This window comes from Polaromonas sp., from assembly GCF_030680935.1.
Lineage (GTDB): Bacteria > Pseudomonadota > Gammaproteobacteria > Burkholderiales > Burkholderiaceae_C > Polaromonas.
In genome coordinates this window covers 1-57,227 of record NZ_JAUXUP010000063.1, presented here as the reverse complement: position 1 = coordinate 57,227, position 57,227 = coordinate 1, and the positions used below count along the sequence as shown (strand labels likewise).

Annotated in this window: 52 protein-coding genes (1 of these 52 running past the window's edge); 39 read left to right on the top strand and 13 right to left on the bottom strand. The window is 59.7% G+C overall.

Annotation, left to right across the window (positions count from 1 at the left end):
- From Q8L50_RS15325 to dapB, 9 genes are all read left to right on the top strand, one after another.
- On the top strand, positions 1-103 hold the 3' end of the coding sequence (locus tag Q8L50_RS15325) for a hypothetical protein (protein WP_305349498.1). 437 nt of this gene lie to the left of the window's left edge; 103 of the gene's 540 nt are visible here — the last part of the coding sequence; its start codon lies off the left edge, out of view; its stop codon occupies positions 101-103.
- Positions 104-313: 210 nt separating this feature from the next.
- Positions 314-1,954 (top strand): nitrite reductase, encoded by a 1,641-nt coding sequence (locus tag Q8L50_RS15320; RefSeq protein ID WP_305349497.1) that lies wholly within the window; start codon positions 314-316, stop codon positions 1,952-1,954.
- A 175-nt stretch (positions 1,955-2,129) separates the two neighbouring features.
- Complete coding sequence (locus Q8L50_RS15315; RefSeq protein WP_305349496.1) at positions 2,130-4,358, top strand: TonB-dependent receptor; 2,229 nt, start codon at positions 2,130-2,132, stop codon at positions 4,356-4,358.
- Between the two features lie 9 nt (positions 4,359-4,367).
- Positions 4,368-4,976 carry a hypothetical protein gene (locus tag Q8L50_RS15310; RefSeq protein ID WP_305349495.1) on the top strand — a complete coding sequence of 203 codons (609 nt, stop codon included), beginning with the start codon at positions 4,368-4,370 and terminating at the stop codon, positions 4,974-4,976.
- A 12-nt stretch (positions 4,977-4,988) separates the two neighbouring features.
- Positions 4,989-5,369, top strand: a complete 381-nt coding sequence (locus Q8L50_RS18965) for a hemerythrin domain-containing protein (RefSeq protein WP_370869816.1) — start codon at positions 4,989-4,991, stop codon at positions 5,367-5,369.
- 52 nt (positions 5,370-5,421) lie between these two features.
- Entirely contained in the window at positions 5,422-6,294 is an 873-nt protein-coding gene (locus Q8L50_RS15300; protein ID WP_305349493.1) for an NAD kinase, read from the top strand.
- Positions 6,295-7,956 carry a DNA repair protein RecN gene (gene recN, locus Q8L50_RS15295; protein ID WP_305349492.1) on the top strand — a complete coding sequence of 554 codons (1,662 nt, stop codon included), beginning with the start codon at positions 6,295-6,297 and terminating at the stop codon, positions 7,954-7,956.
- 44 nt (positions 7,957-8,000) lie between these two features.
- Positions 8,001-8,339: an outer membrane protein assembly factor BamE gene (locus Q8L50_RS15290; protein WP_305349491.1), complete on the top strand. Its 339-nt coding sequence runs from the start codon at positions 8,001-8,003 to the stop codon at positions 8,337-8,339.
- A gap of 10 nt (positions 8,340-8,349) precedes the next feature.
- The gene (gene dapB / locus Q8L50_RS15285; RefSeq protein WP_305349490.1) at positions 8,350-9,156 is read left to right on the top strand and encodes a 4-hydroxy-tetrahydrodipicolinate reductase; all 807 of its coding nucleotides are present in this window, start codon (positions 8,350-8,352) and stop codon (positions 9,154-9,156) included.
- Positions 9,157-9,533: 377 nt separating this feature from the next.
- Here dapB and Q8L50_RS15280 read toward each other — a convergent pair whose 3' ends face one another.
- Complete coding sequence (locus Q8L50_RS15280; RefSeq protein WP_305349489.1) at positions 9,534-9,689, bottom strand: hypothetical protein; 156 nt, start codon at positions 9,687-9,689, stop codon at positions 9,534-9,536.
- Positions 9,690-9,951: 262 nt separating this feature from the next.
- Between Q8L50_RS15280 and Q8L50_RS15275 the strand changes: the two genes are divergently transcribed.
- The 7 genes from Q8L50_RS15275 to Q8L50_RS15240 all read left to right on the top strand — a co-directional run bounded on the left by Q8L50_RS15275 (position 9,952) and on the right by Q8L50_RS15240 (position 18,255).
- Positions 9,952-10,509 (top strand): cytochrome C oxidase subunit II, encoded by a 558-nt coding sequence (locus Q8L50_RS15275; RefSeq protein WP_305349488.1) that lies wholly within the window; start codon positions 9,952-9,954, stop codon positions 10,507-10,509.
- A gap of 6 nt (positions 10,510-10,515) precedes the next feature.
- On the top strand, positions 10,516-12,222 hold the full coding sequence (locus Q8L50_RS15270; RefSeq protein WP_305349487.1) for a cbb3-type cytochrome c oxidase subunit I: 1,707 nt from the start codon (positions 10,516-10,518) through the stop codon (positions 12,220-12,222).
- Positions 12,223-12,356: 134 nt separating this feature from the next.
- Entirely contained in the window at positions 12,357-13,325 is a 969-nt protein-coding gene (cyoE, locus tag Q8L50_RS15265) for a heme o synthase (protein ID WP_305349507.1), read from the top strand.
- A gap of 157 nt (positions 13,326-13,482) precedes the next feature.
- A complete protein-coding gene (locus Q8L50_RS15260) occupies positions 13,483-14,334 on the top strand; it encodes an SCO family protein (protein ID WP_305349486.1) in 852 nt (283 codons plus the stop codon).
- A gap of 46 nt (positions 14,335-14,380) precedes the next feature.
- Positions 14,381-16,318: an FAD-binding oxidoreductase gene (locus Q8L50_RS18960; RefSeq protein ID WP_370869815.1), complete on the top strand. Its 1,938-nt coding sequence runs from the start codon at positions 14,381-14,383 to the stop codon at positions 16,316-16,318.
- Positions 16,311-16,832 carry a hypothetical protein gene (locus Q8L50_RS15245; protein ID WP_305349485.1) on the top strand — a complete coding sequence of 174 codons (522 nt, stop codon included), beginning with the start codon at positions 16,311-16,313 and terminating at the stop codon, positions 16,830-16,832. Before Q8L50_RS18960 ends, Q8L50_RS15245 begins: the two co-directional genes overlap by 8 nt.
- A gap of 55 nt (positions 16,833-16,887) precedes the next feature.
- Positions 16,888-18,255, top strand: coding sequence for a cbb3-type cytochrome c oxidase subunit I (locus tag Q8L50_RS15240; RefSeq protein ID WP_305349484.1), 1,368 nt, complete (start codon positions 16,888-16,890; stop codon positions 18,253-18,255).
- Positions 18,256-18,331: 76 nt separating this feature from the next.
- Here the strand turns inward: Q8L50_RS15240 and Q8L50_RS15235 are convergent, their stop codons facing one another.
- Complete coding sequence (locus Q8L50_RS15235) at positions 18,332-18,526, bottom strand: hypothetical protein (RefSeq protein WP_305349483.1); 195 nt, start codon at positions 18,524-18,526, stop codon at positions 18,332-18,334.
- Between the two features lie 36 nt (positions 18,527-18,562).
- Here Q8L50_RS15235 and Q8L50_RS15230 point away from each other — a divergent pair, with 36 nt between their 5' ends.
- The gene (locus Q8L50_RS15230) at positions 18,563-20,173 is read left to right on the top strand and encodes a cytochrome b N-terminal domain-containing protein (RefSeq protein ID WP_305349482.1); all 1,611 of its coding nucleotides are present in this window, start codon (positions 18,563-18,565) and stop codon (positions 20,171-20,173) included.
- Here Q8L50_RS15230 and mfd read toward each other — a convergent pair.
- A complete protein-coding gene (mfd, locus tag Q8L50_RS15225) occupies positions 20,165-23,602 on the bottom strand; it encodes a transcription-repair coupling factor (RefSeq protein ID WP_305349481.1) in 3,438 nt (1,145 codons plus the stop codon). The two genes, Q8L50_RS15230 and mfd, sit on opposite strands and share 9 nt — an antisense overlap.
- Positions 23,603-23,718: 116 nt before the next feature.
- On the opposite strand from mfd, the gene ispD reads away from it, so the two are divergent.
- Both ispD and ispF read left to right on the top strand, forming a co-directional pair.
- The gene (ispD, locus tag Q8L50_RS15220; protein WP_305349480.1) at positions 23,719-24,543 is read left to right on the top strand and encodes a 2-C-methyl-D-erythritol 4-phosphate cytidylyltransferase; all 825 of its coding nucleotides are present in this window, start codon (positions 23,719-23,721) and stop codon (positions 24,541-24,543) included.
- Positions 24,530-25,030: a 2-C-methyl-D-erythritol 2,4-cyclodiphosphate synthase gene (ispF, locus tag Q8L50_RS15215; protein ID WP_305349479.1), complete on the top strand. Its 501-nt coding sequence runs from the start codon at positions 24,530-24,532 to the stop codon at positions 25,028-25,030. Before ispD ends, ispF begins: the two co-directional genes overlap by 14 nt.
- 158 nt (positions 25,031-25,188) lie before the next feature.
- Here ispF and Q8L50_RS15210 read toward each other — a convergent pair whose 3' ends face one another.
- Both Q8L50_RS15210 and ompR read right to left on the bottom strand, forming a co-directional pair.
- Positions 25,189-26,586, bottom strand: coding sequence for a sensor histidine kinase (locus tag Q8L50_RS15210; protein ID WP_305349478.1), 1,398 nt, complete (start codon positions 26,584-26,586; stop codon positions 25,189-25,191).
- Positions 26,587-26,670: 84 nt separating this feature from the next.
- Positions 26,671-27,408, bottom strand: a complete 738-nt coding sequence (gene ompR / locus Q8L50_RS15205) for a two-component system response regulator OmpR (RefSeq protein ID WP_305349477.1) — start codon at positions 27,406-27,408, stop codon at positions 26,671-26,673.
- Between the two features lie 306 nt (positions 27,409-27,714).
- Here ompR and Q8L50_RS15200 point away from each other — a divergent pair, with 306 nt between their 5' ends.
- The 6 genes from Q8L50_RS15200 to Q8L50_RS15175 all read left to right on the top strand — a co-directional run bounded on the left by Q8L50_RS15200 (position 27,715) and on the right by Q8L50_RS15175 (position 33,646).
- Positions 27,715-28,443 (top strand): SIMPL domain-containing protein, encoded by a 729-nt coding sequence (locus tag Q8L50_RS15200; RefSeq protein WP_370869814.1) that lies wholly within the window; start codon positions 27,715-27,717, stop codon positions 28,441-28,443.
- Positions 28,444-28,531: 88 nt separating this feature from the next.
- Positions 28,532-29,500 (top strand): diacylglycerol kinase family protein, encoded by a 969-nt coding sequence (locus Q8L50_RS15195; protein ID WP_305349476.1) that lies wholly within the window; start codon positions 28,532-28,534, stop codon positions 29,498-29,500.
- On the top strand, positions 29,497-30,336 hold the full coding sequence (locus Q8L50_RS15190) for a metallophosphoesterase (RefSeq protein WP_305349475.1): 840 nt from the start codon (positions 29,497-29,499) through the stop codon (positions 30,334-30,336). Before Q8L50_RS15195 ends, Q8L50_RS15190 begins: the two co-directional genes overlap by 4 nt.
- A gap of 293 nt (positions 30,337-30,629) precedes the next feature.
- Entirely contained in the window at positions 30,630-31,478 is an 849-nt protein-coding gene (locus tag Q8L50_RS15185; RefSeq protein ID WP_305349474.1) for an N-formylglutamate amidohydrolase, read from the top strand.
- 23 nt (positions 31,479-31,501) lie between these two features.
- Entirely contained in the window at positions 31,502-32,542 is a 1,041-nt protein-coding gene (locus Q8L50_RS15180) for a histone deacetylase family protein (RefSeq protein ID WP_305349473.1), read from the top strand.
- Positions 32,543-33,646 carry an NAD(P)/FAD-dependent oxidoreductase gene (locus tag Q8L50_RS15175; RefSeq protein ID WP_305349472.1) on the top strand — a complete coding sequence of 368 codons (1,104 nt, stop codon included), beginning with the start codon at positions 32,543-32,545 and terminating at the stop codon, positions 33,644-33,646. It begins immediately after the preceding gene.
- A gap of 50 nt (positions 33,647-33,696) precedes the next feature.
- Here the strand turns inward: Q8L50_RS15175 and Q8L50_RS15170 are convergent, their stop codons facing one another.
- Both Q8L50_RS15170 and Q8L50_RS15165 read right to left on the bottom strand, forming a co-directional pair.
- Positions 33,697-33,948 (bottom strand): GlsB/YeaQ/YmgE family stress response membrane protein, encoded by a 252-nt coding sequence (locus Q8L50_RS15170; RefSeq protein WP_305349471.1) that lies wholly within the window; start codon positions 33,946-33,948, stop codon positions 33,697-33,699.
- Positions 33,949-34,007: 59 nt separating this feature from the next.
- Positions 34,008-34,427, bottom strand: a complete 420-nt coding sequence (locus tag Q8L50_RS15165) for a DUF3597 domain-containing protein (protein WP_305349470.1) — start codon at positions 34,425-34,427, stop codon at positions 34,008-34,010.
- 179 nt (positions 34,428-34,606) lie between these two features.
- Here Q8L50_RS15165 and Q8L50_RS15160 point away from each other — a divergent pair, with 179 nt between their 5' ends.
- From Q8L50_RS15160 to Q8L50_RS15150, 3 genes are all read left to right on the top strand, one after another.
- Complete coding sequence (locus Q8L50_RS15160; RefSeq protein WP_305349469.1) at positions 34,607-34,825, top strand: SlyX family protein; 219 nt, start codon at positions 34,607-34,609, stop codon at positions 34,823-34,825.
- A gap of 36 nt (positions 34,826-34,861) precedes the next feature.
- The gene (locus tag Q8L50_RS15155; protein ID WP_305349468.1) at positions 34,862-35,119 is read left to right on the top strand and encodes a hypothetical protein; all 258 of its coding nucleotides are present in this window, start codon (positions 34,862-34,864) and stop codon (positions 35,117-35,119) included.
- Positions 35,120-35,199: 80 nt separating this feature from the next.
- Complete coding sequence (locus tag Q8L50_RS15150; RefSeq protein ID WP_305349467.1) at positions 35,200-35,637, top strand: DNA-binding transcriptional regulator; 438 nt, start codon at positions 35,200-35,202, stop codon at positions 35,635-35,637.
- Between the two features lie 79 nt (positions 35,638-35,716).
- On the opposite strand, the gene Q8L50_RS15145 is transcribed toward Q8L50_RS15150, so the two are convergent.
- Positions 35,717-36,769, bottom strand: a complete 1,053-nt coding sequence (locus Q8L50_RS15145; RefSeq protein ID WP_305349466.1) for a quinone-dependent dihydroorotate dehydrogenase — start codon at positions 36,767-36,769, stop codon at positions 35,717-35,719.
- Between the two features lie 73 nt (positions 36,770-36,842).
- On the opposite strand from Q8L50_RS15145, the gene rpiA reads away from it, so the two are divergent.
- From rpiA to otnI, 7 genes are all read left to right on the top strand, one after another.
- Positions 36,843-37,514 carry a ribose-5-phosphate isomerase RpiA gene (gene rpiA, locus Q8L50_RS15140; protein WP_305349465.1) on the top strand — a complete coding sequence of 224 codons (672 nt, stop codon included), beginning with the start codon at positions 36,843-36,845 and terminating at the stop codon, positions 37,512-37,514.
- Positions 37,515-37,566: 52 nt separating this feature from the next.
- Positions 37,567-38,340 carry a FadR/GntR family transcriptional regulator gene (locus tag Q8L50_RS15135; protein ID WP_305349464.1) on the top strand — a complete coding sequence of 258 codons (774 nt, stop codon included), beginning with the start codon at positions 37,567-37,569 and terminating at the stop codon, positions 38,338-38,340.
- Between the two features lie 123 nt (positions 38,341-38,463).
- Entirely contained in the window at positions 38,464-39,456 is a 993-nt protein-coding gene (locus tag Q8L50_RS15130) for a tripartite tricarboxylate transporter substrate binding protein (protein WP_305349463.1), read from the top strand.
- Between the two features lie 11 nt (positions 39,457-39,467).
- Positions 39,468-40,358: an L-threonate dehydrogenase gene (ltnD, locus tag Q8L50_RS15125; protein ID WP_305349462.1), complete on the top strand. Its 891-nt coding sequence runs from the start codon at positions 39,468-39,470 to the stop codon at positions 40,356-40,358.
- A complete protein-coding gene (gene otnK / locus Q8L50_RS15120; protein WP_305349461.1) occupies positions 40,355-41,626 on the top strand; it encodes a 3-oxo-tetronate kinase in 1,272 nt (423 codons plus the stop codon). Before ltnD ends, otnK begins: the two co-directional genes overlap by 4 nt.
- On the top strand, positions 41,623-42,297 hold the full coding sequence (locus Q8L50_RS15115) for an aldolase (protein WP_305349460.1): 675 nt from the start codon (positions 41,623-41,625) through the stop codon (positions 42,295-42,297). Before otnK ends, Q8L50_RS15115 begins: the two co-directional genes overlap by 4 nt.
- Before the next feature lie 92 nt (positions 42,298-42,389).
- Complete coding sequence (gene otnI / locus Q8L50_RS15110) at positions 42,390-43,223, top strand: 2-oxo-tetronate isomerase (RefSeq protein ID WP_305349459.1); 834 nt, start codon at positions 42,390-42,392, stop codon at positions 43,221-43,223.
- 31 nt (positions 43,224-43,254) lie between these two features.
- Here otnI and Q8L50_RS15105 read toward each other — a convergent pair whose 3' ends face one another.
- From Q8L50_RS15105 to Q8L50_RS15095, 3 genes are all read right to left on the bottom strand, one after another.
- Positions 43,255-43,920 carry a glutaredoxin family protein gene (locus Q8L50_RS15105; protein ID WP_305349458.1) on the bottom strand — a complete coding sequence of 222 codons (666 nt, stop codon included), beginning with the start codon at positions 43,918-43,920 and terminating at the stop codon, positions 43,255-43,257.
- Positions 43,921-43,942: 22 nt separating this feature from the next.
- A complete protein-coding gene (locus Q8L50_RS15100) occupies positions 43,943-46,018 on the bottom strand; it encodes a M3 family metallopeptidase (protein WP_305349457.1) in 2,076 nt (691 codons plus the stop codon).
- 88 nt (positions 46,019-46,106) lie between these two features.
- Complete coding sequence (locus Q8L50_RS15095; protein WP_305349456.1) at positions 46,107-46,583, bottom strand: YhbY family RNA-binding protein; 477 nt, start codon at positions 46,581-46,583, stop codon at positions 46,107-46,109.
- A gap of 32 nt (positions 46,584-46,615) precedes the next feature.
- Between Q8L50_RS15095 and Q8L50_RS15090 the strand changes: the two genes are divergently transcribed.
- The 4 genes from Q8L50_RS15090 (at position 46,616) to glmM (ending at position 51,704) form a co-directional block, all read left to right on the top strand.
- Complete coding sequence (locus Q8L50_RS15090; protein ID WP_305349455.1) at positions 46,616-47,293, top strand: RlmE family RNA methyltransferase; 678 nt, start codon at positions 46,616-46,618, stop codon at positions 47,291-47,293.
- 133 nt (positions 47,294-47,426) lie between these two features.
- Positions 47,427-49,346, top strand: a complete 1,920-nt coding sequence (ftsH, locus tag Q8L50_RS15085) for an ATP-dependent zinc metalloprotease FtsH (RefSeq protein WP_305349454.1) — start codon at positions 47,427-47,429, stop codon at positions 49,344-49,346.
- 80 nt (positions 49,347-49,426) lie between these two features.
- A complete protein-coding gene (gene folP / locus Q8L50_RS15080; RefSeq protein ID WP_305349504.1) occupies positions 49,427-50,296 on the top strand; it encodes a dihydropteroate synthase in 870 nt (289 codons plus the stop codon).
- A gap of 73 nt (positions 50,297-50,369) precedes the next feature.
- Positions 50,370-51,704 carry a phosphoglucosamine mutase gene (glmM, locus tag Q8L50_RS15075; protein WP_305349453.1) on the top strand — a complete coding sequence of 445 codons (1,335 nt, stop codon included), beginning with the start codon at positions 50,370-50,372 and terminating at the stop codon, positions 51,702-51,704.
- Between the two features lie 336 nt (positions 51,705-52,040).
- Here the strand turns inward: glmM and Q8L50_RS15070 are convergent, their stop codons facing one another.
- The gene (locus Q8L50_RS15070) at positions 52,041-53,462 is read right to left on the bottom strand and encodes an efflux transporter outer membrane subunit (protein WP_305349452.1); all 1,422 of its coding nucleotides are present in this window, start codon (positions 53,460-53,462) and stop codon (positions 52,041-52,043) included.
- Positions 53,463-53,470: 8 nt separating this feature from the next.
- Complete coding sequence (locus Q8L50_RS15065; protein WP_305349451.1) at positions 53,471-56,716, bottom strand: efflux RND transporter permease subunit; 3,246 nt, start codon at positions 56,714-56,716, stop codon at positions 53,471-53,473.
- Between the last annotated feature and the right edge of the window lie 511 nt (positions 56,717-57,227).

The window sequence follows — 57,227 nt, the reverse complement described above, 5'->3', positions numbered from 1 at the left end:
ATTGAACCCGCAGGTCTGCTCAGATTGTCATCATACTGCGCAGGATGGTGTATGCAAAAAACATGGCTTTGTCTGCGGCGATGTGAACTTCAGAACGAAATAACATTCAGGATGTAATTTAGTTTAAAGCTTCGTTAGTAAAAACGGCCAAGGGCTTTTTCAAAACCTCTTGGCCGTTTGCTATTCTTCCTCTTTATTTCAGTAGTGCCCTGCAATTCAATTGAATAAATTTATTTGGTTATTGTCTTGCGGTGTGTTCAGGGCGCAGGAAGTGGAGAGTAGTTAACAACCTCAACATTCTAGGGGGATAATTATGAGCAAGAGCTACAAAAAGGTGCTGGTAGTATTGGCCGCATTGTCACTGGCTATTAGCAATGCCTACGGTGCAGCAGCCTCAGCCGGTGCTCCGGCGATGACCGCAGATGAAATGACTCAGGGGAGCAAGATTTTTTTCGAGCGTTGCGCAGGTTGCCATGGTGTGCTGCGTAAGGGTGCGACCGGTAAGCCGCTGACGCAGGATCTCACCATGGCCAAAGGCACAGATTATCTGAAGGCATTTATCGGTTATGGTTCACCGGGGGGTATGCCAGGCTTTCAATCCGGTGGCGAACTGACCGAAAAAGAAGTCGATCTGATGGCGCGTTATGTCCAACAGACGCCAGTGGCTCCGCCTGAGATGAGTTTGAAGGACATTGAAGCCACCTGGAAGGTCATCGTGCCGGTGAAAGATCGCCCAAAGAAGCAGATGAACAACATCAACCTGGACAACCTCTTCTCTACCACACTGCGTGATACCGGCGAAGTGGCGCTGATCGATGGCGATACCAAAGAAATTATCGTCAGACTCAAGACCGGTTATGCGGTACATATTTCCCGCTACTCCGCGTCCGGCCGCTACTTGTATGTGACTGGTCGTGATGCCAAGCTCAGCTTGATTGACTTGTGGGCGAAGGTGCCTAATGTCGTGGCTGAAGTGAAGACGGGTGTTGAAGCTCGCTCGGTGGAAACATCCAAGTTCAAAGGCTGGGAAGACAAGTATGCGATCTCCGGTACTTACTGGCCGCCACAATTCGTGATTCATGAAGGCGACACGCTGAAGCCGCTTAAAGTTGTTTCGACCAGCGGCATTGCCTCCGAGACCAATGAGTTCGTCAAAGAGGCACGCGTTGCAGCTATCGTAGCCTCTCACTACAAGCCTGAGTTCATGGTCAACGTGAAAGAAACTGGCAAAGTAATCATCGTTGACTATTCAGATCTGAATAATCTGAAGACAACGACGATCGACACGCCGCGCTTCCTGCATGATGGCGGTTTTGAGTCAACCAAGCGCTACTTCATGGATGCCGCTAACGCTTCCAACAAGATCGCAGTCATTGACATCAAGGAAAACAAGCTGGAAGCTGTGATTGATGTAGGCAAGGTTCCGCACCCCGGCCGTGGTGCAAACTTTATCGATCCAAAATTTGGACCAGTTTGGGCTACCAGCCACCTGGGTGACGACACCATCGCTGTCATCGGTACCGATCCAGTCAAGCATAAGAAATATGCGTGGAAAATGGTAAGGCAGATCAAGGGTCATGGTGCTGGATCGTTGTTCATCAAGAGCCATCCGAAGTCAAAAAATCTGTGGGTCGATGCGCCGCTCAACCCGGACGCCGGTGTTTACCAGTCGATCGGGGTGCTTGACATTAATAATCTTGAGAAGGGCGTCACCGTGTTACCGATTGCCGAATGGGCCAACCTTGGTGAAGGCTCCAAGCGTGTTGTTCAGCCGGAATACAACAAGGCGGGCGACGAAGTCTGGTTCTCGGTTTGGAGTGGCACAAAAGATAAATCTGCCATCGTGATTGTTGATGACAAGACCCGCAAGCTGAAGAAGGTCATCACTGATCCGAAGCTGATTACGCCTACCGGGCACTTCAACCTCTACAATACGATGCACGACATTTACTAATGCTTTTCGGTAGATTTCAATCTCGTCACTCCGGCGATTCTTGCCGGTGTGACGGATTTTGAAGGGTCATGCTGGAAAGTGAGCAATTGACGGGCAGGGTAACCCTGCCCTTTTTATAGGTGCGCCCGGCAAGAGGCGCGTTAGGTTGCAGCTTCGCAAAAAAGGGAGAGAGATAATGAGAATTCAGTCAAACAACGGGCTGTTGTTATTGGCGTTGGGCTGTATTTGTAGTCTGGTTAATACGGCGGGCGCAGCAGAAAACGGAGAGGTCGTGGAACTGGACGAGGTAGTGGTGACGGCAACCCGGACCAGCGCTACGCTCTCCGATGCGCCTGCCGCAGTAACGGTAGTCAATGCGAAAAGTATTGAAACAAAAAACGCTTCGCGCCTCGGTGATGTGCTGGATCAGGTGCCCAGCCTTTATATGCGCGGTGGTGCGCTCGGACAGTCGCAGGGCACCATAGGAACGAGTGGCATGTCGTTGCGTGGAATTGACCAGACCAGAACGCTCATTTTGCTTGACGGTCAGCCCATACAGGATGCTGGTTCCGGAAAAGTAAACTGGCGAGTTCCGTTTGTCGAGGATATTGCCCGCATTGAAGTCGTACCCGGTGCGTTTTCTTCGCTGTATGGCAGCAATGCCATCGGTGGCGTAGTCAACATCATTACCAAGCAACCTGACCAGCGCGAGTTCACGGCCAAGATCAAAAAGGGCTGGAGCGATGCCAGCGGTGAGGATGCCAGTATTTATTTTCGCGACAAGATGGATAACGGGCTGGGAATCGTTGCCGGGTTCGGTTACCAGAGCCGGGATAGTTATATAAATGATTTTGTTGTCGTCAATAGGCCGACTGTTGCTGCTGGAACGGTGGTGACAGGCGCACAGGCAGCAACCCTGACACCGGGGACTACGGCCTATATCGTGGGCGACAAAGGGGCTGCACCATGGCGGCAGATCAATGCGACAACCAAGATTTCTTATGACCTGCCTGATATGGGGAAGTTGTTTGGCGGCATCACCTACAGCGAAACCGATTTAGGTTATACGATGTTCAATACCTATTTGCGGAACGCAATTACTGATGCTCCGGTATTCAATAATCCGATTATTGGCGGACAAAAATTTTCGCTGCGAGAATCCAATTTTGTGAACAACTCTCCCTTGTATGAATCGACTGTAAGGTATTTTGCCGGGTTTGAGGGGACGGTCGGGAGTGGCTATTTGTTGAAGATTGACCTAGCGCAGATCGAGCGCCAGTATAGATTTGTCAACACAAATACGACTTCTACATGGGGAGCGGGTGCGGGAACACAGACGAATGCGCCCAATAGCGGAACGGATGGAACCGTTCAATTGAGTTTTCCGGTCGGGGGCAGGCACTTTATTGTCAGCGGCGTTTCATTGCACGACGAGAAAGTTGACGGCATAACTTACGCACTTTCGAACTGGCGCGATCCAGCTACGCGAACCGGCACAACCGATGGTTATAGTGGCGATTCAACCACGGCTTCGCTGTTCGCACAGGATGAAATCAGCATGGCCGACAAACTTAAGGTGTATATCGGCGGGCGTCTTGATCATTGGCAGACCAAGGGCAGCTATTACGAAAGCACTACGCCTTCAGCCATTACTTACGCATCACGTAGCGATTCATCATTTAATTCCAAGCTGTCGGCAGTTTATCAGGTAGCAGATGCAGTCACCCTGCGGGCATCGTACGGGCAATCTTTCCGTGCGCCAACCAATAACGACTTATATGGCTATGCGAACCTTTTCGGCATTACCAGCATTGGTGACCCCAATCTGAAGCCGGAGCACGGTGAAACATGGGAGATCGGGGGGGGGTGGCGTGTGTCGGATAAACTCAAGGCCAATGCCAGTTATTACCAGACTACCCTCAAAGACCTAATCACTAATTTTCGTTTGAGTAACTTTCCCATTGTGTCGAAGCGTATCAATGCGGGGAAAGCAAAAATCAACGGTGTCGAGTTGGCGGCAGAAGCCGAGTTGACGAACTGGTTGACGCTTAACGCCAGCTACGCATACATAAGTTCTGAGATGCTCGAAAATAATATAGACGCTTTAAGCGTGGGCAAGCGGTTAATCGATTCGCCAAAAAATATTATCAATATGGGTATTACCGCTCAGCAGGGTCTCTGGACAGGCATGTTGAACGCCACTTATTCCAGCAAGGTTTTTTCTACCGCACAAAACACCGATACGGCGGAAGGCGTGCCGGGCAGTTATGATGCGCATACCATGGTGAATGCCAAGCTTGGTTATGCATTTTCCAAAATGGTAAAAGGAACACTTGCAGTCAATAACATGCTGGATAAAAAGGTCTATTCATATTTTCTGCTGCCGGGTCGCAATGTCACAGCCGAACTGGTTTTTTCTTTGTGAGATCGTCAAATGAGCTATCCGAAATTTTTTGACGCGGTACCCAGGATCAGCCTGTATGACCCATTGGCCGAATTCCTTGGCGCGACGCAAGGCGGGATTCTGCAATATGGATATTTCGATGCGGTGCGGCTGGCCGGACATTCCTGTCCAACGGTCGCGTCGGCCTATTGGGCGACCTATAAGGCGCTGGATTTTCTTTATCCGGATGCAACCCCGGTGCGCGGTGATATCCGTGTGGAATTCAGGCAGGAGAGCGCAAGTGGTGTGACAGGCGTCATTGCGAATGTCGTGAGTATGCTGACCGGCGCCATGTCGGAAAACGGTTTCAAGGGACTAGCCGGACGTTTTGACCGGCGGCGCTTGCTGTTCTTCGCGGTGGACATGCCCGGAGAGATGCGTTTTACCCGGCGGGATACGAATCAGGCGGTGCATGTTGCTGCCCATTTGCAGCATGTGCCGGGTTCCCCGCGCGTATCCGAGCTGATGGCAAATTGCCTGGCGGATACGGCAACCGGGGATGAGGTTGCCGAGTTTCGGCAGTTGTGGCAGGAACGGGTGCGCCGCATCCTGCTGGAATATGGCGATGACCCGCAGGTTTTTGTGGTGACGCCGGCTTGATTGGCGCCTGACATGAAAAGAAGTGCGGTCTTGCAGCCTTTATCGCGGGAGCATCACACCGCGCTCACTCTGGCGAAGGCATGTGAGCGGGCTGCGCAATCGCGTGATGAAGGTTTGGTGGCTAAAGCCTGCCAGCGCGCAATCCGGGCGTTCTCCGATGAACTGGAGCCGCACTTTCAGGTCGAGGAACAGTCGTTGCTGCCGCTTCTGCTCAGCGCGGAAACCCGGCCGCTTGCGCAGCGCACCATGGCGGAACACCAACAGTTGCGGGCGCTGCTTGATGAATTGCGGCGGAATGACGCTGAAGCGCTGGGCAGCTTTGGCAAGTGCCTGACAGCCCATGTGAGATTCGAGGAAAGAGAGCTTTTCCCGGTAATTGAACCCCTGCTTTAACTGCATGTCGTCGGCTTTGTCATTGCATGGGTGATGTGGTTTAATCGCGTCCATGAAATTCCCCTTCCAGAACGTCGCGTTGATCGGCAAACACAAGGCTCCGGAAATTGCCGGGCCGTTGTTGAGTCTGGCCGCGTTTTTGTCGTCCAGGGGGTTGAGCGTGGTGGTGGACAGCCTGACCGCCGAGCAGCTCAAGGACAGCCCCTATCCGGCGATGAGCCTGAACGAAATGGCCAATGTAGTGGATCTGGCTATAGTGATCGGCGGCGATGGCACCATGCTGAATATCGCGCGTACCCTGTCGCCTCATCAGATACCGCTGGTTGGCGTGAATCAGGGCAGGCTGGGTTTTCTCACCGACCTCACATTGGAGAACATGCAGGACAGCATGGAGGCGATGCTGGACGGCAAGTTCGTCACCGAGCAGCGTCTGTTATTGTCGGCGCGTGTGTTGCGCAATAACGTTGAAATATCCAGCGGGTTGGCCTTTAATGAAGTGGTCGTGCATCGCAGCAATATCAGCAGCATGATCGAATTCGAGGTGCGCATCGACGGTGAGTACTTATACAATCAGCGCGCAGATGGGCTGATCGTTTCCTCGCCCACCGGCTCGACGGCTTACGCGCTGTCGGCGGGCGGGCCGATTCTGCACCCCAGTCTGGATGTGCTGGAACTGGTGCCGGTGTGTCCGCACACCCTGAGCAACCGCCCCATCGTGGTGAAGAGCAGCTCCGTGCTGGAGATACTGATGCACCGCACCAGCGATATCCATGTGCGCTATGACAGCCACACCAGTTGTGACTTGCAGTTGCACGACAAGATCATCGTCACGCGCCACCCCGAGCCTGCCTGCCTGCTGCATCCGGTGGGACACAGCTACTATCATACGTTGCGCGAGAAGCTGCTCTGGAACCAGACACTGTAAATGCTGAAATTCCTGAGCGTCCGCGATTTCGTCATCGTTTCCTCGCTTGAGCTGGATTTTTCCTCCGGTTTTACCGCGCTGACCGGCGAGACCGGGGCGGGCAAATCCATTTTGATCGGTGCGTTGTCGTTGGCGCTTGGCGAGCGTGGTGACGCCGCGATGGTGCGCAACGGTTGCGAGCGCGCCGAGATCGCCGCTGAATTCGACATTGCGGCGTTGCCGCATTTGCAAACATGGCTGGCAGAGCAGGACCTGGCAGGCGATGAAGATGTGTGCCTGTTGCGCCGCGTGCTGGATGCAGGCGGGCGTTCGCGCGGCTTTATCAACGGGCGCAGTGCCACCTTGCAGCAGTTGCGCGAAGCGGGCGAACAGTTGCTGGATATTCATGGCCAGCACGCGCATCAATCGTTGCTTCGCCCCGATATGCAACGCATGTTGCTGGACGGTTATGCGGGGATGATGAAGGAGGCGGGGAACGTCGCTACGCTGTACCGCGACTGGCAGGCATTACATCGCCGCCGCATCAGTCTGAGCGAGAATGTCGAGGCTGTGGCAGCCGAGCGCGAGCTGTTGCAGTTTCAGCGCGACGAGTTGCACGGTCTGAGCTTCAATGCGGCGGAATGGGACGAGACGCAGGCAGATCATGCGCGACTCGCGCATGCCGCGAGCCTGCTGGAGACCGCCGCGTTCGGCATCGAAATTTTGGGCGAATCAGACACCGCCTGTCTGGCACAACTCAACGCGCTGACGGCGCGGCTGCGCGACGGTATGGCGCATGATGCAAGCCTGGGCAATACCTTGCAGATGCTGGAAAGCGCGCAGGCCGAGTTGCAGGAGGCGGTGTACGCGCTGCGTCATTATCAGCAGCGCTTGGACAATGACCCGCAGCGTATGCACGAGTTGGAGCAGCGTATCCAGAGCGTGATGGATGCCGCGCGCAAATACCGCGTCGCACCCGAACATCTGGACGAGGCGCTGCAGCGTATCGAGTCGCGTCTGGCGGAGCTGGGTGGCGATGCCGATCTCGCCGAACTGGCGCGGCAGGAGCAAGCCGCACAGCACAGCTATCTGGAGGCGGCGCAGAAGCTGAGCGCCGGGCGTAAACGGGCAGCCGGCAAACTGGCGCGCGAGATTACCGCCGCGATGCAGACGCTGGCGATGCAGGGCGGCAGCTTTGCCGTGGCATTGCCGCCGTTGGCTGAAGGCAATGCCTGCGGCCTGGAAACCGTCGAGTTTCAGGTTGCCGCGAACCCTGGTGTGCCGGCGCGCAGCCTGGCCAGGGTTGCTTCCGGCGGCGAGCTGTCGCGCATCAGTCTGGCGATACAGGTTGCCACCAGCCGGATTGCCAGCGTACCGACACTGATTTTCGACGAAGTGGACAGCGGCATCGGCGGGCGCGTGGCGGAAATTGTCGGGCGTTTGCTCAAGCAATTGGGCAGGGACTATCAAGTGTTGTGCGTCACACATTTGCCGCAAGTCGCGGCAGCGGCCGATCATCAGTGGCAGGTAAATAAAGTGGTGGAAAATGGCGTCACATTGAGCCGCATTGCCGTGTTGGACAATGAGCAACGCATTGAGGAAGTCGCCCGTATGCTGGGCGGGGTGAAGCTTACTGAAACTACGCGCAAACATGCGGCAGAGATGTTGGGCATGGCCGCTTGAGGTATCATGCGGCGTTAATTGAAGATTGAAGTGACGAGATGATTATGCGTATCAAACTGATTCTGCTCTCCATGCTGCTGGCTTCATGCGGCTACCTTTCCTCGCCGGTGCTGTCGCCATACAAAATGGACATCCGCCAGGGCAACTATGTTACGCCGGAAATGCGCGACAAGCTCAAGATCGGCATGTCCAGGCAGCAGGTGCGTTATGTGCTGGGCACGCCGATGGTCAGTGACGCCTTTCACGGCGATCGCTGGGACTATGTATATCTCCTGGAGCAGCACGGCAAGTTGGTCGAAAAGCAACGGCTGACGCTCTATTTTGAAGGCGACAAACTGGTGCGCATGGATGATGGCGGACAGCCCGGGCAGACTGCAGAATAAAGGATTCAATATGAACAAAATCAAGATTGCTATTGCCGGCAGCAGCGGACGCATGGGGCGTGCGTTGCTGGAATGTGTGATGCAGGCCGATGATCTGGTGTTGCATGCCGCGCTGGAGCATGGCGGCAGCGCACTGCTTGGTAAAGATGCCGGAGAATTGTGTGGCACGGCTTGCGGCGTAAAAATCAGCGCGGATGTGGCTGCGGCCTTGCAGGGCGCTGATGTGCTGATTGATTTCACCCGCCCCGAAGGCACGCTGCTTCACCTCGATATCTGCCGCAGGCTGGGTGTGGGTATGGTGGTTGGCACCACCGGCCTGAGTGCGCAACAAAAGGCGCAGCTTGGTGCAGCGGCGCAGGACATCGGTATTGTGTTCGCGCCCAACATGAGTGTCGGTGTGAACCTGGTTTTCAAGTTGCTGGAAACCGCTTCGCGCGTGCTGGCGCATGGCTATGACATCGAGATCATTGAGGCGCACCACCGCCACAAAGTGGATGCGCCGTCCGGCACTGCATTGGGCATGGGCGAGGTCATTGCGCGTACCTTGGGACGCGATCTGACGCAATGCGCGGTGTATGGGCGGGAAGGCGTAACCGGGGAGCGTGATCCTTCCACCATCGGCTTTGCCACTGTGCGCGGCGGTGACATCGTCGGTGACCATACCGTGCTTTATGCAGGGCTTGGCGAGCGAATTGAAATTACCCATAAAGCCAGCAGTCGCGCGACTTTTGCGCTGGGCGCACTGCGTGCCGCGCGCTTCCTGAGAGAACAGCCGGCTGGTATGTATGACATGCAGGATGCGCTGGGCCTGAAATAGTCGGAGCTGCTGCGCACAGCGTCAATTCGTATCACTCAAGAAGCACAATGGGCTGGAAAGCTGCATCTGCATTTCCGGAAATACCGCTATCGACGCTCATTACACGCTAAATTTATTGAGTTTTTGATTGGGTGGCTATGGGCGCAGGTGGCCAAGAGAGAGGCTGCAAAAAATACCCGATTAAAATACTTGCAATTTATACTTGACAGGTTTTGTCAGTCGGAACAAAATCTCGAAACGCGTCAAATTGTCGCAGGGGACAATTGCATTAAATGCAAACAAATAATAACGCATCGGGAGGCTATCCAATGGAATCATCCAAGACTGGGAGTACGCCAGTTTCTTTCGTGCAGCAAATACTGCGCAACAATATGCTGCTATTGACCGTCCTGATAGGTATCAGCGCTGCGGCTTATTTTGGTATCGGCCTTTTCATGCTGCTCCGGCATTAAACGTTTCCCGAAGTTCTGCGGGCTGCCTTGAAACGGCAGCTTGGGCGGCAGTGTGTGGAAAAAAGAAAAACGAAGTCGCAAGGTTGTTTTATTTTGTGTCAACTGTCTATGGCGTTAGCCATCAATTGTTAAGGGAGGAATGAACGATGTCAGAGTCAAATCCAAATGGTGTAAACCCTCATTTCATGCAAAAAGCATTGGATAACCAGTGGTTAATGTTGGCGTTGGCTGTATTGGTGCCCTTGGTGCTTTATACGCTATGGGGATTGTGGGACATAATGAACGTGCCGCCGGCTCCGTAATAACGCCGCACTCGATATAATTAACAGGGAGAAATATAGCTATGGGAACTTCTTATACCCCCCCAACAAATCCGGACTGGTGGCGTGAACCCATCGAACGCAGCGAGATCGTATGGATTGTGCTCGCATTTTCGTGGTGTGTTTTCATGTTTGTCTGGATGATCGGCTGGCATTTTGTCGGGCCGCAGAACATGAGTAACGAAACTTACAAAACCACCCCCGAGGCGTTTGCCCAAAAAGTGGACGACATGACAGCCAAGTACGCTATCCGCAAGGATGATGCGACCGGCGAGGATGTGGTGGCCCCGCCGCCCGGTAGTGATGTTTATCTGGCTGCCATGCAATGGCAATACCGTCCTATTCTTGAGCTGAAAAAAGGGGAAAAATATCGTTTGCATATCTCTTCCTATGACGTGGGGCATGGGTTCTCGTTGTTGCCGGAAAACATCAACTTTCAGGTTTACCCCGGCTACGAGCAGGTTACCACCATCACTCCCAATAAAACCGGCACTTTTGCCATAGCATGCGGCGAATACTGCGGTGGTGGTGGTGCTATCGGCCATCATTCGATGCTGGGCAGAATTTACGTAAAGGAGTAGGAAATAATGGCGACGACAATGTCTGATTTTCGTGTTGACCCGGTTTCCGGCCTGAAGATTCACAGAACGGCCAATACGCTGGTCAAGTGGAATGCGTTTGCGGCAGTGGTGTTTTTGCTGGTTGGCGGGCTGTTTGGTATCGGGGTGGCGCTTACGCGCATGCCGAGTGTGCAATTGCTTAGCCCGGAGCTGTTTTACATGGCGCTGACGGCGCACGGCTTGGTCAATCTGGCGGTGTGGATCATTTTCTTTGAAATGGCTGCATTGTATTTTCTGGGTGCACATGTGCTGGGTAGCCGGTTAGCGACACCGCGTTTTGCCTGGGCGCAATTCTGGCTCATGCTCGTCGGTGCGGCTCTGGTTGCAGTGGCCGTGTTGCAAGGCGGTTCCAGCGTGATGATGACCTCATACCCGCCACTGCAGGCAGCACCGCATTTTTACCTGGGTCTGATCCTGTTTGCCGTGGGTGCACTGATCGGCTGTTTTGTGTTTCTCGGCACACTGGTGATTGCCAAAAGGGAGAAAACCTATAGCGGGTCGCTTCCGCTGGTAGTGTTTGGCGGCGTGACGGCTACCGTGATTGCCGTTTTCACCATCGTTTCCGGCGCACTGATCCTGATCCCGACTTTCTTCTGGTCGATCGGGCTGATCAGCCATATTGATCCGATGATGTACCGGGTTATCTGGTGGGGCTTCGGCCATTCTTCGCAGCAAATCAACGTGGCGACCCACATTACCATCTGGTATCTCATCGCATCGCTGGTATTCGGCGCCAAGCCGATGTCCGAGAAGGTGAGCCGTGGTGCATTCCTGCTGTATATCCTGTTCCTGCAACTGGGCTCAGCGCACCACCTGTTGTCCGACCCGGGATTGTCTTCTACATGGAAGATACTCAACACCAGCTACATGATCTACCTTGCCGTATTGGCCAGTATGATCCACGGGTTGACCGTTCCCGGCTCCATTGAAGTTGCTCAACGCAGGAAGGGATTGGATACAGGTTTGTTTACTTGGCTGCGCAAGGCACCCTGGGGGAACCCGGTGTTCTCGGGCATGTTCCTGTCGCTGGTCGGTTTCGGCTTTATCGGGGGTATTTCCGGCGTGGTAATGAGCGTGGAACAAATCAACATGGTTATCCACAATACCGCATATCTGCCGGGCCACTTCCATGGCACGCTTGTGGCTGGCACCACCATGGCGTTCATGGCGGTGACTTACTGGCTGATTCCAGTGGTATTTCAGCGTAAGATCGTGCTGGCCGGAATGGCAAAATGGCAACCCTACATCTTTAGTCTCGGCGCTTGGGTTTTCTCGATTGCCCTGATGGGTGCGGGTACTTTGGGTGTGCAACGCCGTCATGCGGACATCACTTTTGCCGGTCAACCGTTGGCTTATGAATATCCTGAAATTGCCAAGGGCTTGATGGATATCGGTGAAATATTCGGTATGGTCATGGCGGTCGGCGCGATCATGTTCATCGCGGTCGTGCTGGCATCCATTTTTACCGGTGAGCGTATTGCGGAGGATTCCGCACCTTGGCCAAAAGTGGAAGATGCCGACGTTGTGGCCGAAAGGACAGGGAAGAAGCATATCGGTATGTGGGGCATGGAAGCGCCGGGTACTTTTGTGCTGGCCATGATTCTGTTCGTGACGCTCGTGCTGTACTACTTCGTGAACTTCAAGTACCTGTCTACGGTGTGGGGCTTGTCTTAAAGCAATAAGATGACGGGGGGATGCCTTGCGGCATTCTTCCCCTGATTCCTTGCAGGAAACTGAAATCCAGTTAGGGGGAGACCTCTAACCTAAGCTTGGTAGTGTGCGTACAGGAGAGCAATTGATTGTGGCGGGTGGCAATACCGGCACGGCTTAGGTTAGAAGTATTCAGCAGCAAGAAATCCAGAAAAACCAACCAATCCTTTCTCGATGACGAAAAAGGAATAAATACGGATACCGTGACTATGGTCAGTCAATTTATTAATCTCTTCAAGTTACGCATAGGTGTGGTGATTACGCTGGCTGCGCTGGGTGGCATGGCAATTACCCCGGGGCAGGCATTGACGAGCTGGCAAATTCTGGTTCTGTCGTTGACGGTTATGCTGGCCTCTGCGGCTGCGGGAGCCTTTAACCAATACTTCGAGCGCGACATCGACGCAAAAATGACGCGTACCCAGAATCGGCCTTTCGTAAACGGTTTTTTTCAGCATAGTCGCAAGTGGTTGGTGATAATCGGGTTAATGCTCGGGCTTGCAGTCATATCTGCCGCATTCGCATTCAACGCGATGACGGCGTTGAACATCTTTCTCGGTGCGTTTACCTATGCGATTGTTTATACGGCCTGGTTGAAACGGCGTACTTGGCTGAATATCGTATTTGGCGGACTGGCGGGAAGTTTTGCCGTGCTGGCGGGTGCGGCGGCAGTTGATCCTTCATTTGGCCCGCTTCCCGGCTTGCTGGCATTGGTATTGTTTTTGTGGACGCCTCCCCATTTCTGGAGCCTGGCAATCGTCATTCGCGATCAATATGCGGCGGCGGGGATACCCATGCTGCCGGTGGTAAAAGGCGACAAGAAAGCGGCACGCATTATTTTGGGGCACACCATTCTTCTGGTGCTGGTTTCCCTGTTGCCGGCATTTTACGGTTTAGGATGGATTTATCTCACCGGCGCCTTGTTGGGAGGAGCTTACTTCTTGGTTAAAAGCGTGCAACTGCTGCGCAATCCGACAAAGCAGACGGCAATGGCCAATTTTGTTGCTTCACTGGTGCAGTTCAGCGTGTTGATGATAGCGTTGATGCTGGAAGTAAATTTCGGCGCCTGATTTCCTCTTCATGGCATGCAAAACCCGTCCGGCAGTTGTGCAGACGGGTTTTTTATTTCGCCACCCCTCAAAGAGTATATTAGCCAAACATAATTTAGCTTGCGTTTTTGATATATCATATTAAAATGGTCGGGTATTTTTAGGGGATGTGCGAATCATGCGTCATTATTTGTTACCGCTAAGTTTTGCAGCTTTGGTTTTCGCTGCATTGCCTTCCCTGGCGCAGCCGGAGGAATCAGCGCCTCAAATTTTTGATGAAAGGGAAGTGCTGCGAATAAGCCAGGCCGCAGTGGGCAACCAGCTTGGTGACTACGCATTCCTGGACAGAAGCGGTCGTACCGTGCGCCTATCCGATTACCGGGGGAAGCCACTGGTTATCAGCATGATTTATACGCATTGCCCCTTCATCTGCGCTACCACAACACGCAGCTTGAGCGCGCTCAAATTTTCCCAGGACGCGCTGGGAGCGGACAGCTTTGGTGTGTTGACGGTTGGTTTCGATACGGAAAATGACACGCCTGATGCAATGGATGATTTTGCCAAACGTATGGACATCGACCTGACCAACTGGGAATTTGTCAGTTCGGATGCAGAAACAATCAGGAAGCTGAGCAGTGATTTAGGGTTTGTCTTTTATCCAACCGACGAAGGCGGCTTTAACCATATAACCCAAACAACCTTTGTTGACGCGAAAGGAAAGGTTTACCGCCAGATTTACGGAGATCAATTTGGCAACAAGACGCTGCTCGAACCGCTGAAGGATATGATTTACAACGTCCAGTCGGCAGCACCGGGGCTTGAAGGTCTTTCGAACAGGGTGCGGCTCTTTTGCACGGATTACGACCCCACGACAGGAAAGTACGAAGTAAATTACAGTATCTTCTATGCAATCGCATGGGGAATCTTTATCTCATTGCTCATTGCCTGGTGGATCGTGCATGAATACCGTCGCAGTCCTAAGCGGACTTATCCAAAACAAAATGGCATGAACAACACTGATGCTCTTTAGCGGTTTGATATTAACCCGTTGACTGAAGCTATTTTCAGAGATATCCATGATTAAATTATTACAACAACTCGGCCAAGCCATTTTTTTGCGTCTGGAAAGCGCCCTCAATCGTATTTTCGGAACAGTGCTGAACCCGTTTTATTCCCTGGGAGCGATTACCTATTTGATGTTCTGGATCGTTGTTGTCAGCGGCTTTTACATCTACATTTTTTACGATACCGGGGTGGAAGACGCGTTCGGCTCGGTGGAATACATCACTCACGAACAATGGTATCTGGCCGGCATCATGCGCAGCCTGCACCGTTACGCTTCCGACGGGATGATTCTGTTTGGCGTATTACACATGGTGCGCAACTTTGTCTTTGACCGATACCGGAACTTCCGGTGGTTTTCATGGGCTACGGGCGTCGCGTTGTTGTGGCTGGTTTACATCGCCGGCATAAACGGTTACTGGCTGGTCTGGGATGGCCTGGCGCAATTTCTTGCCGTGGCAAGTGCGGAATGGCTGGATTTTTTGCCGGTTTTCAGCGCTCCGCTGGCGCGCAATTTTCTGGAGTCCGGCAGTGTCAGCGATCGCTTCTTCTCGCTGCTTTCATTGGTCCACATCGGCGTTCCGCTGGGCATTTTCGGACTGATCTGGATTCATACCCAGCGCGTTCCAGAGGCCAGGACATCTCCACCAAGGGCGCTTTCAATTGGGCTGGTGCTGGCCATGATCGTCCTTGCACTGATTCATCCGGCATTGAGCCAGGGGCATTCCGACCTGAATTCTGCCCCGTTTGTTCTGAATATGGACTGGTTCTATTTATGGACATATCCCCTGCTCTATTCCTGGGGGGCGGGCAAGTTGTGGGCACTTTCGGGTGGTGTTACTGCTTTCGTTTTGTTGTTGCCGTTTCTGGGACGAAGCAGAAAGGGCAAGGGGGAATATGAAATCAACACCGTGCCCTGCGGACACAAATTGACTGCCAGAGAGGGTGAAACCGTGCTCGAAGCCGGGTTGCGCCAGGGGTTGAATTTGCCCTATGTATGCCGTGACGGCGCCTGCGGCGTTTGCAAAGGCAGGATACTGAAAGGCACGGTTGATTACGGCACTTACCAGGAAGGTGTGCTTACCGAAGCAGAGAAAACGGAGGGCAAGGCGCTGTTTTGTTGTGCCAAACCGTTATCCGATCTGGACATAGAATGTCACGAGGTCGACAAGTTGAGGCAATTCCCGATCAAGACCCTGCCGTTCCGCGTGCAAAAAATGGAACAGGCGGCGCCCGATGTGATGTTGCTTGAATTGCTGCCGGAGGGAGACGAGCGCATGAATTTTGTGGCCGGCCAATATGTCGCCGTGCAACTGGAAGACGGCATCAAACGCAGTTATTCTATTGCCAACCCACCGCATGAGACGGAACATTTGCAGCTGCACATTCGTCTGGTGGAAGGCGGCAAATTCACCGGCCATGTATTTAACGGGATGAAAGAAGGCGATGTGCTGCAAGTGGAAGGGCCTTATGGCAATTTCTTCCTGCGCGAAGAAGATGATAAACCCATTATTTTCATGTCGGGAGGGTGTGGTTTCGGTGCCATCAAGGGCATGGTGGAGCATGCCTTCAAGGTTGGGTTGAATCGTCCCATGACGTTATACTGGGGCGCCAAGTCGCCCGCCGACCTGTACTCGGATTTGCCGGAAAAATGGCAACAGGAACATGATAATTTCAAATTCATACCGGTGTTGTCCGAGCCTAAGCCGGAGTATGGCTGGCAGGGCAGAACCGGGCTGGTTCATGAGGCCATTCTGCAGGACCATGAAAGACTGGATGAATATCAGACATATGCCTGCGGTTCGCCGGAGATGGTCGAGGCGAGTCGTGCACCATTCATGGCCAGAGGATTGCCCGAAGACCAGTATTTTTCTGACGCATTTACAGTTGCTCGCTACAACGCTCCGGTTGCGCAAGCATCAGTATCCTCTGAGGGGGTGACGCATGATTAAGCCATTGCAATATATAGGCCAAGGGTTGTTTTACGCGCTGTTCTTTGGGGTGATCGGCTATTTTTCTACCTGGCCGACATATACCTATATGCAACCTGATGAAACCTTGATCAAGCTGAGCTTTGGACATGCCGGCCAGCTTAAAGAGGCGTGCCGGGAGCGTACCCCGGAAGAGATTGCCAAGCTGCCGATGTATCAGCGCAAAGTGACTACAGTGTGCCCGAGCCGTGAGCGTGCCGATGTGGTAGTCGAACTGGAAATGGACGGAAAACAGCTTTACCACGTGGTGTTGAAGCCAACCGGATTTTCGCACAGCGGCAATTCCAATATTTACCGGCGTATTCCGGTGAAGGCTGGTGTTCATACCCTGAAGGCGCGCCTGAAAGATCACATTGGCGATGAATTCAACTTCATGCATGAGGAAACAGTTAATCTGGCTCCGGGGCGCATCATGGTGATTGATTTCAAGGCAGCGACCGGCGGATTTATTTTCAAAAACAAGAATGCAACCTGAAAATAACGAATGAGTCTGGTATATCAACAAGCAGATATTTGGAGAGGGTGGGGACGTGACTGCAGAAGATAAACAAAAAAATGAATTTACGCTTTCCATGCCAGCGGAGGGTGGCCGCAAGCTGGCTTCCGGCTGGTTGTGGTTGGGCATTGCATCGCTGGTGGGCGCCGGGCTGTTCGCCATTCTTCTGGTGCTGTCGCGCACGCCTTATGTTCAGGATATTTTCCCATGGGTTGATTTTTTCCATACCGCGCTGGTCGTGCATGTGGACCTGTCAGTGCTGCTGTGGTTCATGGCATTCGCCGGTGTATTGTGGAGCCTGAATTCATCCTCCAGATTCATTGGGGTCGGCTGGCTGGCGCTGGTGCTGGCTACCGTGGGCGCCACCATGATTGCCTTATCCCCCTTCATCGCTGCCGGCAAACCATTGATGAGCAATTATGTGCCGGTCATTCAAAGCACCTTCTTTTTTACCGGCTTGATTGTTTTTGCCATTGGCGTGGCTGTGCTGGTGTTGCGCAGCCTGATAGCGGTACCCTCTGCCGATCTGTGGCGGGGCGGCGAAGGTTCGATACGCATCGGTTTTTATGCCGCGGCCATCTCCACGGTGTTTGCTCTGATGGCCTTCGGCTGGTCGTATGACATCATCCCGGATGTCTTTGACAGCACGCAATACTACGACCTGCTGTTCTGGGGCGGTGGCCATGTGCTGCAATTCACCTATGCGCTGCTGATGCTGGCCGGCTGGCTATGGCTGGCCAGTGGTTGCGGCGCAACTGTTCCGCTGACACCGCGGGTAGCTTCGGCCATTCTCATGCTGGGATTGCTGCCGGTATTTGTTACGCCGGTTATTTATCTGTTCTTTGCCGGCGATATGGGCGCCTATATGGAGCAATTTACCCAGCTGATGAAGGTTGGCGGGGCATTCGCACCGGTGCCATTGGGGCTGGCGGTTCTTTATGGATGCCTGACAACAACAGGGACTGCACAGACGAACCCGCAGCGCGCGGCGTTGCTTTCGTCAATCGTTCTGTTCGCCATCGGTGGCGGGATAAGTTTGATGATCGGCGACAGCAACACGATCATTACCGCGCATTATCATGGAACCGGCGGGGCGATCAGCCTGGCCTTCATGGGACTGACTCTGCATCTGCTGCCACAACTCGGCTATCGTGAGCCCGATCTGAAGTGGGCCGCGCCGATGCCCTACGTCTATGCCGCGGGACAACTGATGCATATCTTCGGCCTGATGTGGTCCGGCGGGTATGGCGTGCAACGCAAGGTTGCCGGAGCCGCGCAGGAGCTGCACGGTTTTGCGCAGACTGCCGGTATGGGATTGATGGGTCTGGGCGGGCTGATCGCCGTTGTTGGCGGGATAATGTTCCTGGTCGTGGTTTTTAAAGCCATGCGTCGCCCGGTGTAGGGCCTATTCACAGGATTCCGGCATCGAATCAAACCACGGATGGATGCCTGGTCTGGCGAGCCAATGGTTTTTCAGTTTACCCGGCGGCGAGCAGCAGGAATTTGGTGAAGCTGAATGAAAGAAATGCCAGCGTCAGAATGATCAAAAAGAAAATGATATTGCGGTTTTTGAAGCGCTCTCCGCGTGAAACTTCCACGCGGTTAAGTATCCAGTCGGACACGAAATAGAGACCGATGCCCATCAGCGTGTAAACAATAATTTCCAATCTCATTCCCCATTCAATGTGTTATAGCCCAACCATTATATTATGCCGTCGCATCCCAAGTGCGATGAAATTAACCGGTTATTTCCGGGCGTATCGCAGGCGGCAAAAGGGTTCGAATTGACTGCTTCTGGTCCCGCCGAATCGCTCGCACGCAGGACGCTGCTCCGGTTTGAGGGCGTGCTGAACAAAATCTTTGGCAATGACCTCAACCCCTTCTATTATCTGGGCGCACTGGGATTCTATTTCTTCTGGGTCGTTGTCGTCAGCGGCCTTTATATTTATGCCTTCTACGATACCGGGGTGGAGGACGCCTTCGCCTCCGTGGAATATATAACCCGCGAACAATGGTATCTGGGCGGCATCATGCGCAGCCTGCACCGCTATGCTTCCGATGCGCTGGTGGTGGTGATGATGCTGCACCTGTTGCGCGAATTCATTCTGGGACGCTATCGCGGCGCGCGCTGGTTTGCGTGGTTTACCGGCGTGCCGCTGATCTGGCTGTTACTCGCCGCCGGCATCAACGGCTACTGGATGGTGTGGGACAAGCTGGCCCAATATTCTGCGGTAACCATTCTCGAATGGTTTGACTGGCTGCCGATATTCAGCTCGCCGATGGCGGGTTATTTTATTTCCGCCGACACGCTGGATAATCGTTTCTTCACATTGATGTCGTTCTTTCATGTGACCGTTCCGTTGTTCATCCTGTTTTTATTCTGGGTGCATATCATGCGCATCAGCTACCCCGTGGTTAATCCGAGGCGCGGGTTGGTGTGGGGGATGCTGCTGGCAATGCTGGTTCTGTCACTGGTCAGTCCGGCACTGAGTCAGGGACCGGCAGATCTGGGCATTGAACCCGGCAGCGTCGGGATTGACTGGTTTTATCTGTTTATCAGCCCGCTGCTGGATAAATGGTCGGCCGGGCAGGTATGGACGCTGGTCATCGGGGTCACTTTGCTGCTTGGCATACTGCCTTGGTTGCCAACCCGGTTCAGGCAGATACCCATTGCCGAAGTAAACCTCAAGGATTGCAACGGCTGCCGACGTTGCGTCGCCGACTGCCCCTACGAGGCGGTGGTGATGCGGCCGCGCAGCGACGGCTTGCCTTTCCAGGAGCAGGCGGTGGTGATCCCGGATCGCTGTGTCAGTTGCGGCATCTGTGCGGGGGCATGTCCCTCCTCGACCCCGTTCAGGGGCGAAGCCGATTACGTAAGCGGAATAGAAATGCCCTCCCTGCCGATGCACGGGCTGCGCGCCGCAATGACAGCCGATCTGGCAAAGCTGCAGGGCGATGCGCGGGTCATGGTTTTCGGCTGTGATAACGCGGCAGATATCGGGAAATTGCGCAGCGCAGGCGTGGCCGTCATGAGCCTGCCCTGCACCGCCATGTTGCCGCCCTCCTTTATCGAATATGCGCTGCATGAGCGTCAGGTCGACGGCGTATTCATTACCGGCTGCCGCGAGAGCGACTGCTACCATCGCATGGGGGGAGTATGGACAGCACAGCGTCTGGCAAGAGAGCGGGAGCCGCGCCTGCGCGGTCGCGCCGAGCTGGAGCGAATCCGGCTGTTCTGGGCGTCTTCTGCCGACTTCAGCGAATTGGCTTCCGAGCTGGAGTCGTTCCGCGCCAGCCTGCGTGGTGGCAGATTAAATTAACTCCTTGAAAAACTGCACGACCGCCAACACGCGCTGCTTCAAATCTCCGTATTTCAACTCAATGCGCAACTTGTCCTGTCCCGCCATTTTGATATGCCGCTTGCTCTGAAGGAGCGTGATGATCTTCATTGGATCGATCGGCGGGTTCGGCACAAATTGAATCACGATAGCTTCGCCGGACGCATCCAGTTTGCTGATGCCGATCGGTTTGGCAAGGATGCGCAGGCGGTGACAGTCGAACAGCGCTTGCGTCGGATCGGGCAGCAGACCGAAGCGGTCGATGAGTTCCTGCTGCATTTCTTCCAGTTCTTCCAGCGATGCACAGTTGGCGAGGCGCTTGTAGATGACCAGACGCTGGTGGATGTCGCCGCAGTAGTCGTCCGGCAGCAGCGCCGGCGTATGCAGGTTGATCTCGGTGGTCACACCCAGCGGATGCGCCATGTCCGGCTCCTTGCCTTGCCGTAGCGAGGTGATGGCGGCGGAGAGCATGTCGTTGTACAGACTGAAACCGATCTCCTGCATCTCGCCGCTCTGCGATTCGCCCAGCACTTCGCCCGCCCCGCGTATCTCCAAGTCGTGCATCGCGAGGTAGAAGCCGCTGCCAAGTTGTTCCATCGCCTGGATCGCTTCGAGGCGTTTCTTCGCCTGTGCGGCGAGCCCATCCATGCTGTCCACCAACAGGTAGGCATAGGCCTGGTGGTGCGAACGCCCGACACGGCCGCGCAACTGGTGCAACTGCGCGAGGCCGAAGCGGTCGGCGCGGTTGATGAGGATGGTGTTGGCGGTCGGCACGTCGATGCCGGTCTCGATGATGGTGGAGCACAGCAGCACGTTGAAACGCTGGTGGGTGAAGTCGCGCATCACCGCTTCCAGATCGCGTTCGTTCATCTGGCCGTGCGCCACGCGGATGCGCGCTTCCGGCAGCAGCGCGGTGAGCTTCTCCGCCATGTTGGCGATGGTGTCCACCTCGTTGTGCAGGAAGTACACTTGCCCGCCACGTTTGAGTTCGCGCAGCACGGCTTCGCGGATCACGCCCTGGCTGTAGTTGCTGACGAAGGTCTTGATGGCCAGGCGACGCTGCGGCGCGGTGGCGATCACGCTCAGATCGCGCAGGCCTTCGAGCGCCATGCCCAGCGTGCGCGGGATCGGCGTGGCCGTGAGCGTGAGCACATCGACTTCGGCGCGCAGCGCCTTCATCTGCTCCTTGTGGCGCACGCCGAAGCGGTGCTCCTCGTCGATGATGAGGAGGCCGAGGTCCTTGAACTTCACGCTCTCGCTGAGCAGCTTGTGTGTGCCGACCACGATGTCGACCGAGCCATCGGCCAGGCCCTTGGCCGCTGCGTTGATTTCCTTGGTGGAGCGGAAGCGGCTCATCTCGGCCACCTTGACCGGCCACTTGGCAAAACGGTCCACCAGCGTCTGGTAGTGCTGTTCGGCCAGCAGCGTGGTGGGCGCCAGCAGCGCCACCTGTTTGCCGCCTGTGATGGCGATGAAGGCGGCACGCAGCGCAACCTCGGTTTTGCCGAAGCCCACGTCGCCGCAGACCAGCCGGTCCATAGGGCGCGGGCTGATCATGTCCTGGATGACGGCATGGATGGCGGCGCGCTGGTCGGCGGTTTCCTCGAAACCGAAGTCGTTGGCAAAACTTTCATAGTCGTCGGGCGAATAGCGGAAAGCATGGCCTTCACGCGCGGCGCGGCGGGCGTAGATGTTGAGCAGTTCGGCCGCCGAGTCGCGGACCTGTTCGGCTGCCTTGCGTTTGGCTTTTTCCCACTGACCACTTCCCAGCCGGTGCAACGGCGCCTCGTCCGCGCTGACGCCGGTGTAGCGGCTGATTTGCTGCAACTGGCTGACCGGCACGTACAGTGTGGCGTCGTCGGCGTATTGCAGGTGCAAAAACTCGGTGATGCCCTGGCCCAGGTCCATGTTGACCAGGCCCTTGTAGCGGCCAATGCCGTGTGCGCTGTGCACCACCGGGTCACCGACATTGAGTTCGGACAGGTCCTTGATCAGCGCTTCGACATCGCTGACCTGCTCCTGCTTTTTGTTGCGCCGCCGCGTGACGACGCCTGCGGCAAACAATTCGGTTTCGGTGACGAAATCAATATCACCTTCCAGCCAGCTGAAGCCGGTGTTCAGCGCTGCCGTGGCAATGCCCAGCTTTTCATCGCTGGCCTGAAAATCTTCCAGCGAATCAAAGGCCGGCGGGCTCAGGCTGCTGGCCCGCAGGAAGTCCAGCAGGCTTTCGCGCCGGCCGTCGCTTTCAGCCAGCAGCAGTACGCGCTGCGGCGTATTGCGGATATGTGCTTTCAGCCGCGCCAGCGGATCTTCGGCGCCGCGCACCACCGACATCTCGCCGAGCTTCTGAAAATGCGCGTTATCCGCCACATCTTCGATCGCGGGGCGTATGGCCAGCTGTGGGTAATCGTTGGCGCGCGCATAAAACTGCTCAGTGCTCAGGAACAGCGATTCGGGCGGCAGCGCCGGCCGATCTGGCGCGTCTTTTACCAGCCGGTAGCGGTCCTTGGTGTCCTGCCAGAAACGCTGGAAGGCCGGCTCCAGATCGCCATGCAACACCACGGTGGCTTCGGCGCCGAGGTAGTCGAACACCGTCGCCGTGTCTTCAAAAAACAGCGGCAGGTAATACTCGATGCCGGCCGTGGCCACGCCGTTGCCGATGTCCTTGTAGATGCGGCTTTTGGTCGGGTCGCCCTCCAGCAGTTCGCGCCAGCGGCTCCTGAAGCGGGCGCGGGCATCGTCGTCCATCGGAAACTCGCGGCCTGGCAGCAGACGCACTTCAGGCACGGGGTAAAGGCTGCGCTGGCTGTCCGGGTCAAAGGTGCGTATCGAGTCGATCTCGTCGTCGAACAGGTCCACGCGGTAGGGCACGGCAGAACCCATGGGAAACAGGTCAATCAGGCCACCGCGCACTGCGTATTCGCCGGGGCCCACCACCTGCGTGACGTGGCTGTAGCCGGCCAGGGTCAGCTGGCTTTTGAGTTTGGCTTCGTCGAGTTTTTGCTTGACCTTGAAATGAAAGGTGTAGCCCGCCAGAAAGGCCGGCGGCGCCAGCCGGTACAGTGCGGTGGTGGCGGGAACGATCACCACATCAGCGCCACTGTCCTTGTCGCGCTGACTGATGCGCCACAGCGTGGCCAGCCGTTCGCTGATCAGGTCCTGATGCGGCGAAAAAGTGTCGTAGGGCAGGGTCTCCCAGTCGGGAAACAGTGCGCAGCGCAGCGCGGGCGCAAAAAAGGCCAGTTCGTCCAGCAGCCGTTGCGCGCTGGCCGCGTCGGCGGTGACGATGGCCGTCAGGCGCCCGGCCGATTTTTCCTTCAGGCCAAGCTTTGCCAGCAACAAGGCATCGGCCGAACCGGCGGGTTGGGGCAGGGTGTAGCGTTTGCCGGGCAGCAGTTTGGGTAAATCCATGAAGCAATCAGAAAATGTGGCGGTAATCGGCTTGACCAAAGGCAAACACCCCAAACCGGATGGAGTGGGGTGTGCGCCGCTTTTGCAGACCCGATTTTAGAATCTATGATGAAGGTATGACGCCCGTGTTTGAGAAATCCCTCGTTCCCCGTTTTTTTGCGCTGATTCCCTGCGCGGGCCAGGGCAGCAGGGCGGTGGCCGACCTGCCGGTCGGTGAGCCGGGTCAGTTGCCTCCCAAGCAGTACCAGCCGATTGCCGGGCTACCCATGGTTGAGCACACGCTCAACGCTTTTGCCCAGGTGGCGCGCATCAATTCATGCCTGGTGGTGGTGGCCCCGGGCGACAACTTTTTCAGCGCGCAGGCCGATGCGGGCTACCAGGTTGTGCCCTGTGGCGGCGCAAGCCGCGCGGTCAGTGTGCTCAATGGGCTGGAGCAACTGGCCGTCAGTGGCGGCGAGCCCGATGACTGGGTTCTGGTGCACGATGCCGCACGCTGCCTGATCACCCCGGCCCTGATCAACAGCCTGATTGATATCTGCCAGAGCGATCCGGTGGGTGGCCTGCTGGCCCAGCCGCTGCCCGACACGCTCAAACAGGCTCAGGACGGCCGCGTGCTGGCCACGCTGGACCGATCCGACAAGTGGCTGGCGCAAACCCCGCAGATGTTTCGCCTGGGGGCTTTGATGCAGGCGCTGAAAATGGCGCTGAATCTGGGCGATACCGTCACCGATGAGGCCAGCGCGATGGAGGCTTTCGGGCTGAGCCCCCGGCTGGTGCGCGGCAGCGCCCACAATTTCAAGGTGACCTGGCCCGAAGATTTTTTGCTGGCCGAAGCGCTGATCAAAAGTCGCAAAAAACCGCCAGCGCGCAAAGCAGCCGCTGCCAAAAAACCGGCAAAGGCCGCTGACCCTGACAAACCCCCTTCAAATGAACCCCTCTGAAACCTCCGCAACACCTTCATGGCGCATAGGGGAGGGCTGGGACTGCCACGCCCTGGTGCCGGGGCGCCCGCTCATCATCGGTGGTGTCTCCGTGCCCCACACAGCAGGCCTGCTCGGTCATTCCGATGCCGATGTGTTGATTCACGCCATCATTGACGCGCTGCTGGGTGCAGCCGGGCTGGGCGATATTGGCGGGCATTTCCCGGACACCGATGCGCGCTTCAAAGGGGCTGACTCGGTTGTGCTGCTGCGCGAGACAGCCCGCCTGCTGGCAGAGCGCGGGCTGCGCATCGGCAACATCGACAGCACCGTGATCGCCCAGGCGCCCAAGCTGGCCAGCCATATTCCAGCCATGCGGCAGTGCCTGGCAGATGCGCTGGCGCTGGACGTCTCACGCGTCAACGTCAAAGCCAAAACCGCCGAGAAACTGGGCCCGGTAGGCCAGGGCCTGAGCATGGAAGCGCGCGCCGTGGCGCTATTGTTTTAGGAGCTGAATGCGCCCGTCGGGTAAGGGTTGGAGAGCTATTCAAGATGTAAACGCGGGCTTCAAACGAGGGAAGGCACATTTTCAAGCAGGGGCCGCAGGCGCAGCGCCCCCTCGTGAGGCAGAGAGCTACACGCAGTGAGCGAACGTGGGGGCTCTATTCACCCTCTCCTCAGCTTGATATGCGCCGCCAGCCCGCCTGAGCTGGTGTTTGCAAGCGCAAACACGCCCCCCATCCGGTGCAGCGTTCTTTCGACAATGGCCAGGCCAAGGCCGGCCCCGGTGGCAGCGGTACGGGCCGCATCGCCGCGAAAAAACGGCTTGGTGAGGTTGTTGAGCGTCTGGGGTGCGACGCCGGTGCCGTGGTCGCGCACCTTGATCAGCACCCACTGGTCGCGTTCCTTGGCTGCAATGTCAACGATGGCAATGCCGGTTTCCGGCGTCTTGCCGTAGCGCCTGGCGTTTTCCAGCAGATTGGCAATCACGCGGGACAGTTCCACCTCGTCGGCCAGCACGGTGATATGCCCGGGCAGGGTGACGTTCACGCGCATGTCGGTGTACTCGGCCACCGAATACACCGCCGCATCAATGATGGCGTTCAGCGAGACAGACGCCAGTTGCGGCGGGTCGGGTCGGGCGTAGTCGAGAAACTTGTCGATGATGGCGTCGAGCTGCGAGATGTCGGCGGCCATGTGGGCACGCGCCTCGGCATCAGCCACGCTCATTTCGGTTTCCAGGCGCAGGCGCGCCAGGGGCGTGCGCAGGTCGTGTGAAATGCCGGCCAGCATGATGACGCGGTCTTCCTCGATTTTGGAGAGTTGCTCGGCCATGCGGTTAAAGCCGATGTTGACCTCGCGGATTTCGCTGGTAGCCACCTGTTCGTCGAGCAGGCTGGCGTCAAAGTCGCCGTCGCGCATGCGGCTGGCCGCAAACGACAACTGCTTGAGCGGCCGGTTGATCAGCCGCGCAATCAGGGCTGCGCCAACCAGCGACAAAATCGCTGCGGTGATCAGCCAGATCAGCCAGGTGCCGCCCTGTAGCGGCCCCAGGCGCGACGGGTCGGTGAGCAGCCAGTAGGAGTCGCCGTCAATGTTGAAGCCGACCCACACGCCCGCCACCCCATTGACGGATTTGGCCACCACCGTGCCCTTGCCCATGCGCGAGGCGAGTTCGTCACCGATGCGCTCACCGAAGGGGTCGTTGACAAACAGCTGGTACTTGTCGCGCGGCTCGCGCGGGGAAATGCGCACGCCTTCTTCTTCGGCCAGGGTCTTGATGAGCCAGACCCGGGTGATCGAGTCGGAGTACTTGAGCGCCGCGCGGCTCAGGTTGACCAGCGAGGCGAGTTGCTTGGCGCTTTGCACCGCACGTGGCTCAAACTCCAGCGCCCTGAAGGTTTGCAGCCAGGCGATGATGCAGCCGACCAGCAGGACGGACAGGAATAAAAAAGTGCGCCAGAACAGGCTCAGCCCGACGCGTGGCCGCATTTCAAGCGGGGCGGGCGCAGTCTCCAGTGGAGCAGGGGCAGTTTCCAGAGTGGCGGCGCGGGTGGCTTGCATGCGGGGACGTCCTGAAAATCTGAATTAAGCCGTGGTAGAACTCGATTTCGCCCGGGGTCAGGCGTGTATGTTCAGGCAGGCGCCTCAGCTTGTCCCGTCCGGCACAAACACATAACCAATGCCCCATACGGTCTGAATGTAGCGCGGCGCCGCTGCGTCCACTTCAATCAGCTTGCGCAGGCGCGAAACCTGCACGTCCAGGCTTCGGTCAAAGGGCTCGAACTCGCGGCCTCGCGCCAGCTGGGCCAGTTTTTCGCGCGACAAGGGCTGGCGCGGATGGCGCACCAGGGTTTTGAGCATGGCAAATTCGCCGGTGGTCAGCGGCAGTTCGTCGCCGTTTTTTTGCAGGGTGCGCAAGCCCATGTCGAAGCTGAACGGGCCAAAGTTGACCACTTCCTGCTCGGCAGAAGGCGCACCGGGCACTTCCACGGCGGGGCGGCGGCGGAGCACCGCATGGATACGGGCCAGCAACTCGCGCGGATTGAAGGGCTTGGCCAGGTAGTCGTCGGCGCCAACTTCCAGGCCCACAATGCGGTCCACGTCTTCGCCCTTGGCGGTCAGCATGATGATGGGGGTGCGGTCGTTGGCTGCGCGCAGTCGGCGGCAAATCGACAGACCGTCCTCACCGGGCATCATCAGGTCCAGCACGATCAGATCAACCGCATCGCGCATCATGATGCGGTTCAGCGCCTTGCTGTCTTCGGCCAGGATGACTTCAAAGCCCTCCTGGGTCAGGTAGCGGCGCAGCAGGTCGCGTATGCGGGCATCGTCATCAACAATCAGGATCTTGTCGGCGCGGGATGTGTTGCTAGCTTGTGTCATAGGGCGATCGTAATTTGTAACAGAGCCAATTCTGAAGGCTAAAACTGCCGATTCGTCTTTTTCCGACTACTTTGACACACTGTTACAGAACTTGCAGTCGATTTTTGAACCGATAACAGGGCAATGCATGCCAATAAAGTAAATGCGACGCCTGATGACAGCAAATAGCGCCAATTGCTGACAGGCGTGTGCGGGGATTCCAGTAAGCTGATCTGCCTCGTGGCCACTCTTTCTCCCCCTTGCACGCCAGCGTGCACGATGTTCCCCAGCCATTTATCCCGTTTGAACCCCTCTGAAAGTTATTCCGTGAAAAAAACCACCCGATTCCTGGCGATCTGCGTTTTGCTGACGGGGGCGGCTGGCGCCAGCACGTCGCGGGCGCAGACCTTGCAGCCGGTCATGATGGCGCCGCAGCTGCAAAACATTGCCCAACTGTCGGCCAGCGCCACGGTGGAAGTCCAGCAAGACCTGTTGTCCATGGTGCTGAGCACCACGCGTGACGGCACCGATTCCGCGGTGGTACAAAACCAGCTCAAGCTCGCTCTCGAATCTGCCTTGGCCGAGGCCAAAAAAACCGCCCAGCCGGGGCTGATGGATGTGCGTACCGGCAACTTCAGCCTGTATCCGCGTTATGGCAAGGAAGGCAAGATCAACGGCTGGCAGGGCAGTACCGAGCTGGTGCTGGAGGGCCGTGATTTCCCGCGCATCACCGCGGCGGCCGGCAAGATACAGACACTCTCGCTGGGCAATGTGGGCTTTGCACTGAGCCGCGAGGAACGCGCCAGGGTTGAGGGGGATGCCCAGGCCCAGGCCATTGAGCGTTTCAAGACCAAGGCGGCTGACATTGCCAAAAGTTTCGGATTTGCCGGCTACACCCTGCGCGAGGTGTCCATCAATGCCAACGACCAGGGGCCGGTGCGCCCGCGCATGCAGGCCATGGAAGCCAAAGCCGCGATGTCGGATTCGTCCGTTCCGGTAGAGGCCGGCAAGGCCTCGGTGGTGGTTAATGTGTCTGGTTCGGTGCAGATGAAATAAAAAACAAACGTCTTTGAGGCCATGCGGGCACCCGGACAAGGGCATTTGCCTGACACCGCGCTGAAGTTTGCGCAGCTAGGCTTCATTCATGAGTGTTGATACCCAGGCGCAGGACGCCGCCCGCAACGGGCCTTTGTTTATCGTGATCAATGCCGCCTCGGGCAGCCACGCGGCGGGCGACGCGAAGACCGCCCTGACAGGCGTTTTCACCGAATCCGGCCGTGATTTCGAGTTTCTGGAAGTTGCCGAGCCCGCGCAACTGCAGGCGCAGGCCAGCCGCGCCGTGGAGCTGGCCCGTTCGCGGGGTGGTGTGGTGGTGGCCGCTGGCGGGGACGGCACCATCAACACCGTGGCCAGCGCGGTGCTGGGCAGTGGCTGCCCCTTTGGTGTTTTGCCGCAGGGCACTTTCAACTACTTTGCCCGCAGCCATGCGATACCGCAGGACACGCTGGCCGCAGCCCACGCCTTGCTGCGGGCCAGCGTCAGCCCGGTGCAGGTGGGCAAGGTCAATGGCCAGCTGTTTCTGGTCAATGCCAGCCTGGGTTTGTACCCGCAGTTGCTGGAAGACCGCGAGGCCTGGAAGCAGCAGTGGGGCCGCAGCCGCCTCGTGGCTTTCGCCGCCGGGCTGGCCAGCGTGTTTCAGGCGCGCGGTCAGCTGGATCTGCAAATCGAAACCGCTGGCCAGGCAGCGGCGCTGCGCACGCCGACACTGTTTGTGGGCAACAACCACCTGCAACTCGCCCGCGTCGGCATTGCCGAAAAAGACGCGAACGCGGTGCAGCACGGCCATCTGGCCGGCATCGTGCTGCGACCCATCGGCACACTGGCGCTGTTTGGCTTGCTGCTGCGGGGCGTGCTGGGGCAGCTCGGCGAGGCCGACACGGTGCACAGCTTTTCATTCACCCGCCTGCGCGTGATGCCGCGCGGGCGCAGGCGCATCAAGCTGGCCACCGACGGTGAGGTCGGCTGGGCGCGGACGCCGCTGCTGTTTGAGGTGGCTGCCGAGCGCCTGATGTTGCTGGTACCGGCGCCGGGTGACCGTGCGGAGGTGGCATGAAAAAACTGCTGCAGATTTCTGACCCTCACTTCGGTACGGTACAAGCGCCTGTCATGCGCGCGCTGGAGGCCTTGGCGGCTGCGCAGCAGCCCGATGTTCTGGTGCTTTCGGGTGATATCACCCAGCGCGCCCACACCGCGCAATTTGCGCAGGCCCGGGCCTTCTGCGACCGCCTGGCCATACCGCAGATGCTGTCCTTGCCGGGCAACCATGATGTGCCACTGTTCAATCTGTATCAGCGGCTGGTTCAGCCTTACGCCCGTTACTTGCGTCATTTCGGTCCCGAGCTTGAGCCGGTTATAGCCACCCCCTGGCTCAGCCTGATCGGCGTCAAGACCACACGCCGCTGGCGCCATAAAAACGGCGAAGTCTCCAGCGCGCAGATAAATCAGGTGGTGCAGCAGCTTCGCCTGGCCGCGCCCGCGCAATTGCGGGTGGTGGTGGTGCACCAGCCGGTGTATGTCACCCGGCCCGAGGACGAACACGACCGCCTTCGCGGCTGGGAGCCGGCGGTGCGCGCCTGGGCCGATGCCGGTGCCGACATTGTGATGGGGGGACACATCCACCTGCCGTATGTGACGGAACTCTCCGGACCTGTGGCCGGACTGGGCCGACGCATGTGGTGTGTACAGGCCGGCACCGCGCTGTCGTCGCGGGTACGGCGCGAGGCACCCAATTCGGTCAACCTGCTGTGCCACGACACGCAAAGTCGGCCCTTGCGCTGCGAGCTGCAGCGCTGGGACTATCGGGCTGCTGGATTGGCAGCTGAGGGCGGGCGATTTGAGCTGGTGCACACCAGCGAGATCGTGCCGGACCGCAGGCCCGTATCCTCGTAGGCCTGAAATTACAGGTCAAATCGGGTTGCAGCCCTTGCTTGGTATGCGCAAACAGCTATGTATTTGATAGCAGAAATATTCGGGGTGCAGTCTGCGCGGAGGCGGGAGACTGGTCCACGCTGGCCAGCAGCCAGTCGCGAAAGCCGGTCAGCGTCTTGAGGTGGCTGCGCGATTCGGGGTGACACAGTTAGTAGCGCATGTCGTCCATTTAGCCGTCGTTCAGCGGCGCCGGCGCCAGGCCCTGCGCCACGTCTTCGCTGGCCAGGCAGCGCGGTGAGGCGACAATCAAGGCCATGACCCCACCGCTTCGTTATATGCCCGGCGCCAGCCCGCTGGTGCTGGATTCGCCGCACAGCGGCACCGCCTACCCGGCCGATTTTGCCCACGCCTGTGCCATGCCGGTGCTGCGCCGCGCAGAAGACACCCATGTCGAAAAGTTGTATGACTTTGCCCCTGGCATGGGGGTGCACTGGCTGGAGGCGTTTTTTCCGCGCAGTTACCTGGACGTGAACCGCGACACCACCGAGGTCGATGTCAGCCTGTTTGACAGCGCCTGGCCCGACCCGGTGGCGACCGACCCGAAAGTACTGTCCAAGGTGCGCCTCGGCAAGGGGCTGATCTGGCGCACCACCGACGACGGCACGCCGATTTACGCGCGCAAACTCTCGGTGGCAGAGGCGCAGGCGCGTATCGCGCAATGCTGGCAGCCGTACCACGCGGCGCTGGCCGACGCCATTGATGCGGCCCATGCGCGCCACGGCTACAGCATCCATATCAACTGCCACTCCATGCCGGCGATTGCCTCCAGCCATGCGACCGAGTTTCCGGGTGAGGCGCATGCCGATTTTGTGGTTGGTAACCGCGATGAGACGACCTCCAGCGCCGCGCTGGGCCAGCTGGTGTGTGAGCACCTTCGCGGCCTGGGTTACAGCGTGGCCTACAACCACCCGTACAAGGGGGTGGAACTGGTCCGGCGTCATGCCAACCCCGGCGCGCAGCGCCACAGCATCCAGCTGGAAATCAACCGCAAGCTCTACATGGACGAAGAAACACTGGCCATCAGCCCCGGCTTTGAGCCTCTGAAAATCAGTTTGCGGTCCCTGCTGGAGCGGCTACTGCTGACCGATCCGCGCCTGGTGTAGTTTTTTTTCAAGCTCTGTTTTCCATGATTGCCCTGTTCAGCGACCAGCATCTACTTCACGCCCCGGCCTTCGAATTTTTTCGCGGGGAACGTGTGCCCTGTTTTGAGAACCCGGCGCGCGCCACCTGGGTGAAAGAGCGCCTGCTGCAGCGCGGCCATGAGATACGTGCCCCGCATACCGACAGCCGCCCGGTGCTGGTGCAGGTGCACAGCGCACGTTACCTCGCGTTTCTTGAAAACGCCTGGCGCGACTGGCTGGCGCTGGCACCCGGCAACGGTGCACTGCAACCGTTTCCCTCGGTCTGGCCGGTGCGCACGCTGCGCAGTGACATCGAGCCCGAGAACTTCACCGCACGGCTGGGCTTGTATGCCATGGACAACGGCTCGCCGCTGTCGGCCGGCACCTGGGCTGCTGCCAAGGCGGGGGCTGATGCCGCCGCCAGCGCGGCCGATTTGCTCGGCAAAGGCCAGCGCGCGGTCTTTTGCTGCAGCCGGCCGCCAGGGCACCATGCCGGCGCTGACTTCATGGGGGGCTACTGCTTTCTCAACAATGCTGCCGTAGCGGCCCAGGCCCTGCGCAATGCCGGCCACCAGCGCGTAGCCGTGCTGGATGTGGACTACCACCATGGCAACGGCACACAAAGCATTTTTTACGATCGCGCAGACGTGTTGTTTGTCAGCCTGCACGGTGACCCGCGTACTGAGTACCCGTTTTATCTGGGCCACGCGGATGAGACCGGCGCGGGTGCCGGTCTGGGCTTCAACCTGAACCTGCCGCTGGCAGCGGGTACATCGGTCGACGCATGGTTTGCGGCGCTGGAGCAGGCTTGCATACGGATCACGCGGTATAGCGCCCAGGCACTTGTGGTCTCGCTCGGGCTGGACACTTTTGCGGACGATCCGATTTGCACCTTCGCCCTGCGCGCCGACGACTTTCAGCGCCTTGGTCAGCGCCTGGCCGCACTTGGCCTGCCGACCGTTTTTGTGCTGGAGGGCGGTTACGCCGCCGAGGCACTGGGTGTCAACGCGGTCCAGGTGCTGGATGGTTTTGAGCAGGGGAACTGAATGGATGAAGTGGATGCCGTGGTGATAGGCGCCGGTGTGATCGGCCTGGCAGTGGCGCGCGCCCTGGCTTTGCAGGGCAGGGAGGTCTTGGTGCTGGAAGCTGCGGACGGCATTGGCACCGGCACCAGTTCACGCAACAGCGAGGTCATTCACGCCGGGATCTATTACCCGCAGGGCTCGCTCAAGGCGCGGCTTTGTGTGGAGGGCAAGGCACTGCTCTACAGCTATTGCGATGAGCGGGGCGTCGGTCACAGCCGCTGCGGCAAACTGATTGTGGCTACGCAGGCTTCGCAGCTGGCCCAATTGCAGGCCATCATCAACAAGGCGGCAGCCAACGGTGTGCGCGATCTGGTCTTGTTGAGCGCTGAGCAGGCCAAAAGCATGGAGCCGCAACTCGAATGTATCGCCGCCGTGCACAGCCCCAGCACCGGCATTGTCGACAGCCACGCGCTGATGCTGGCCTTGCAGGGCGATCTGGAGGCCGCAGGCGGCATGGTGGTGCTTAATTCGCCTTTGGCCCATGCCAGTTGTGCGCAAGGCGCTATTACGTTGATAGCAGAAGATGGCACAGCGTTGCAGGCGCGCAGCGTGGTCAATGCCGCCGGACTACACGCGCAGGCACTGGCTCGGCGTTTTGCCGGACTGGCTGCGCAGCATGTGCCGCCCAGCCATTACGCCAAGGGCAACTATTTCACCCTGGCAGGGCGCTCGCCTTTCAGCCGCCTGATTTACCCTGTGCCCGAGGCGGCTGGGCTGGGTGTGCATCTGACGCTGGATCTGGGCGGGCAGGCCAAATTTGGCCCCGATGTGCAATGGGTGAACTCGCCCGATGACCTGGTGGTGGACCCGGCCCGGGGTGACGCTTTTTACGCCGAAGTGCGGAAATACTGGCCGGGCCTGCCTGATGGCGCTTTGCAGGCCGGTTACGCCGGCATACGGCCCAAGATACAGTCGCCGTCCGAGCCGGCGCGGGATTTTTTGATCCAGGGCCCCGCAGACCATGGTGTGCCAGGACTGGTCAACCTTTTTGGCATGGAATCGCCAGGCCTGACCAGCGCACTGGCCATAGGTCGGCAGGTCAGCGATATGCTACAAAAAGAATAGCTGCCTGCGCCCGGTAGGCGTGGGCAGAAGCCGTATTTGGCTTGAAAGAATCAGCCGCGCTTGCCGGTGACCATGCGGTAGATGAACAGCAGCAGCATGGCGCCCAACACTGCGGCGATGAAGCCTGCTGACTCACCCACCGTGTAAAGCCCCAGTGCACCACCGATGTAGCTGGCAAGCACCGAGCCCACCACACCGATCAGCACAGTGATGATGAAACCAGCGGGGTCACGCCCCGGCATCAAAAACTTGGCAACGATGCCGACAATAAAACCGATCAGGATGGTCCAGAGAATGCCCATGACTAAATTTCCGTGAGAGTTGAGTTGTAAAGCGAAAAAATGGGGTGTGTTGCAGACGCTCAGTCTTTCAGCTCGGCCGGTACCTTGCCACCATTGGCTGCAAGTTTGTTCATGACCTGGCGGTGCAGCCAGATGTTCATGGCGGCGCTGTCGCTGGTGTCGCCGGTGTAGCCCAGTTCTTTGGCCAGCTCTTTGCGCTCGCCCAGGCTGCTGTCCAGCTCGAGCAGCTTCATCAGGTCAACAATGGATGTTTTCCAGTTGAGCTTTTGCGGGTTTTTCTGTGCCAGGCCGTCCAGCATCGCTTCCACGTCCACCTGCTCCATGGCCGAAGGCGCTGGCGCGGCGTTGGCGGCTCGGGCAGCGCCGGCTGTGGCTGCGGCCAATGAAACGTCATCGTTGGACGGCGCTGGCGCTGTGGTGGCGTCGTTGGATTTGCGGGATGGGAAAATTTTGTCCAGTATCTTGCCGAGAATGCTCATGGTGGTTCCAGTGGTTGAGTGATGAGCTTGATCGTGGCGCGAGCGCCAGGGTCGGGCCAGCGGAATCAGGCGCAAGCCGGTGTAGGAGGCGGACCATTCGTCCGGCTGCGCATCCCAGTGGCGGGGGAGGGCGCGGCATGGGTGCCTGATCGCCGTTGAAACTCGTGTCCAATAGGGGTATGGAGCCCTCGCAAGACATCAACAAGCGCCTGACCGATCTGGAAATCAAGGCCAGCTTTGGCGAAGACCTGCTGGAGCAACTCAACCAGGTGGTCATTCGCCAGCAGCAACAAATCGACCTGCTGATTCGTGAGGTGGGCCGCCTGCACCAACCCGCCAACGAAGCCGGTGCCGCTGGCGTCAGCCGGTCGGGCGACGACTTGCCCCCGCACTATTGAACGCTGACGCGCGCCAACCCCCAATACGGACATCCCATGGCCACCGGACAAAGCATCACCACCGACGACTACAAACTTTTCCCGTCGCCGCGCAATCGCGACCGCACGATTTTTTTGCACCAGGTGTTTGTGCCTTATCCCTATATGCTGATTGATCTGGACAACTACCACTTCAAGGGCAAATACAGCCTGTTTGCGGCTTGCCGCAGCTCCGACACCAAAATGGGCCAGCTGGTCACGCTGGAGTTGCCCGAAGATGCGTTGAAGTTCAGGCAGCGCTTTGTGCCCGATTGAGGTGCAGACGCGGTGTCCCGCGTGTGCGCCTCCTACAATCTGCAAAAAACCCTTCTCAACCCAACCGGGAGAAACCTGACGTGCCCAACATTGCTACCGTTTTAAAGGCCGAAATTTCCCGCGTCGCCCGCAAAGATACACGCGCCGAAACCCAGCCACTGAAAAAAGCATCGGCGCAATACCGCAGCGATATCGCCGCGCTCAAAAGGCGGGTGCTGGCGCTGGAAAAACAACTGTCCCGGCTGGCTCGGTCCGGCAAGGCTGCCAGCAGCGACACCACGGAAAAAACGGGCAAGATTGGCCTGCGCTACAGCGCCAAAGGCCTGGTTGCGCAGCGCAAGCGTCTGGGCCTGACCGCCACCGCCGTTGCGAAAATTCTGAACGTCTCGGTGCAGTCGATCTACAAGTGGGAAGAGGGCAAAACCCGCCCCAGGGCCAGCCAGTTGCCGGCGATCGCAAGCCTGCGAAAAATGGGCAAACAAGAGGCGGCGAAACGTCTGGCTGAACTGCCGGGCTAAAAATCAGCTTGACCGATGCTGCACTTGCAGCGCCAAAATGCTACGAAAACAGGAGCTGCTTGCGCCCGTGTCTATTGGGCTATAAGCTCTTTTTGATGGCAAGCGCAGCTTCGGTCACCAGCGCCGGGCCTTTGTAGATGAGTCCGGTGTAGATCTGCACCACATCGGCGCCAGCCCTGATTTTGGACACCGCATCTTCACCGCTCAAAATGCCGCCCACTCCGATGATGGGAAAGCCCTTGCCCAGCGCCGTACGCAACTGCCTGATCACACGGTTGCTGGCCTCCAGCACAGGTGAGCCGCTGAGGCCGCCCGCTTCTTCGGCATGGGGCAGGCCTTTGACCGCATCGCGGCTCAGGGTGGTGTTGGTGGCGACGACGCCGTCCATGCCGTGGCGCTTGAGGGTGGCAGCGATCACCGCCACCTGGTCTTCGTCGAGGTCGGGTGCAATTTTCACGAAGATGGGAACACGCTTTCCGCATTGCGTGGCCAGCGCTTCGCGGCGTTCGGCAATGCTGCCCAGGAGCGCGTCCAGCGCCTCGTCGCTTTGCAGAGCGCGCAGGTTTTTGGTGTTGGGGCTGGAGACGTTCACCGTCACGTAGTCGGCATGCCGGTAGACACCGTCCAGGCAGATCAGGTAGTCGTCTACCGCGTTTTCAATCGGCGTCGCGGCGTTTTTGCCGATGTTCAGGCCCAGCAGCAGCGGGCTGTCGCCCTTGCGCTTTCGGAAGGTCGATTGCTGCACGTTGGCGATGAAGGCGTCCAGCCCATCGTTGTTGAAGCCCAGGCGGTTGATCAGCGCGTTTGCCTGCGGCAGGCGGAACATGCGCGGCTTGGGGTTGCCCGGCTGGGCCTTAGGTGTGACCGTGCCCACCTCGATAAAACCAAACCCCATGCCGGCCAGTCCGTCTATGCAATGCGCGTTTTTGTCCAGACCGGCGGCCAGGCCGACGCGGTTTGGGAATTTCAAACCGGCCAGTTCGACCGGGTCGCTGACGCGGGTGGCGCAGTAGGCCAGCGACAGCGGTGTGTGCTGGGTGCGGGCCAGCGCAGCCAGGGTCAGCTCATGGGCGGTCTCGGGGTCGAGCCCAAATAAAAAAGGGCGGGCAAGGGCGTAGGGGAGCAGGGACATTGGATAATTTGTGTTGTTCTTTGGGGGTAGCCCCATTGTCGCAAACCCCGCACGCCAAAGGCCCCGCAGAACCATGACACAAGACGAACTCAAAACCCTGGTCGGCCAGGCCGCCCTGAATTATGTGGAAGCTGGCGCCGTCGTCGGTGTCGGTACCGGCTCCACCGTCAACAAGTTCATCGACGCGCTTGGCACCATCAAGGACACGATCAAGGGCGCGGTCTCCAGCTCGGTGGCCTCTACCGAGCGGCTGCAAGCGCTGGGTATCAAGGTGTTTGACGCCTCGGAAGTCGATGAACTCGCGGTCTACATCGACGGGGCCGACGAAATCGACCACGCCGGCCACATGATCAAGGGCGGCGGCGCGGCACTCACGCGTGAAAAAATCGTCGCGGCCCAGTCGCGCAAGTTTGTCTGTATCGCCGACGAATCCAAGCTGGTCCAGGTGCTGGGACAGTTTCCGGTGCCGGTCGAAGTGATTCCGATGGCGACGCGGCGCATCGTTCGCGAGTTTGCGGCCATGGGTGGCCAAGCCACCGTGCGCCTCAAGGACGGCAAGCCCCTGGTCACCGACAACGGCCAGCACATTCTGGACGTGACCGGCCTCAAAATCAGCGATCCGCTGGCCTTTGAGACCCGTGTCAACCAGTGGCCGGGCGTGGTAACTGTGGGCGTGTTCGCGCTGCAAAAAGCCGGCGTCTGCTTGCTGGGCACGGAAGCCGGCGTCAAAACGCTGGTTTTTTAGGCTTTGAGGCTGTCGGGATGTTGTAGAGTCATATGACAACTTTTTGCATCCCATGACCCAGCGTTTCCAGTCGATCACTCCGGGCGTCCATCTGTCTGAACAGGTGGCCGAGGCCCTGTCCGCCGAAATCCGCGCGGGCCGGCCGGCCGCCGGCGAGAAATTGCCCACCGAGGCCGCGCTGGTCGAACAGTTTGCGGTCAGCCGCACGGTGGTGCGCGAGGCAGTGTCCCGGCTCAAGTCGCTGGGTGTGGTCGAGTCGCGCCAGGGCAGCGGTGTGTTTGTGCGGCAGGCGGCATTTGCGCCGCTGAACTTTGATAGCCGGTCATCTGCGTCCATGCAGGCCGTGATCCAGATGGTCGAGGTGCGGCGCGCGCTCGAGGCCGAAGTTGCCGCGCTCGCGGCGCTGCGCCGCAGCGCGGACCAGCTCAGGGATATTCGCCAGGCGATGGACGCGCTTGATGAAGCCGTACGGACCGGCGGCGACGGCGCCGAGGAAGACGTCAACTACCACCGTGCCATTGCCGGTGCGGCGCAAAACCCCTTTCTGATCAGCACGCTGGACTACCTGCGCCAGTTTCTGCGCGGCGTTACCCGTGTCACCCGCGCCAATGAGGCGCGCCGCGCCGACTTCGCGGGCCAGGTGCGTGATGAACATGAAGCCATCACGCGCGCCATCGAAGCCGGCGATGCACTGCTGGCGCGCCAGGCCGCTACGCGACACATGGACAACGCCATTGAGCGCATCCGCCACGCCGATCCCGCGTTCTGGGAGCAGGAGGGCGTGCAACTCGCCAGCGCATTGTTGCCGGCTAGCGCCGCGCGATAGGCTTTTTGTCCCCGGGCATAGCCAGGATTGGGGAAAACATGGAGATGCACTCCATTCTCAAGTTGTATGATAACCATATAAATAATAGTTCAGACCGATTTTGACGTATCTTCAGGAGACCCCATGCGCCGTTTACCCCCAGCCACAGCCCTTTTAAGTCGCCGCCTCGTATTGGCAACGGGCGCTGCAGCGCTTGCCTTTCCTTCCATGCTGCTGGCGCAGGCCTGGCCCGGCAGGCCCATTCGTCTGGTCGTGCCATTTCCGCCGGGGGGATTGATCGACAACATGGCACGCCTGATCGGGCCGCGCCTGGCGCAGGAACTGGGCCAGCCGGTTGTTATTGACAACAAACCGGGCGCCGGTGGCAATCTGGGTGCGGCCGAGGTGGCCCGGGCACAGAACGACGGCTACACCCTGCTCATGGCTTCACCGCCACTGACCATCAGCCCGGCGCTGTACGCCAGCCTGCCTTACAAGCCTGAGCAGATCGCCCCGGTCGGTCTGCTGGGCCGCGTGCCCAATGTGCTGCTGGTCAACCCGAAAAGCGGCATCAATTCGGTGGCCGATCTGGTAGCACGCGCCAAACGTGAGCCGGGGAAGATGAACTACGCCTCGAACGGCAATGGCACCTCACTGCATCTGAGCGCCGAGCTGTTCAAAAGCACCACATCTTCTTTCATCACCCACATCCCCTACCGGGGAGCGGCTGCAGCCGTAACCGGCCTGATCTCGGGCGAGGTCGACATGATGTTTGAGAATCTTCCATCGGTCCTCGGACAGATCCAGGGCGGCACGGTCAAGGCGCTGGCAGTCACCACCCGCAGCCGCAGCAAGGCCCTGCCGTCCGTTCCCACGCTGGTGGAACTGGGCATGCCGGACTTTGATGTCAGTGCCTGGTACGGCGTCGCGGCGCCAGCAGGCACGCCGACAGCTGTGGTCAGCGCGCTGGAACAGGCCTTGCAGAAAGTCCTGCGTGAACCTGACGTTGCAAAGTCCATGGAGTCGCGTGGCGCCGATGTCGGCTTTCTCGCCGCCTCTCCGATGGGTGCCTTCATGACCGCAGATGCAGCCAAGTGGAAGCGTGTGGCAGACTTCGCAAAAATCACCCTCGGTTGAAGGACGCAGCGATGACTCTCACGGCAGGTGTGATCGGCCTGGGTGCCATGGGCGGCGGCATGGCGGCGTCGCTGCGGCGCGCCGGCTACCCGTTGCAGGTGTTTGATGTGCGGGCCGAGGTTGCGGCCGCGTTTGTCGCCGAAGGTGGCACCGCTTGCGCCACGCTAGCGGAACTGGGCGCAGCGTGCGATGTGGTGGTGTCGGTCGTGGTCAACGCGGCGCAGACAGAGGCCGTGCTGTTCGGCCGCGGAGGCTGCGCGGCCGCCATGAGACCCGGCAGCGTGTTTGTGATGTGTTCCACCGTTGATCCGAATGTGTCGGTGGCGCTGGAAAAACGCCTGAACGACATGGGCCTGCTCTACATCGACGCGCCGATTTCCGGCGGTTCAGCGAAAGCCGCGAGCGGCGAGATGACCATGATGACCTCCGGCGCGCCGGCCGCCTACGCAAAGGCCGAAGCGCTGTTGCATGCCATGGCGGCCAAGGTCTACAAACTCGGCGACGCGGCCGGTGCAGGCAGCAAGGTCAAGGTCATCAACCAGTTGCTGGCCGGTGTGCACATTGCTGCCGCCGCAGAGGCTATGGCGTTGGGCTTGCGCGAAGGCGTGGACCCGGCCGCGCTGTACGAGGTGATCACCCACAGCGCCGGCAACAGCTGGATGTTCGAAAACCGCATGGCCCATGTGCTGGCGGCCGACTACACGCCGCTGTCGGCGGTCGATATCTTCGTCAAGGACCTCGGCATCGTGCTCGACATGGCGCGCGCCAGCAAGTTTCCCTTGCCGCTGTCTTCCACAGCGCACCAGATGTTCATGCAGGCTTCTAGCGCCGGGTTTGCCAAGGAAGACGACAGTGCCGTGATCAAGATTTTTCCGGGCATTGAGTTGCCGAAGAAGCCATGAGTGCCATCAAGCTTGGTTGTATCGCTGACGACTTCACGGGGGCCACGGACCTGGCGAATAACCTGGTGCGCGCCGGCATGCGCGTGGTGCAGACCATTGGTTTGCCGGATGGCCCGCTGGGTGCCGGGGTCGATGCGGTGGTGGTCGCGCTCAAGTCGCGCACGGTGCCACCGGCCCAGGCAGTGGCTGAATCACTGGCTGCCCTGGCCTGGTTGCAAGGGCAGGGCGCACAACAAATCTACTTCAAGTACTGCTCGACGTTTGACAGCACGGCCGAGGGAAATATCGGGCCTGTGACCGAAGCGCTGATGGACGCGCTGAACACACGCTTCACGATCGCCACGCCAGCCTTTCCGGACAACCATCGCACGGTATTCAAGGGTTATCTGTTTGTGGGTGACGTTTTACTCAATGAAAGCGGCATGCAGAACCACCCGCTCACACCGATGGCGGACGCGAACCTGGCGCGTGTGCTGCAGTCGCAGACGAAGCGGCGCGTCGGCCTGATCGACCACAAGGTGGTGGCACGCGGCGAGCCTGCGGTGCGCGAGCGCATGGCGCAACTTCAGGCCGACGGTGTCGGTGTAGCCATCGTTGATGCGGTGTCCAACGAGGACCTGCTGCGCCTGGGTCCGGCTCTCAAAGGCATGCCATTGGTGACGGCTGGTTCTGGTGTGGCGATTGGCTTGCCGGCCAACTTCGGCATTACCCCGTCGGATCAGGCCAGCCGTTTGCCTGCTGCCAGCGGCCTGCAGGCGGCGGTGTCGGGCAGTTGCTCTCTGGCGACCAACCGGCAGGTGCTGGACTTCATGAAACAGGGTCATCCCACGCTGGCGGTCGATCCGCTGCGCATCGCCTCAGGCGCCGATGTGGCGGCCGAGGTGCTGGCCTGGGCCAAACCGCTGCTGGCGCGTGGCCCGGTGCTGGTGTATTCCACCGCCGACAGCGGCGGCGTGAAGGCGGTACAGGGCCGTCTGGGCGTGGAAGAGGCGGGCGCCCTGGTCGAACGCACTCTGGCTGCCGTGGCGCGCGGGCTGGTGCAGCTCGGCGTGCGGCAACTGGTGGTGGCCGGCGGCGAGACATCGGGTGCCTGCGTGCAGGCGCTGGGTATCACGCAGATGCAGATCGGCCCGCAAATCGATCCCGGCGTGCCCTGGTGTCATGCTCTGACTGAAATCGCAGGCAATGGCGGCTTGCATCTCACACTCAAATCGGGGAACTTCGGTACCGACGACTTTTTTACCAAAGCCTTTACCATGCTGGCATGAAAGAAAACAAGGCCCGCGAAGAGATCTGCCGCATCGGCAAAAGCCTGTTTGATCGTGCTTATGTGCATGCCACGGCCGGTAACATCAGTGTGCGCCTGGATGCGTCGGAGGGCGGTGGCTACCTGATCACCCCCACCGACGCATGCCTGGGTTTTCTTGACCCGGCGCGGCTGGCCCGGCTGGACGCCGACGCGAAGCAGCTCAGCGGTGACACCGCGAGCAAGACCATCGCGCTGCACGCCGGCATTTATGCGGCGGCCTCGGAATTCGACCCCGGCACACGTTGTGTGATTCACACCCACAGCACGCACTGTGTGGCGCTCAGCCTGCACGCCATCGGTGCAGAACTGCTGCCACCGATCACGCCCTACTTTGTGATGAAGGTCGGCCATGTGCCGCTGATCGACTACCACCGCCCGGGCGACGCGGCGGCTGCGGTACGGGTCGGCGAGGCCATCACCCGTTATGGCCGGCAGGGCACACCGATACGCGCGGTGATGCTGGCTCGGCTCGGCCCCAATGTCTGGCACGACAGCCCGGCCGCTGCCATGGCGGTGCTTGAAGAGCTTGAGGAAACCGCGCGACTGATGTGTCTTGGCAGCGCGCACCCCGAGTCCCTGAGCGACCCGCAGATTGATGAGCTGCGCCAGACTTTCGGTGCACGGTGGTAGGGGTGGGTGGTCAAATCGGCCTCCAGCCCATATCCAGTCTTCATAGCCAGCTATCAATTGAGTAGCATCTGAAAAGAAACCAGAGTTTATCCATGCCGAAATTTGCCGCCAACCTGTCCATGATGTACCCCGAACTGCCGTTTCTGGACCGCTTTGAAGCGGCAGCCGGCGACGGTTTCAAGGCGGTGGAGTTTCTTTTCCCCTATGGCTTTGACAAGCGGGAACTCGCTGCGCGGCTAAGGGCCCACGGTTTGCAGCAGGTGCTGTTCAATGCGCCACCCGGCGGCACCGACGCGGCATCCATCGCCCATGCCTGGGAAAAAATGGGCGACCGTGGAACGGCGGCGGTGTCGGGCCGTGAGGCGGAATTCCGTGTCGGTGTGCTGCTCGCGCTTGAATACGCCGAAGCGCTGGACTGCCCCCGCATTCACCTGATGGCCGGACTGATCGGTGCAGGACAGGAGCGCGAAGAGGTGCGCCCGACCTATGTGACCAATTTACGCTGGGCTGCGATGGAGGCCGCAAAACACGGTCGCGATGTGTTGATCGAACCCATCAACACGCGCGACGTGCCGCGCTTCTTTTTGAACCGGCAGGACCATGCGCATGAAATTGTGGCCGAGGTCGGTGCGCCCAACCTCAAGGTGCAGATGGACTTGTACCACTGCCAGATTGTCGAAGGTGATGTGGCCACAAAAATCCGCCAGTACCTGCCCACCGGTGCAGTGGGACATTTCCAGATTGCTGGCGTGCCCGAGCGGCATGAACCCGACATCGGCGAGCTCAACTACCCCTATCTTTTCGGTGTGATCGACGAAGTGTCTGCGGCTTGCGGCTGGGACGGCTGGATCGGTTGTGAGTATCGGCCCCGTCAGGGGGGCCAGTCGGGTGGAACTTCAGCCGGCTTGGGCTGGCTGCCGCGCTGAGCGCATCCGGTGCGGTTTGCCCGCTGACGCCTTAAAAGCGGATGCCGGAGGGACTGCTCGATGGCGGTATCACTGGTGTGGAGGGGGGCGGTGGCGTGGCTGTAGTGGTGGACGCTACCGGCGCAGGTGCAAGCGTCACCAGGGCGGTCGCCGGGGCCTGGCGGTAGCTGGCCGGCAGCACGGATGACTTGGGATACCCCGCCACGTCGAGAAACTGCGTCCATTCCGAATCTGAAAAACCCTTGAGCTGCTGACCGCCTATGGTGAGAAAGGGCAGGGAGTTGTCGCCGCTGAGCCGTTTCAGCGCCTGCGCGTCTTCATTGGTGGTCACGGTTTTTTCACTGAACGGAATCCCCCGTGTGCTCAACATGGCGCGCGCCGATGTGCAGGGGCCGCAGTTGTCACCGGTGTAAAGCGTCACCGGGTATTGGGTTGCTACCTTGCGCAGTTCAAAAGGCAGCGCAGCAGTGGCTGCAGCTCCGCCGCTGTCGGCTGTAGTGGCCGTGACTTTGGCTTTGCTGGCAGCTGGCGGAGGCTGGTCGGAAAACGTCACCTTGCCGTCTGGTCCGACGATGCGAAAAACCTGTTGCTGTGCTTGTGATGCTGGCGAAAAAATGCCAGCGGCCAGCACCAGCAGTCCCAGCGCGATGGCCTTGGCCGGGGTTGCGGCCGCTTGATGAATAACGCTAGCTGTCATGCCTTGCTCCGAATGAGATGTGTCACGCCATGCCCTGGTGCCGCAACAGGGCATCGATGGAAGGCTCGCGACCACGGAAGGCCTTGAACGATTCCATCGCGGGCCGGCTACCGCCAGCTTCCAGGATGGCCTGACGGTATTTTTTACCTGTTTCCAGACTAACGGGGCCGGGGCCCTCGTCGGCATCGGTGTTTATACCTGTTGCCGTATCGGCCTGTGCGCTTTCCTCAAAGGCGGCGTAGGCATCTGCCGAGAGGACTTCCGCCCATTTGTAGCTGTAGTAGCCGGCTGCGTAGCCGCCAGAAAAAATGTGACTGAATGTATGTGCGGTGCGGCTGTAGGGGGGTGGCGTGATCACGGCGTAGTCCTGGCGCACACCGTCGAGCAGGGCCATCACATCGCCACCTGGCTGCCAGTCGGTGTGCAGCAACATGTCAAACAGCGAAAACTCGATCTGTCGCAGCGTCTGCATGCCGCTCTGGAAGTTTTTGGCGGCCAGCATCTTGTCAAACAGCGGGCGCGGCAGGGGCTCACCGCTGTCCACATGGGCGGTCATATGTTTGAGGACATCCCACTCCCAACAGAAGTTCTCCATGAACTGGCTGGGCAGTTCGACCGCATCCCACTCGACGCCGCTGATGCCCGAAACATCGCGCTCGTTGATGCGCGTCAGCATGTGGTGCAGGCCGTGGCCAAACTCATGGAACAAGGTGGTCACGTCGTCGTGCGTCAGCAGCGCAGGCTTGCCGCCTACGCCGTCGGCAAAATTGCAGACCAGGTGCGCGACCGGGGTTTGCAACTGGCCAGTGTCGGGGCGCAGCCATCGCGCGCGTACGTCGTCCATCCAGGCGCCGCCGCGTTTGCCGGTACGCGCCGGGCGGTCCAGGTAAAACTGCCCGACCAGTTGGCCGTCGCGTTCTATCCGGTAAAACTCCACGCCCGCATTCCACACGGGAGCGCTGTCGGGCCGGATCGCCACTTCAAACAGGGTTTCCACAATCTTGAACAGACCGGCCAGCACTTTGGGTGCGGTGAAGTACTGCTTGACCTCCTGCTCGCTGAAGGCGTAGCGCGCTTCCTTGAGTTTTTCGCCGATGTAAGCGTAGTCCCAGGGCTGGGGATTTGTCAGGCCCAGCTTTTCGGCCGCAAAGGTGCGCAGATCGGCCACGTCTTTCAGGCCGTAAGGTCTGGCGCGCTGGCCCAGATCGCGCAGGAAGCGGATGACCTGGTCCGGCGAGTCGGCCATCTTGGCAACCACCGACACCTCGCCAAAGTTGCGGTAGCCCAGCAACTGGGCTTCTTCCCGCCGCAGCGCCAGAATTTCCTGCATCACCGCGCTGTTGTCAAAACGGCTGAACTCGGCGGGCGCCTGGTCGCTGGCGCGAGTGCTGTAGGCCCGGTACAGGGTTTCGCGCAGGACTGAGCTATCTGCAAACTGCATGACCGGCAGGTAGCTGGGCATTTTTAGCGTGAGTTTGTAGCCTTGTTGGCCCTCGGCTTCGGCCTGCGCGCGTGCGGTTTCCAGCACGTCGCCGGGCACGCCTGCCAGGTCGGCATCGGTGGCGTAGTAGGCATAGGCGTCGGTGGCGTCGAGTGCGTTTTCGCTGAACTTCTGGCTCAGTTCGGCTTGCCGCTCCTGGATGGCCGCAAAACGCTCCTTCGCGGCACCCGTCAGCTCGGCACCCGAGAGCACAAAGTTGCGCACCGCATTTTTGTGCGCCTGGCGCTGCTCGGCATTCAGGCTGGCGTCATCCATCGCCTTGTATTTGGCGTAAAGCCGTTCGTCAGCACCCAAGCGGGTCCAGAACTCGGTCACGCGGGGCAGGGCCGCGTTGTAGGCGGCGCGTAACTCGGGGGTATCGGCCACGCCGTTGAGGTGGCTGACCGCGCCCCAGGAGCGGCTCAGGCGCTCGGTGGCCACATCCAGTACACGCGCCACATCGCCCCAGTTGGCCGGAAAATCCGCTGCCGTGACGTGTTCCAGCGCTGCTTGCGCCTGGTCCAGCAACACGTCCATCGCCGGTGCTACGTGGGCAGGCGTGATGCGGTCAAACAGGGGAAGATCGGAAAAATCGAGGAGCGGGTTGTCGGTGGTCATGGCAATCAGCTGTGGGCGGTGGCATCAGATCTAAAGGGGCAAACAGGACATGACGTGCCAAATACTGGCGCCTGGCTGCGGCAGGGGTTCAGTCCTGCGCGCGTTTTTTCACGCTTTGCAGCCTAGGCTTTTTGGCGCGTTTGACGCTGCCGCCTGGCGTCAGGCGCTGGTTGCCCAGCACGCGCAGGGTTTTGACCTCGGGGCGCTGGCCGTAGCGGCTGCTGTTTTTCAGCACCTTCACATCGCGTGGCCCGGGCATGCGGTCCTCGTTGACCTTCTTGACTTTCTCGGGCATGGGACGCCAGAGCACCAGCAGCTTGCCAATGTGCTGGATGGGTGCGGCGCCCAGTTCCCCGGTGAGGGACTGGAACATTGCTTCCCGGCCGGGGCGGTCGTCCGACTGAACACGCACCTTGATCAGGCCATGCGCGTTGAGTGCGGCGTCGATTTCCTTTTTGACGGCGTCGGTCAGGCCGTCCGATCCGACCATGACCACCGGGTCCAGGTGGTGGGCCTCGGCGCGGTGGTCTTTGCGTTGGGCAGGGGTAAGTAGTATTTGAGCCATGCCCCGATTATCGGTGAGAGGACAATAGGCGCATGAAAGTAAAAACCCAAAGCAAAAAGGTCAATAAGGCGTGGCTCAACGACCACGTCAACGATACCTACGTCAAGCTGGCCCAGCGGGAGGGTTACCGGGCGCGGGCAGCCTACAAACTCAAGGAGATCGACGACACGTTCGGGCTGATCCGCCCCGGCGATTGTGTGGTCGACCTGGGCAGCGTTCCGGGTGCCTGGAGCCAGTATGCGCGGCGTAAACTGTCGCCAGCGGGTGCCGCAGCCGGCGCGCTGAACGGCCGCATTGTGGCGCTGGACATCCTGCCGATGGTGCCGGTGGAGGGCGTGGTGTTTATCCAGGGCGATTTCCGCGAGCCCGAGGTGCTTCAAATTCTGGAGCAGACCCTGGCCGCCGACCAAGGGTTTACCAAGGTGGATGTGGTGATTTCCGACATGGCGCCGAACCTGTCCGGCATTGAGTCGGCTGATGCCGCGCGTATTGCCCATCTGGTCGAGCTGGCGGTGGATTTTTCGCTGTTGCACCTCAAACCCGAGGGGGCGCTGGTGGTCAAACTGTTTCATGGCGGGGCCTACAGCCCGCTGGTCAAGCTGTTCAAGGAGACCTTCAAAGTGGTCAAACCCTTCAAACCCAAGGCCTCACGCTCTGAGTCGTCAGAAACCTTTCTGATCGGCATGGGTCTGAAGAAAAGCCCCGCCTGAGCTTGCTGAAACGCAACAAATACCGCAATCCCGCTTCAAACCAAGGGATGTCCCCGGACGCACAGACGGTTTTTACCCTTGAAACGCCTAAAATCAGGCGCATGTGCGTTTTGTTCCCCCAACGGAGTCATCCTTGAACAATCAGTGGTTTTCCAAAATTGCAATCTGGCTGGTGATCGCCATGGTGCTGTTTACCGTTTTCAAGCAATTTGATACACGCGGCGGCGCTGGTAGCAACTACCTTGGATATTCCGAATTTCTTGACGAGGTCAAGGGTAAACGCATCAAGTCCGCGACCATTGCGGAGGGCCAGGGCGGCACCGAAATTTCGGCCGTCACGACCGATGACCGCCGTATCCGCACCACGGCTACTTACCTGGACCGCGGCCTGGTCGGCGACCTGATCGCCAACGACGTCAAGTTTGATGTCAAGCCACGTGAAGAAGGCTCGCTCCTGATGACCCTGCTGGTCAGCTGGGGTCCCATGCTGCTGCTGATCGGCGTCTGGATCTATTTCATGCGCCAGATGCAGGGCGGCGGCAAGGGCGGGGCGTTCAGCTTCGGCAAGTCCAAGGCCCGCATGCTCGACGAGTCCACCAATACCGTGACCTTTGCCGACGTTGCCGGTTGCGACGAGGCCAAGGAAGAGGTCAAGGAAGTGGTCGATTTCCTGAAGGACCCGCAAAAGTTCCAGAAACTTGGCGGCCGTATTCCGCGCGGTTTGCTGCTGGTCGGCCCACCGGGCACTGGCAAGACGCTGCTCGCCAAAGGCATTGCCGGCGAAGCCAAGGTACCTTTCTTCTCGATTTCCGGTTCTGACTTCGTCGAAATGTTTGTCGGCGTCGGCGCAGCCCGCGTGCGCGACATGTTCGACAACGCCAAGAAAAACGCGCCCTGCATCATCTTCATCGACGAGATTGACGCCGTCGGACGCCAGCGCGGCGCTGGGCTGGGTGGTGGCAACGACGAGCGTGAGCAAACCCTGAACCAGATGCTGGTTGAGATGGACGGCTTTGAGACCAATGTCGGCGTGATTGTGGTGGCCGCCACCAACCGCCCCGACATTCTGGACTCTGCCCTGCTGCGCCCCGGCCGTTTTGACCGCCAGGTCTATGTCACGCTGCCCGATATCCGGGGTCGTGAGCAGATCCTCAACGTGCACATGCGCAAGGTGCCGCTGGGTCAGGACGTCAACGCCAGCGTGATTGCACGCGGCACACCTGGCATGTCTGGCGCCGACCTGGCCAATCTGTGCAACGAAGCCGCCCTGATGGCCGCGCGCCGCAACGCGCGTACCGTGGAAATGCAGGACTTCGAAAAAGCCAAAGACAAAATCCTGATGGGCCCTGAGCGCAAGAGCATGGTCATGCCCGAGTCAGAACGACGCAATACGGCCTATCACGAGTCCGGCCACGCGCTGCTGGGCAAGATGCTGCCCAAATGCGACCCGGTGCACAAGGTCACCATCATTCCGCGCGGCCGCGCCCTGGGCGTGACCATGAGCCTGCCGGCTCAAGACCGCTACAGCTACGACCGCGAGTACATGCTGAGCCAGATCAGCATGTTGTTTGGTGGCCGCATTGCCGAAGAAGTCTTCATGAACCAGATGACCACCGGCGCCAGCAACGACTTCGAGCGCGCTACGGCGCTGGCGCGGGACATGGTCACGCGTTACGGCATGAGCGAGGCATTGGGCCCCATGGTGTACGCTGAAAACGAAGGCGAAGTGTTTCTGGGCCGTTCAGTAACCAAAACCAACAACATGAGCGAGTCGACCCTGAAAAAGGTGGATGAGGAAGTTCGTCGCATCATTGATCTGCAATACGCCGAGGCGCGCAAGCTGATTGAGGACAACCAGGAAAAAATCCACGCCATGGCCAAGGCCTTGCTGGAGTGGGAAACCATAGACGGCGACCAGCTTGACGATATCATCGCCGGTCGCGAGCCGCGCCCGCCCAAAGACTGGACACCGCGCAACTCCTCGGTAGGCGGCGGCGGACCGAGCGGCGGTACACCGGCGGTCAGCACTGATCCGGCGCCCACGGTGGCCTGAGGATATTCAGCCGCCAATGATCAGACAACCGGGGCGTGACCCCGGTTTTTCTTTGCCCCGTCAACAAGGACACTCTCAACGTGATCTGGCAAACCTCGCGCTTTCAAATCAGTCTTGAGCAGCCCCGGGTGATGGGCATCGTCAATGTCACGCCAGACTCTTTTTCCGATGGGGGCAAGTTTTTTTCTCCCGGCAGCGGGCAGCGCGCCGCATTTGCGCACTGCGATCAGCTTCTCAAGGACGGCGCCGACATTCTCGACATAGGAGGGGAGTCCAGCCGCCCCGGTGCGCCGCCCGTGCCCTTGGACGAAGAGCTGGCCAGGGTGCTGCCCGTGGTGCGCCATGCGGTCCGTCTCGGTGTGCCAGTCTCGGTGGATACCTGCAAACCTGATGTCATGGCTGCGGTGCTGGATCTGGGCGCCGACATCATCAACGACATCTGGGCGCTGCGCCAGCCGGCTGCTGCTGCTGTGGTGGCTGCGCACCCCGCATGCGGCGTGTGCCTGATGCACATGCACCGCGAACCGCAGACCATGCAGGTCGCACCCATGCAAGGTGATGTCGTGTCCCCCGTGCTGGCCTTTCTGGCCGGCAGGGCCAGCGAGTTGAGGGCTATGGGCGTGGCGGCCAACCGCATCGTGCTTGATCCCGGTATTGGATTTGGCAAGACGGTCGCGCAGAACTTCGAACTGCTGGCGCGTCAGCGCGAGTTGCTCGCTCCCGGTTATCCACTGCTGGCTGGCTGGTCGCGCAAGTCCTCGCTGGCTGCGGTCACAGCGACCTCGCTGGCCAGTGCAGCCCAGCTCGACGTTACCGACCGCATGGTACCCAGCGTCATGGCCGCAGTGCTCGCCGTGGACCGCGGTGCGCGCCTTGTGCGTGTGCACGATGTCAGGGAAACCGTTCAGGCACTCAAGGTGTGGTCGGCAGCGTTCGCAGTGCCGTCCTGAACCGCCGGCGCGCTTTAAAATTGGGGTCTGCGGTCGCTCACCAACTGACAGTCGATTCGTTCAAGGGACAACAATGACAAGAAAATACTTCGGCACCGACGGCATTCGCGGCACGGTGGGGCAGGCGCCGATCACCCCTGATTTTGTGCTGCGCCTGGCCCACGCGGTTGGCCGGGTGCTCAAGAAAACCGAGGCACGTCCGACAGTGCTGATCGGCAAGGACACCCGGATTTCCGGCTACATGCTGGAGAGTGCGCTCGAGTCGGGTTTCAACTCCGCCGGAGTCGATGTCGTGCTGCTCGGCCCACTGCCTACACCCGGCGTGGCCTACCTGACGCGCACCCAACGTGCCAGCCTGGGCGTGGTGATCAGCGCCAGCCACAATGCCTTTGCCGACAACGGCATCAAGTTTTTCAGTGCTCAGGGCGCCAAGCTGCCGGATGCGTGGGAGCAGGAAGTTGAAGTTGAACTGGAGCGGGCGCCGGTTTGGGCCGATTCGCCCAACCTCGGCAAAACACGCCGGCTCGATGACGCGGCGGGTCGCTACATCGAGTTCTGCAAAAGCACCTTTGCCCATGATCTGACGCTCAAGGGCATGAAGCTTGTGGTCGATGCCGCGCACGGTGCGGCCTACCACATCGCCCCCGAGGTTTTTCATGAACTGGGCGCCGAGGTCATCGCCATCGGTTGTTCGCCCGACGGCCTGAACATCAACGATGGCGTGGGTGCCACCCATCCCGAAGCCCTGATCAAGGCCGTCAAAGCCTACGACGCGGACTACGGCGTGGCACTCGACGGCGACGCCGATCGCCTGCAGCTGGTGGATGCCCAGGGGCGCTTGTTCAATGGCGACGAAGTGCTGTACCTGATGGTGGCCGAGCGCCTGGCGCGCGGTGAAAAAGTCCCCGGGGCCGTGGGCACGCTGATGACCAACATGGCCGTTGAAGTGGCGTTCAAAGCCCGGGGTGTGGAATTTGTCCGGGCCAAGGTGGGCGACCGTTATGTGCTGGAAGAGCTTGAAAAGCGCGGCTGGTTGCTGGGCGGCGAAGGTTCCGGGCATTTGCTGGCGCTGGATAAACACACGACCGGTGATGGCCTGATCAGCGCGCTGCAGGTGTTGCAGGCCTGTGTGCGCAGCGGCAAAAGTCTGGCGCAGTTGCTGGCTGACGTGACGCTGTTTCCCCAGACGCTGATCAATGTGCGCCTGCAACCGGGACAGGACTGGGCTGGCAGCAAGCTGCTGGCGTCAGAAACTGAGGCCGTGAATGCAGAGCTCGGTAACAGCGGCCGGGTGCTGATTCGCGCCAGTGGCACCGAGCCGCTGCTGCGGGTGATGGTGGAGGCGCGGGATGCGGGGCAGGCGCTGGGGTGTGCTGAGAGGTTGGTGGCTGCGGTCAAAGCTTCTTGAAGTCTCCGCTGTCTGGTTGTCATCCCGGACTTGATCCGGGGGCCATGTTTGCTGACTACTCACGTTGTTCTCGCTGTCATGGTGTGCCGACACGCCGGGGGTTGCCCGGCGGCAAGTAACTTTCTTTTGGGTACTTTTCTTTGGCGACGCAAAGAAAAGTGCCTCGCCCGCCGGGGCGAGACCCGGCTTGCAGGCAGACCACCTGCCTTCGCGTCAAAGAAGATTTCTGGCCCGCCGCGCATCGCGAGTCAGGCGGTGCTAATTCAGGCATTAATTCGGCCTCCAGCCCTTATCCGACAAGCACAAGCAGCTATAAAAATAGTAGCAAATAAAGGCTTACTCCACAGCCTGCCAACCCCCACCCAGCGACTGGATCAAGGCCACGGCCGTGGTCTGCCGGTCCGCCATCGCCTGCACCAGTGCGCGGCGGGCGCTCAGAGCTGTAGCCTGGGCGGTGATGACTTCGGTGAAGCCAACCTGACCCGCGCGGTAGCGGTTCAACACCTGCTGCTCGACCTGGTCTGCGGCTTCAGACGCCTGGCGGCGCAACTCCTGCTGCACCAGCAACACACGGGTGGCCGCCAGCTGGTCTTCGACATCGGCAAATGCCACCAGCACGGTTTGCCGGTAGCGCGCCACCGCCTGCTCGTGCGACGCACGTGCACCATCGACGCGCGCTGTGGTCGCCCCCGCGTCAAACAGCACCTGCGCTGCCGACAGGCCCAGCGACCAGAGCATGCTGGGCGCCGAGAACAGGTCGGCCACCCGGGCGGCGCTGGTACCTGTCGAGGCGCCCAGCGACAGGCTGGGGTAATAAGCACTTTTGGCAATGCCGATCTGCTCGTTGGCTGCCGCCACGCGGCGCTCTGCGGCGGCAATATCGGGCCGACGTTGCAGCAAGGTGGACGGCAGGCCCAGCGGTATGTCGGGCACCGCCGGCTTCCAGGCCACCGGCGGCAGCGAGAAGTTGCCCGGCGCCTCGCCCACCAGCACGGCAATCGCATGCTCCAGCTGGGCGCGCTGGCGCACCAGCCCGGCGTTGTCGGCCTTGGCATTGGCCAGCTGGGTTTGCGCCTGCAACACATCGGTCTTGGCGACGATGCCTGCGGTGTAGCGGTTTTGCGTGATCTCAAAGGCGCGCTGAAAACCCTCCAGGGTGGTTTCAAGCAAGGCTTTTTGCGCGTCGGTCTGGCGCAGCGCAAAGTAGTTGGCAGCGAGTTCGCCCTGGGCAGATAGTTTGGCAGAGGCCAGATCGGCTGCGCTGGCTTGCGCGCCGGCTGACGCGCCGTCCACCGCCCGGCTCAGGCGGCCCCAGACGTCGGGCTCCCAGCTGCCGCCTATGCTGAGCTGGTAGTTGTTGCCGACGCGCCCGCTGGCGCCGGTGGTGGTGTTGCCACTGCTGCGGGAGCGCGAGGCGCCCCCGTCCAGCGCGACCGAAGGAAACAGCGAAGCGCGTTGCTGGCGCACCAGCGCGCGGGCCTGAGTGTAGGCCGCGACGGCGGCGGCGACGTTCTGGTTGGACACTTCCACACGCGCCGCCAGCTGGTCCAGCAGCGGGTCGCCAAAAAGTTGCCACCACGGGCCACGCTCCAGCGCGTCGGCGGGCGCTGCCGGCACCCAGCCCTGGGCTTCCTTAAAGCTGCTGACATCGGGGGTGCTGGGCCGCTGATACTCAGGTCCCACGGCGCAGCCGGTGATCAAAGCGGTCAACATGACCTGAGTGATGGCCAGCAGGCAAGTGGAGAGTCTGTGTCGCATGGCGGGCCTCATTGCAGTTGCAGTGGCGCACCCGGGGGTGGCGCAGGGAAGTCGTCGGTATGGCGGCCCAGCTGGTGTTCTGTGGCACCGCGCCGCCGCAGCTTGTCCATCAGCACATAGACGACCGGCGTGGTCAGCAGCGTCAGCAACTGGCTGGCAATCAGCCCGCCTATGATGGAGATGCCCAGCGGCCGACGCAGCTCTGCGCCCTCGCCAAAACCAATCGCCAGCGGCAGCGCGCCCAATATCGCGGCCAGCGTGGTCATCAGGATGGGCCGAAAGCGCAGCAGACAGGCTTCGCGCACGGCTTCCACCGCGGACAGGCCACGCGAACGTTCGGCCTCAATCGCAAAGTCGATGATCAGGATGGCGTTTTTCTTGACAATGCCAATCAGCAAAAAGACGCCGATCAGCGCAATGATGGAAAACTCCATCTTGAACATCAGCAGTGCCAGCACCGCACCCACACCCGCCGAGGGCAGGGTGGACAGCACCGTGATCGGGTGCACCAGGCTCTCATACAAAATGCCGAGCACGATGTAGATCACGATCAGCGCAGCCAGAATCAGCAGCGGTTGCTCGTTTTGCGACTGCTGCGCACTCAGCGCGGTGCCGGCAAAGCTGCCCCGCACATTGGCCGGCAGGCGAATCTCGGCTTCGGCCTGTTTGACGGCTGCCTGCGCCTCGCCCAGTGGCACACCTTCGGCCAGGTTGAAAGACACCGTGGTTGAAAGTTCACCGTCTTCATGGCTGACCGAAGCGGCTGTCGGGTTCTCGCTAAAGCTGGCTATGGCCGAGAGCGGCACCATGGTAGTTGCTGCCGAGCTCAACGCCTGCCCTGCCGACGGGTCGCGCAGACCGGGGTTGGCCACGCTGCTCGCAGCCGTGGGCGCTGCCGCCGCCAGCGTCGTGCCGCTGCCGCCGCGCGCCGGCACGTAAATGTCTTTGAGTGACTCGGGGCTGCGGGTAAAACGCGGCGCCACTTCCATGATCACCTTGTACTGGTTCAGGTCGGCATAAATCGTGGCCACCTGGCGCTGACCAAAACCGTTGTACAGCGCGTTGTCCACATCGCGGGAGCTGATGCCCAGGCGCGCCGCACTGTCCTTGTCCACCGTGACCATGGTCTCCACACCGTTTTCCTGCTGGTCGGTATCGACATCGGTCAGCGCGGGCTGCAGCTTCATCTGCTCGGCCAGCCGAACCGCCCAGATTTTCAGGTCCGCTGTCGAATCACTTTTGAGGGTGTACTGGTAGGTCGAGTTGCTTTGCCGCCCGCCGCCGCGCAGGTCTTGTACCGGGTTCAAAAAAAGCGTCACGCCAGTGATCTGCGCCAGCTGTGGCCGGAGCCGCGCAATCACCGCCTGGCCGGCTTCGGTGCGCTCGGCCACCGGCTTGAGGTTGATGAACATGAAGCCGCCGCCGGCACGTGAGCCACCGGTAAAACCCACCACCGTGTCCACCGCGGGGTCATTGCGGATGATGTCCACCAGCGCCTTGAGCTTGCCTTGCAGAGCCTGAAAAGAAATACTCCGGTCGGCGCGTATGCCGCCGCTGATCTGGCCGGTGTCTTGCTGCGGAAAATAACCTTTCGGTATCTTCACAAACAGGTAAACATTCAAGCCAATGACGGCCAGCAGGATGAGCATCACCAGCGCCTTGCTGCCCAGCGCCCAGTCCAGGCTGTGTTCATATCCGCGTTGCACCGCCTTGAAGGTGCGCTCCAGCCACCGGGCCACGCGCCCCTGCGGCTTGTTGCTGCCATGTGGCTTGAGTAGCCAGGCGCACATCATCGGGGTGGTGGTCAGCGATATCACCAGTGAGATCAACACCGCCGCCGACAGCGTGACCGCAAACTCGCGAAACAGCCGCCCGGTCTGCCCGCCCATGAAGAGCAGCGGGATAAACACCGCCACCAGCGACAGGCTGATGGACAACACGGTAAAGCCGACTTCGCGTGCGCCCAGCAGCGCGGCCTTGAAACGGTCCATGCCCGCTTCAATATGGCGGCTGGTGTTTTCCAGCACCACAATTGCATCGTCCACCACAAAGCCGGTGGCTACGGTCAGGGCCATCAGGCTCAGGTTGTTCAGCGAAAAGCCCAGCAGGTACATCACGCCAAAGGTGCCCAACAAGGACACCACCGTGGCCACCGCCGGAATCAGTGTGGCGCGCGCACTGCGCAGAAAGGCGCTGACCACCAGCACCACCAGAACAATCGATATCAGCAGCGTGATTTCAATTTCCTTGAGCGACGCACGTATCGAGTTGGTTCTGTCCGACGCCACCTGCAGCACCACGTCCTGCGGCAATTGGGCCTGCAGCTCGGGCAGCAGGGCTCGCACAGCATCGACGGTGGCAATCACATTTGCATCGGGCTGGCGCGTGACCAGCACAATCACTGCCGGCTCCCCGTTGAACAGGCCCAGGGTGTTGGTGTTTTCCACGCCATCGACCACCTCGGCCACATCGCTGAGGCGAATGGCTGCGTTGTTGCGCCAGGCCACCACCAGCTCGCGGTAGTCCGACGCCTTGCGCCCGCCACTGGCGGTGTTGGCGCCTGAATAAATCTGCAGCCGCTGGCCGTTGCCTTCAATCGCGCCCTTGGGTCGGTTGGCGTTGGAGGCCTGCAGCGCCGCCCGCACGTCCTCCATGCTGACACCGTAACGGTTCAGGGCAAACGGCAGCAGTTCCACCCGCACGGCGGGCAGCGAGCCGCCACCGAGCTCGACATCACCCACGCCCGGCACCTGCGCAATTTTTTGCTGCACCAGGTTCGACACCTCGTCGTAGATTTGTCCCGGCGAGCGGGTCTTGGATGTCAGCGCCAGGATGATCACCGGCGAAGCGGCGGGGTTCGCCTTGCGGTAAGTCGGGTTGCTGCGCAGCGTGGCTGGCAGGTCCGCGCGTGAGGCGTTGATGGCCGCCTGCACCTCTCGCGCGGCTGCATCAATCTTGCGGTTCAGGTCAAACTGCAGGCTGATGCGAGTCGAGCCCGCACCGCTGTTGGACGTCATTTCATTGACACCCGCAATGGTGCCTAGGCGCCGCTCCAGCGGCGTCGCCACACTGCTGGCCATGGTGGCGGGGCTGGCGCCGGGTAGTGATGCGCTCACCGAGATGGTGGGGAAATCGACCTGCGGCAGCGGCGAGACCGGCAGTACGAAGAAGGCGCCTAAGCCGGCGAGGGCCAGGCCTATGGTGAGGAGGACTGTGGCTACTGGGCGGCGGACGAACGGTTCGGAGAGGTTCATCTCTTTGCCTCCGCTGCTGCGGGCTTGAAGTTCTCTTTGATCCCGATTTTTTGGTTTGCCAGCAAGCCGGGTCTCGCCCCGGCGGGCGAGGCACTTTTCTTTGCGTCGCCAAAGAAAAGTACCCAAAAGAAAGGCGACCCGATGGTCTGGGACCCCTGCGCTGCGCTCCGGGGCAACCTGCGGTGCTCGCCGAAAACGGGGTCGAGCTCGAACTCGCTACGCTCAGACAATCGCTCGCCCTGATCCGTTTTCGGCTGCGCTCCTCGGCCCAGCCCGACGGGTGGTGTAATCGGGACCGGATTCGCCAGCGGGCTCCGGTGAGGACGCGCAAAGCGCGTCCTCACCTCCCCGAATCCGCTTCCTTCCCCACAGCCCGTTTGGCCGGGCCGAGCAGCGCAGATGGAGGCGGTGTCAAGGGCGGCAGTTGTTTGAGCGAAGCGAGTTCTGACGCCCCCCGCCGTAATCGAGCAGCGCAGGTTGCCCCGTAGCGGCAGCGAAGGGGTCCCGGACA

Excerpts from the sequence above, each read along its gene's own strand:
- glmM (WP_305349453.1), top strand. The coding sequence starts at position 50,370 with ATGACAAGAAAATACTTCGGCACCGACGGCATTCGCGGCACGGTGGGG.
- Q8L50_RS15170 (WP_305349471.1), bottom strand. The coding sequence starts at position 33,948 with ATGGGCATTCTCTGGACCATCCTGATCGGTTTTATTGTCGGCATCGTT.
- Q8L50_RS15105 (WP_305349458.1), bottom strand. The coding sequence starts at position 43,920 with ATGACAGCTAGCGTTATTCATCAAGCGGCCGCAACCCCGGCCAAGGCC.
- Q8L50_RS15115 (WP_305349460.1), top strand. The coding sequence starts at position 41,623 with ATGAAAGAAAACAAGGCCCGCGAAGAGATCTGCCGCATCGGCAAAAGC.
- otnK (WP_305349461.1), top strand. The coding sequence starts at position 40,355 with ATGAGTGCCATCAAGCTTGGTTGTATCGCTGACGACTTCACGGGGGCC.
- Q8L50_RS15230 (WP_305349482.1), top strand. The coding sequence starts at position 18,563 with ATGCCGTCGCATCCCAAGTGCGATGAAATTAACCGGTTATTTCCGGGC.
- Q8L50_RS15065 (WP_305349451.1), bottom strand. The coding sequence starts at position 56,716 with ATGAACCTCTCCGAACCGTTCGTCCGCCGCCCAGTAGCCACAGTCCTC.
- Q8L50_RS15270 (WP_305349487.1), top strand. The coding sequence starts at position 10,516 with ATGGCGACGACAATGTCTGATTTTCGTGTTGACCCGGTTTCCGGCCTG.
- Q8L50_RS15175 (WP_305349472.1), top strand. The coding sequence starts at position 32,543 with ATGGATGAAGTGGATGCCGTGGTGATAGGCGCCGGTGTGATCGGCCTG.
- dapB (WP_305349490.1), top strand. The coding sequence starts at position 8,350 with ATGAACAAAATCAAGATTGCTATTGCCGGCAGCAGCGGACGCATGGGG.
- Q8L50_RS15145 (WP_305349466.1), bottom strand. The coding sequence starts at position 36,769 with ATGTCCCTGCTCCCCTACGCCCTTGCCCGCCCTTTTTTATTTGGGCTC.
- rpiA (WP_305349465.1), top strand. The coding sequence starts at position 36,843 with ATGACACAAGACGAACTCAAAACCCTGGTCGGCCAGGCCGCCCTGAAT.
- mfd (WP_305349481.1), bottom strand. The coding sequence starts at position 23,602 with ATGGATTTACCCAAACTGCTGCCCGGCAAACGCTACACCCTGCCCCAA.
- Q8L50_RS18960 (WP_370869815.1), top strand. The coding sequence starts at position 14,381 with ATGATTAAATTATTACAACAACTCGGCCAAGCCATTTTTTTGCGTCTG.
- Q8L50_RS15190 (WP_305349475.1), top strand. The coding sequence starts at position 29,497 with ATGAAAAAACTGCTGCAGATTTCTGACCCTCACTTCGGTACGGTACAA.
- Q8L50_RS15235 (WP_305349483.1), bottom strand. The coding sequence starts at position 18,526 with ATGAGATTGGAAATTATTGTTTACACGCTGATGGGCATCGGTCTCTAT.
- Q8L50_RS15130 (WP_305349463.1), top strand. The coding sequence starts at position 38,464 with ATGCGCCGTTTACCCCCAGCCACAGCCCTTTTAAGTCGCCGCCTCGTA.
- Q8L50_RS15245 (WP_305349485.1), top strand. The coding sequence starts at position 16,311 with ATGATTAAGCCATTGCAATATATAGGCCAAGGGTTGTTTTACGCGCTG.
- Q8L50_RS15135 (WP_305349464.1), top strand. The coding sequence starts at position 37,567 with ATGACCCAGCGTTTCCAGTCGATCACTCCGGGCGTCCATCTGTCTGAA.
- Q8L50_RS15260 (WP_305349486.1), top strand. The coding sequence starts at position 13,483 with ATGCGTCATTATTTGTTACCGCTAAGTTTTGCAGCTTTGGTTTTCGCT.
- otnI (WP_305349459.1), top strand. The coding sequence starts at position 42,390 with ATGCCGAAATTTGCCGCCAACCTGTCCATGATGTACCCCGAACTGCCG.
- ltnD (WP_305349462.1), top strand. The coding sequence starts at position 39,468 with ATGACTCTCACGGCAGGTGTGATCGGCCTGGGTGCCATGGGCGGCGGC.
- Q8L50_RS15070 (WP_305349452.1), bottom strand. The coding sequence starts at position 53,462 with ATGCGACACAGACTCTCCACTTGCCTGCTGGCCATCACTCAGGTCATG.
- Q8L50_RS15165 (WP_305349470.1), bottom strand. The coding sequence starts at position 34,427 with ATGAGCATTCTCGGCAAGATACTGGACAAAATTTTCCCATCCCGCAAA.
- recN (WP_305349492.1), top strand. The coding sequence starts at position 6,295 with ATGCTGAAATTCCTGAGCGTCCGCGATTTCGTCATCGTTTCCTCGCTT.
- Q8L50_RS15300 (WP_305349493.1), top strand. The coding sequence starts at position 5,422 with ATGAAATTCCCCTTCCAGAACGTCGCGTTGATCGGCAAACACAAGGCT.
- Q8L50_RS15315 (WP_305349496.1), top strand. The coding sequence starts at position 2,130 with ATGAGAATTCAGTCAAACAACGGGCTGTTGTTATTGGCGTTGGGCTGT.
- Q8L50_RS15090 (WP_305349455.1), top strand. The coding sequence starts at position 46,616 with ATGAAAGTAAAAACCCAAAGCAAAAAGGTCAATAAGGCGTGGCTCAAC.
- ompR (WP_305349477.1), bottom strand. The coding sequence starts at position 27,408 with ATGACACAAGCTAGCAACACATCCCGCGCCGACAAGATCCTGATTGTT.
- Q8L50_RS15195 (WP_305349476.1), top strand. The coding sequence starts at position 28,532 with ATGAGTGTTGATACCCAGGCGCAGGACGCCGCCCGCAACGGGCCTTTG.
- Q8L50_RS15210 (WP_305349478.1), bottom strand. The coding sequence starts at position 26,586 with ATGCAAGCCACCCGCGCCGCCACTCTGGAAACTGCCCCTGCTCCACTG.
- Q8L50_RS15160 (WP_305349469.1), top strand. The coding sequence starts at position 34,607 with ATGGAGCCCTCGCAAGACATCAACAAGCGCCTGACCGATCTGGAAATC.
- Q8L50_RS15180 (WP_305349473.1), top strand. The coding sequence starts at position 31,502 with ATGATTGCCCTGTTCAGCGACCAGCATCTACTTCACGCCCCGGCCTTC.
- Q8L50_RS18965 (WP_370869816.1), top strand. The coding sequence starts at position 4,989 with ATGAAAAGAAGTGCGGTCTTGCAGCCTTTATCGCGGGAGCATCACACC.
- Q8L50_RS15100 (WP_305349457.1), bottom strand. The coding sequence starts at position 46,018 with ATGACCACCGACAACCCGCTCCTCGATTTTTCCGATCTTCCCCTGTTT.
- Q8L50_RS15310 (WP_305349495.1), top strand. The coding sequence starts at position 4,368 with ATGAGCTATCCGAAATTTTTTGACGCGGTACCCAGGATCAGCCTGTAT.
- Q8L50_RS15095 (WP_305349456.1), bottom strand. The coding sequence starts at position 46,583 with ATGGCTCAAATACTACTTACCCCTGCCCAACGCAAAGACCACCGCGCC.
- ispF (WP_305349479.1), top strand. The coding sequence starts at position 24,530 with ATGAACCCCTCTGAAACCTCCGCAACACCTTCATGGCGCATAGGGGAG.
- Q8L50_RS15185 (WP_305349474.1), top strand. The coding sequence starts at position 30,630 with ATGACCCCACCGCTTCGTTATATGCCCGGCGCCAGCCCGCTGGTGCTG.
- ispD (WP_305349480.1), top strand. The coding sequence starts at position 23,719 with ATGACGCCCGTGTTTGAGAAATCCCTCGTTCCCCGTTTTTTTGCGCTG.
- Q8L50_RS15290 (WP_305349491.1), top strand. The coding sequence starts at position 8,001 with ATGCGTATCAAACTGATTCTGCTCTCCATGCTGCTGGCTTCATGCGGC.
- Q8L50_RS15275 (WP_305349488.1), top strand. The coding sequence starts at position 9,952 with ATGGGAACTTCTTATACCCCCCCAACAAATCCGGACTGGTGGCGTGAA.
- Q8L50_RS15155 (WP_305349468.1), top strand. The coding sequence starts at position 34,862 with ATGGCCACCGGACAAAGCATCACCACCGACGACTACAAACTTTTCCCG.
- Q8L50_RS15320 (WP_305349497.1), top strand. The coding sequence starts at position 314 with ATGAGCAAGAGCTACAAAAAGGTGCTGGTAGTATTGGCCGCATTGTCA.